This is a genomic window from Roseateles sp. GW821-FHT09B06 (assembly GCF_059418245.1).
Genome location: NZ_JBWKPM010000028.1, coordinates 1 through 52,504 on the forward strand (window position 1 = coordinate 1; position 52,504 = coordinate 52,504).

The following is a 52,504-nucleotide window of genomic DNA, read 5'->3' on the forward strand; positions in this document are numbered from 1 at the left end:
GGACTATGCGCACCTGGCGCCCATCAAGCGCCAGTCGGCCTCGCTGTTCGTCGGACAGCCGGTGTCCCTGCAGTAAGAAGCGCCGCAGTTGGCGCCCGGTCGAGCCCGCCGTGCTCGACCGGGTCGCCGCCGGTTCACGAAGGAGCGCCCAGCCGCTGAGCTTGGGGTCGGGCGCTGCCGCGGTGCAGACCTGTCGAGCGCAAGGGCTGGATGGCTCATCCGCCCGCCAATGTGCCTGCCGCCGGCTCGAAAAAAGCCAGGCCCGCTCCACGCCGGACTCATGCCGCCAGGTTGACGGGCACGACGGCATCCTTCAGGACACTGCGCAGCACGAAGCTGCTGTGCACGCCGGAAACGCCGGGAATGCGAGTCAGATGACCGAGCAACAACGCCTGGTAATGATCCATGTCTCGCACGGCGACCTTGAGCTGATAGTCCGCCTCCTGGCCCGTGATGAGCAGGCATTCCAGAACCTCGGGCAACAGGCTTACCGCGGCTTCGAAGCCGGCGAAGCGCTCGGTCGTGTGCACGTCCATCGAGACATGGACCAGCGCTGTCAGCGTCAGTCCCAGCTTCTTGGCATCGACCGTCGCCCGATAGCCCGTGATCAGCCCCGCATCCTCCAGGGCTCGCACGCGGCGCAGGCAGGGCGAGGGGGACAGCCCGATACGGTCGGCCAGCTCCTGGTTGTTGATGCGGCCTTGCCGTTGCAGGATTTCAAGAATCTGCCGGTCGAACTTGTCGATGCTCAAGCGAATTCCATTGAGTTTCCATGATTTGGCAGATTATTGCGCAAATAGCATTTGCACGGCCATTTTCGCAATCATCTGCCAAGCCCGCCTATCTACACTGACTGCATCGAGTTACCGATTCGGGCAGCGCCGGGCCACAAGCCTCTTCCCGCGTATCGCCGCCTCAAAAAGGCAAGGCCGATGCGCAACCAAGACCCCAAGTGCATCCGCATGCCTTGGGGTTTCGCTTTTTTGGGGTGGCTGCCCCTGGGTAGGGCGGGGCTTCGTGGTGACAGTCGAGGGCTTGCTTTCCAAAGCGTCATAGCCCGGAGGGGGCGGCCCAGATAGAAGTCTGCTCTTTGTCAATCGGCCAGACCTAACGCTGTGGGCGCTGTGGGACGTTCTTTAGCTTCAGTACATCGCGGAACACGGGGTGGATCTCCCAAGAGAAGCCTTGATCGGCGTTGTTCCTTGCGTTCAGCAGCGCCGGATTGTCGGCATAGGACAAGTGCTCGTACTTGCCGCCTGGAAGATCACGACGGGCTGTGAGGAAGCCAATCTGAAAAAGAAAGTGAGCAACTTCCATTGCGGAAGCCTGCCCAATGACGCCGGCAATTTTCGGATGGACCGCCTGCAGTACCCGATTGTTCAGAGCAGTCATTAGGTCACTGGTAGCGAACCATTCCGGTTCACCAACAAATGCGGTCAGGAGTTCTTCAATCTCTGGACATTGCGCCCGGAATTCGGCCACCGTGTCCTGAACTCTTCTGCCGCCAAACGCCGGAAGAACTCCGGTGATGTCGTCCTTGTTTATGTGCTCTCTACGAGCGGTAGCCGCACCCGCTGCGGCGTGCTTGCATAGTTCAACCATCCACCTTGGCCGTCGCCGGGACAGGGTGTGAAGGATCGTTGTGGGGGGGCGCACCTGATCGCCCCAAGGCATGGGGTCGTCGAATGCAAGCGCGATCAATTGACGGCTCCGCTTATCCAGCGTCACGTTCAACGTCTTTCGGACCCTGGGCCACGCCCCCGTGCGAACCAGATGTGCCTCAATCCGCTTAGCAATGACCTCGTAGTAGTCGTCCAATGACCAAGATAGCGACTTCACGTACTGCTCAACATGGGAAAGCGTCTCGTGATTCTGCTTGATCGTCGCCCAGACATTCGGCCGAACCGTCAACCGGAACCGGAACTCCGGGATTAAGTTCGCGATCTGCCGGCACGCACTAAATGCCGATGCCACCTTGGCACGCTGCACGGGGGTGTTCTCAAAGTTGTTGTCTAGGTCGTCGATGAGCATCCAGACCTCGGAGCCCTTCTCTGACCATCTCTTCAGCGTCTGTTCTGGATTGACAGTGCTTTGCCTCGTTCGCTCCAGCGGCACTGCTGATGTCTTTAAACGATCCACAACTGAAGACACGAACGACCTCTGCTTGTAGCCGTTCAATTCGGCGGTCTCGACGAGCGAAATTGCGTCGTCACTGAACGCTAGCTCGATGGACGCACCGATTTCGTTTGCGGCAAGTCGCAGCATGTTCACTTTCCACGCGCGAACCCAGCGATCAAAGTCCGCAACTTCGAGTTCCGGTGAAATGGAAGACGCAGGTATACGGATGATCACTGGCGTCGTCGTGCGCTTCCGAAGCTCCAAATTGACGAGGCGGAGTAGCGCAGATTTACCTTCGCCCTTGTAGGCCCGGATTACGGCAAGAGGACTATCGGGATCAAGAAAGTCGGCGACTTCAGGGCGCTTGACGGCGTAGCTGGAAAAGATGTCCTCAAGCTCGTCCTCTGCGGCTTCGTTGCCAAACAGGTGCCTGTCTGAAAAGTCGATCAGCGCCATCATCGCCCCCTCGTGTTTTAGGTCAGTCTACGATGCCCCGAGGGGCTGCGACATACGAAGCAACCTTGCTTAACGCTTAGTTCGCGCAGACAGCCAGAAGAACCCGAGGACGGCCACCAGCGCCGGCCAATAGTGGTAGGGGCGCTTGGCGGGATCGCTGTAGATGACGACTGCCAATCCAGTGCAGCCAAGGAGCATTGCGATAGGCAGGAGCAGCCAAACGGCTGCACCCACGATGAAGGCGCCACCGAGCGCCAGCGGGATCAGGGCGAGGAAGATCAGGACTTCAAACATCGCGCTCCTTCGTCGTTGAAAAGGTGCGGATGCTATGACCGGCCAGGGCTGCGGAGGGTCAGTTCGTGCCCCCCGGTTTTCCTACTTTTTTCCTACGGCCAAGAAAAAAGCACCTAGAGAACTCTCTAAGTGCTTGATCTGATTGGCGCGCCCGGCTGGGATCGAACCAGCAACCCCTGCCTTCGGAGGGCAGTACTCTATCCATTGAGCTACGGGCGCAGCGCGGCGCATTCTAGCAGTGCGGCGTTGCGCGGCCGCCCAAGCGGCCGGTGGGGCGCAGATATAATTCTGTGGTTTTGCTGTCCGCTGAGTCAGCGGACAGGGTGCATTCCATCCATTGCCGACGCCAACGAGGAATAAATGAGCGCTACCCAAGATCACGGGCACGACCACCACAGCGCGCACGCCGATGCGCATGAGGGGCCGATCAAGACGCCCAAGCAGCTGATCTGGGCCGTGTTCTTCGCGTTCGTCATTCCCATCGTCGTGATCATCCTGCTGGCCAATTACGTGACGGCGGCGAGCAAGCCCGGCGCGGGCAGCGATGGCATGAGCGAGCAGGCGGTGGCCGCGCGCATCCGCCCGGTGGGCAGCATCGAGATCAAGGACCTGTCCGATCCCAGCGCGATGAAGACGGGCGAGCAGGTGTTCCAGGCCCAGTGCGCGGCCTGCCACACCACCGGCGCCGCCGGCGCCCCGAAGCTGGCCGACGCGGCCGCCTGGGCCCCGCGCGTCAAGACCGGCTTCGACACGCTGCTGAGCTCGGCCCTGAAGGGCAAGGGCAATATGGGCGCCCAGGGCGGTGGCGACTTCACCGACTTCGAAATCTCCCGCGCCGTGGTCTATCTGGCCAACCAGGGCGGCGCCAAGTTCGACGAGCCCAAGGCTCCGGCGCCTGCCGCCTCGGCCGCGCAGTAAGCGCTCCGCGCCTCCAAGGAGCCGACCCGCGGGGTCGGTTTTTTTGCGCCAGATGCCGGGGCGCCGCTGCGCTCGCCGCCATGGCGGCATGGCAGTCGCCATGTCCGGCCATGTCCGGGAGCGATGGGCCTCGTGCCGACCACCCTGCCGGCGCATGCGCAGCGGACGGTGCCGATCTGGCGGGCCTGCACCGCCGCCGTGGCTGTGCCGCCCCTTACGTGCATGTCGACGCAGGCCGATCCGCAGCGGCCCGGGTAGGCGCCGCGGCCGCCGTATCAGGCTTCCGGTGCGGCGATCACGCCATGACGTGTCAGCAACTCGGCATGGGTGGCCGTCTGCGGTTGCCACATGCCGGCCTCCACCATCTCGGCCGCCAGGCCCATGTCCAGGCTGTGCACGAGGCCCAGCCCGAGGTCGGTCGTGAGATAGAGCCGGTCGCGCTCGTCCAGCCAGGCGCGCTCGGGCCGCGCCGCGCGGCCGGTGTGGCTGCTCAGCTGCAGCGCCGCCATGCTGCCGGACAGGCGCCAGACCCAGGGCGCGGCCTCCAGCTGCACATAGACGCGCTGCGGACCGTTCTGGAAGAACCAGGCGCCGCGCTCGTCGGCGGCATAGTTGCGCTCGATGAAGCCGATCAGCTTGTCATGCGTGATGCGGCTGCCCTTGACCTGGGGGAAGGGGCCGGCGGCCTGGATGCGTTCGTCACGCATATACCAGTCGCCGCGCGCGTCCAGCGCCAGCCAGCCGTAGCAGTGCGGCACGTTGGGCCATTTCTTCAGCGCGGCTTGAACGATCGCATCCATGGCCCAGTGTCGCTCAGAGTGCCTGCGCCAGCCAGTTGCACACCTGCGTCGGCATCGTGGTGACGCGCGCCGGCGGGCGGCCGTGCGGGAAGCCCACGTGGCCGCCCTGGGCCGGCTGCCACAGCGTCACGTGGCGGCCGGCATCCTCCGGGCGCGGCAGGCAGGCGGCCGGCACGAAGGGGTCGTTGCGGGCGTTCAGCGCCAGCGCCGGGATGCGGATGCGCCGCAGATGCGGCTTGGCGGAGGCGCGCGCCCAGTAGTCCTCGGTGTTGCGGAAGCCGTGCAGCGGCGCGGTGAAGAGGTTGTCGAATTCATAGAGATCGCGCGCCTGGGCCAGGCGCTCGCCATCGAACAGGCCGGGATGCTGCTGCAGCTTGCGCAGCGCCTTGGGCACCATGGTGCGCAGGAACATGCGGGTGTAGACCAGCCGGTTGAAGCCCTGGCCGATGGCATGGCCGGCCGCGGCCAGGTCCAGCGGCGAGCAGATGGCGCAGACGGCGCGCGCCGTCGCGCCGGCGCTGTGCTCGGCCTCCTCGGCCCAGCGCAGCAGGGCATTGCCGCCCAAGGACACGCCGGCGGCGAGCAGCGGCCCGCCATGCTGGGCCTTGAAGCGCTCCAGGATCCAGCCGATCTCCTCGTAGTCGCCCGAATGGTAGGCGCGCGGCGCCAGGTTCAGCTCGCCCGAGCAGCCGCGGAAATGCGGCAGCGCGAAGGCCCAGCCGAGCTGGCGCGCCACCCCGGCGAAGGCCTGCACATACTGGCTTTCGGAGCTGCCCTCCAGGCCGTGGAACAGCACCAGCAGGGGCTGCCCGGGCAGCGCGTCGAGCCGGTCGACGTCGATGAAGTCGCCGTCGGGCGTGGTCCAGCGCTCGCGCCGGAACACCGGCGCGCTGCCCTCGTAGCGGCGCGCATAGAGCGCCGGCCAAATGGTCTGCGCGTGGCCGCCCGGCAGCCACAGCGGGGCGCGGTACTGCATCGCCCGCCCTCAGTGCAGGGTGGCCGGTTCCTCGACCACCTCCTGGATGTCGTGCGCGGTGCCGGGGCTGGCATGGTGCAGCACCATGCGCCAGCCCAGCGCCGTCTTCAGGTACACGTTGGTGGCAATCACCCAGGCGCTCTGCTGACCCTCCGGGCCCTGCACCTGGACGCGCTCCAGCACCTGGTGGACGGCGGTCTCGCCGCTGTGCAGGCGCCGCACCCGTTCCGGGTGGACGGCGATCGCGCCCTGGCCGAACATGCTCTCGAAGGCGGCGCGGATCGCGCCGAAGCCGACGATGCGCGGCCCGCCGGGATGCACGCAGGAGATCTCGTCCTCGTCCGCCCAGACGGCCATCAGGCGCTCCAGGTCGGCGCCTTGCAGCGATTCGTAGAACTGGGCTTCGGTGTCCTCCGGCGAGGCGAGCAGGGCGGCGGTCTGGGCTTTCGGGCGGTGCATGTCAGGGATTGTAGGGAGGGCGCATCCGAACCGCATGTCGGCGCGTAAGAATGGGCCATGAGCAGCAGCCCCAGCGCCCCCGGCCAGGACCTGGCCACCCTGCTGTCCCGCGTCGCCCTGGGCGACCGGGCGGCCTTCGAAGCCCTCTACCGCGCCACCAGCGCCCAGCTGTTCGGGGTGGTGCTGCGCATCAACCGGGACCGCGGCCAGGCCGAGGAGGTGCTGCAGGAGGTCTATGTCAAGGTCTGGCGCGCCGCCGCCGATTTCGATCTCGGCCGGGCTCAGCCGCTGACCTGGCTGACCAGCGTGGCGCGCAACCGCGCGATCGACAGCCTGCGCCGCCGCGCCGCCGAGCCGGCCACGGTGAGCCGCTTCCAGGGCGACGACGAGGGCGGTGTCGATGGCGGCGAGCGCGACCTGCTGGAGGCCCTGCCGGACGGCCGGGCCGGCCCGCTCGAGCTGCTGGACGCGGCCAGCCAGGCGCAGCGCCTGCAGCGCTGCATGCAGGGCCTGAGCGGCGAGCAGCGTTCCAGCCTGGCCCTGGCCTACTACCAGGGGCTCTCGCATGCCGAGGTGGCCGAGCATCTGGCCCAGCCGCTGGGCACGGTGAAGAGCTGGGTGCGGCGCGGGCTGCAGAGCCTGCGCGCCTGTCTGGACCGGGCCGCCGGCCGGATGGGCGCGGATGCCGGTGGGAGGGCTGCCTGATGGACTACGGCCGCCCCGAACTGGCCGAGAAACTGGCCGCCGAATATGCGCTGGGCACGCTGCGCGGCGGCGCGCGCCGGCGCTTCGAGCGCCTGTTGCCCGCCCATCCGGGGCTGCTGCGCGCGCTGCAGGACTGGCAGCAGCGCCTGCAGCCGCTGGCCGCGCCGGTGCAACCGGTGGAACCGCCCGCGCGGGTCTGGAGCGCCGTGCAGCGGCGCCTGTTCGGCGCGCCGCTGCCCTGGTGGCGGCGCCTGGGCCTGTGGCAGGGCGTGGCCGGCAGCGCCAGCGCGGGTGCCCTGGCGCTGGCCCTGCTGCTGATGCAGCCGATCCCGGTGCAGCCGCCGCTGGTGATCGTGCTGAACACCACCGAGGCCGGCGCCGGCATCCTGAAGGCCGGCTTCGTCGCCAGCGTCAGCGCCGATGGCGGCGCCCTGGTGCTGAAACCGCTGGGCGTGCTGAGCCTGGAACAGGGCCGGGCGCTGGAACTCTGGGCGGTGCCGGTTCGGGGCGCACCGCGCTCGCTGGGCCTGGTGTCCGGCGCGGCCACCACCACGGTGCTGCGCCAGCGGCTGCTGACGAACACCGCGGCCTTCGCGTTGAGCCTGGAGCCGGCCGGCGGCTCGCCCACCGGGGCGCCCACCGGGCCGATCGTGTCGGCCGGAACCATCTAGCTGCATCCGTTGCTCGGGGATCTGCGTAAGAGGCTGCACCTCTCACCAACCCTTGAGGAGCCTGCGATGACGAAGTCTCTGGTTTTGCTGCTGCCCATGGCCCTGCTGGGCGCCTGCATGTCGGCCCCGAAGATGGCCGCCGTCGACAACGCCGCCCTGCCCGAGGCGGTGCGCGCGCCGATGGGCGCGAGGCAGACGATGTGGACCGTCGGCGTGGGCGAAATCACCTATGAATGCCGCGCCAGGAAGGACATGGCCGACCGGTACGAATGGGCCTTCGTCGCCCCGGCGGCGCAGCTGAGGAACGCCGCCGGCCAGGTGGTAGGCAAGTATTACGGCGGCCCGACCTGGGAGGCCGCCGATGGCTCCAGGGTCAGCGGCAAGCAGCTGGCGGTGGCACCGGCGGGCGCCGGCAACATCCCGCTGCAACTGGTCAAGGCCGATCCCGCGATGGGAGCCGGTGCGATGCAGGGCGTCAGCCATATCCAGCGCCTGAAGACCCAGGGCGGGGTGGCGCCGGCCGCGCCCTGCGGCGGAGCCAACCAGGGCGAGCGCCGCCAAGTGGCCTACCAGGCCGACTATGTGTTCTACGGCATGTGATCGGACCGGGACTCAGGGCAGCTTGGCCAGGATCTTGTCCATCTCGGCGGCGCTGAAGGCGCGCAGCGACCTGGAGCGCACATTGCCCTGCTTGGCGATGCTGAGGCTGAAGGCCGTCAGCGCCTGCTCGTCCTGGGCTTCCAGCACGCAGACCAGATCGCATTCGCCCAGGGTCCAGTAGACCTCGCGCATATTCACGCCGAACTTGCCCGCCATCTCCTTGGCGGCGGCGGCGCGCTGGGTCGTGCCCTTGATCTCCTGCAGGCCCTTGTCCGTGAAGCTCATCAAACCGATATAGGTGACCATCGTGAGACTCCTGTACGGGGGCGCAAACCGGAGCGGGTGCGCTGCCCCCGAGCGCGGCCCACCCGCCGTGATGGCGGGGGCGGTCATCCTACGCCGCTGCTTTGCAAAGGCAAGGCCATGTCCGGCACTGGCCGCCGCCGCCGCCCGGACGTACCATCCTTGCCCTCGCTGACCGTTCCATCGCAATGGAGGCATCTATGGCTTATCACCTCGAAGGACGCTTGCTGGAGGTCTGCAACTGCAAGGTGTTGTGCCCTTGCTGGATCGGCGAGGATCCCGACTTCGGCACCTGCGACACCATCGTCGCCTGGCGCATCGACAAGGGCACGGTCGAGGGTACCGATGTCGCGGACCTGACGATCGCCGCGGTGGCCCATGTGCCGGGCAATATCCTGCAGGGCAACTGGACGGCGGCGATCTTCGTCGACGACCGCGCCACGGCGGCCCAGGAGGCGGCGCTGCTGAAGGTCTACACCGGCCAGGCGGGCGGCCCGGTGGCCGATCTGGCCAAGCTGATCGGCACCGTGGTCTCGGTGGAGCGCGCGCCGATCCGCTTCGATGTGCAGGGCGGCAGCGGCACGCTGGAGATCGGCAGCGACTACTACGCCGAGCTGGAGCCCTATCTGGGCGCCACCGGCGGCAAGACCACGCTGTCCGACACGGTGTTCTCGACCGTGCCCGGCGCGCCGGTCTTCGTCGGCAAGTCGCCGCGCTACCGCTCCAAGAACCCGGCCCTGGGCATCGACCTCGACATCAAGGGCCATAACGCGCTGCAAAGCATCTTTGTCTTCGACGCCTGAGCCGCGCCGGCCATGCCGCGGGCGAGTTCATCCCTGCACCGCCGCCTCTTTGCGCCGCTGCTGATCGCGCTGGCCGCCCTGGCCTGGGCGCTGCTGTGGGCCTGGAGCCTGAGTCCCTATGCCCGCTATCTGGAGCATGGCGGCCTGGACGCGGGGCCGGCGGCGGCGCTGTGCCGGACCCTGCCGGGCGGCGCCTGGTGGCTGCCGCCGGCGCTCTCGGCCCTGGCCTGGCTGCTGATGCTGGTGGCGATGATGCTGCCCACCACCCTGCCGCTGTTCGAGGCCCTGGCGCGGCTGGCGGCGCAGCGCGTCGACCGCGGCCGCCTGCTGCTGCTCTTGGGCCTGGGCTATCTGGCGGTCTGGGCGCTGTTCGGACTGCTGGCCCATGGGCTGCAGGAGCAGTTGCTGGCCACGCCGCTGGCGCTGCGCCAGGGGCGGCTGGTCGGCGCCGCCACCCTGGCGCTGGCCGGTGCCTTCCAGTTCAGCCGGCTCAAATATCAATGCCTGGAGCAATGCCGCACGCCGCTGAGCTTTGTGATCCGCCATTGGCAGGGCCGGCGACCGCGCTGGCAGGCCTTCCGGCTGGGCGCGCATCACGGCCTGTTCTGCGTCGGCTGCTGCTGGGCCCTGATGCTCACCATGTTCGTCGTCGGCATGGGGCATCTGGGCTGGATGCTGCTGCTGGCCGTGGCGATGGCGATCGAGAAGAACGCCCCCTGGGGCCGGCGTCTCGGTGCGCCGCTGGGCCTGGCCCTGCTGCTGGGGGCGGCCTGGCTGGCGCTGAGCGGGGGCGGAGCATGAAGAGCTGGCAGCTAGTGCTGCTCAGCGCCACCGCGATGCTGGCCTTCGCCGCCAACTCCCTGCTGTGCCGCCTGGCGCTGCAGCCGCCCGCCAGCATCGACCCGGCCAGCTTCACCGGCCTGCGCCTGGCGGCGGGCAGCGCGATGCTGGCCCTGATCCTCGCGCGCCGTCCGGCGCGCGTGGCCGGCGCCGCCGCGGCGCCGGACTGGCTGGCGGCCCTGATGCTGTGGGTCTACATGGCCTGCTTCTCCTTCGCCTACCTGAGCCTGCCGGCCGGCAGCGGCGCGCTGATCCTGTTCGCCGCGGTGCAGCTGACCATGTTCGGCGCCGGCCTGCGCGCCGGCGAGCGCTTCGCGGCGGCCGGCTGGCTGGGTCTGGCCCTGGCCCTTGGCGGCCTGCTCTACCTGGTGGCGCCGGGCCTGGCCGCGCCCGCGCCGCTGGGAGCGGCCCTGATGGCGCTGGCCGGTCTGGCCTGGGGCATCTATTCGCTGCGCGGCCGGCGCGCTTCCGATGCGCTGGCGGCCACGGCCGGCAATTTCCTGCGCGCCCTGCCGCTGGGCCTGGGCTTGAGCCTGCTCGCCTGGTCGGGCTTGGGCGAGCTGCACCTGCAGGCGCGCGGCGTGCTCCTGGCCCTGGCCTCGGGGGCGCTCAGTTCGGGCCTGGGCTATGTGATCTGGTATGCCGCGCTGCCGGGGCTGACGGCGCTGCGCGCCGCCACCCTGCAGCTCTCGGTGCCGCCGCTGGCGGCCCTGGGCGGGGTGCTGCTGCTCGGCGAGGCCCTGACGCAGCGCCTGCTGCTGGCCTCGCTGGCGATCCTCGGCGGCATCGCGCTGGTGCTGCTGCAGCGCGCCCGCGCGCCGCGCTGAACCGCGGTGCTGGCTCGGCCAGGCCGCTGGTACGCGGCATGGCCCTCGTCGGGCGTCGACGCGTCCGCTGGGGCTCGTCCCGGCCCCGACTCAGTGGTGCGGGTGCAGCACCTCGCCGGCCTTCAGCTTGTAGACCGTGCCGCAGTAGGGGCACTTGCCGCCGCCCTCATGCGTCACGTCGATGAAGACCTTGGGATGGTTGCTCCACAGCGCCATCTTGGGGTTGGGGCAGGCCACCACGCCGGGGCCCTGCACGTCCTGGGCCGTCACTTCGACCACTGCTTTGACTTCGCTACTCATAAAAATTTCTCTCTCTCAGACCAGGGTCAGCCACTCGGCGTACTTGGGGTTGCGGCCGTTGACGATGTCGAAGAAGGCCGCCTGGATCTTCTCCGTGATGGGACCGCGGCTGCCGCGGCCGATCTCGATGCGATCCAGCTCGCGGATCGGCGTCACCTCGGCGGCGGTGCCGGTGAAGAAGGCTTCGTCGCTGATATAGACCTCGTCGCGCGTGATGCGCTTCTCGACCAGCTTCAGGCCCAGGTCTTGGCAGATCGCGAAGATGGTGTTGCGCGTGATGCCGTTCAGCGCGCCGGCCGACAGGTCGGGCGTGTAGACCACGCCGTTCTTGATCACGAAGATGTTCTCGCCCGCGCCCTCGGAGACGAAGCCCGAGGCGTCCAGCAGCAGGGCCTCGTCATAGCCGTCCTCGGTGGCCTCCATATTGGCCAGGATGGAGTTGGTGTAGTTCGACACCGCCTTGGCCTGGGTCATCGTGATGTTGACGTGGTGGCGGGTGTAGCTGCTGGTCTTGACGCGGATGCCGCGCTTCAGGCCTTCCTCGCCCAGATAGGCGCCCCAGGACCAGGCCGCCACCATCAGGTGGATGGTGTTGCCCTTGGGGCTGACACCCAGCTTCTCGGAGCCGATCCAGGTCAGCGGACGCAGATAGCAGCTCGAAAGCGCGTTCTCGCGCACCACCTGCTTCTGCGCCTCTTCCACCTGTTCGAGGGTGAAGGGGATCTTCATGCGCAGGATCTTGGCGCTGTTGAACAGGCGCTCGGTGTGCTCGCGCAGGCGGAAGATGGCCGTGCCCTTGTCCGTCTTGTAGGCGCGCACGCCCTCGAAGGCGCCGCAGCCGTAGTGCAGCGTGTGGGTCAGCACATGGATCTTGGCGTCGCGCCAATCGACCAGCTGGCCGTCCATCCAGATCTTGCCGTCGCGGTCTTCCATGGACATGGGAACTCCTCAATGCAGGGATAAAGCGCGGATTTTATGCAAGCCGGCCGCGCCGGGCGGCCGATGATGATCTTGTGCAGGATCTCACGCATAACTTGGAAACCCGCCGCAAGCCCCCCCGCCCACCCCCCGGCCCATGGGGGCGCCGCCGGCCGGTTCGGGCCGATTGCTCCGTAAAGTTCGGTCATCGCGGCGAGGGGCCGCTCCAACGGAACCACCACCATGAAGAAACTGCTTGCCACCGCTCTGTTTGCCGGCCTCGGTCTGGCCACCTCCGCACATGCCGCGCTGACCAGCGGCAGCGTCTCCTGCACCAGCGGCACCACCAACGTCGCCTTCATCGACTGCGCCGGCTCCTTCGTCGGCAATCTGAGCGGCTCGCTGAGCGCGGACCAGATCGCCATGCTGAACAGCAGCTTCGGCGACAAGGGCTTCAGCTACAGCTCCAGCCTGAGCTACAGCATGAGCAACGGCGCCGGCAACGGCGTGTTCAGCGACGACGGCAAGGACTTCTCGCTCAACTTCGATGCCGGCACCAAGGCGACCGGCCTGTTCGTGATCGGCCTGAAGCAGGCCAATGCCTACAGCTTCTACCTGTTCGACGGCGGCACCCAGGGCATCAACCAGCTGTCCTTCGACGTCAAGGGCGTCGTCAGCGGCCCGCAGGCCGGCGGCCTGTCGCATGCGGTCTTCCTGGGCAATGTCCAGACCGCGGCCGTGCCCGAGCCCGAGACCTACGCGCTGATGCTGGCCGGTCTGGCCGCCGTGGGCTTCGTCGCCCGCCGCCGCGCCCGCAGCGCCTGAGCGCCTGAGCGGCCGATGACCGCGGCCTGCTAAGCGCCGGCCTCGGCGATGCGAAACCGCACCGTCACGCGAAGTCCGCCTTCGCGGGCGGTGTCCAGCGCGACGCTGGCGCCATAGCGTTCGGCGATCTGCTGGACGATGGCCAGGCCGAGGCCGCAGCCTTCCGCGTCGGCATCGGGGATCCGGTAGAAGCGCGAGAACACCTTTTCGCGCTCCCGCGGCGGAATGCCGGGGCCGCTGTCCGCCACCTCCAGCACCGCGAAGTGCTCGTCGCAACGTTGCACCTCCACCCGGATGCGTCCCCGCGCCGGGGTGTAGCGGATCGCGTTGTCGACCAGGTTGGCCACCAACTCATGCAGCAGCACGCCGTGCACGCGCACCGGCGTGGCCGGCCCGCCGTCGAACGCCAGGTCGATCGACTTGGCCAGCGCCAGCGGCAACAGCTCGAAGCTGGCCTCGCGCGCCGCTTCGACGAGATCCAGCGACTCGACGCCGTGCAGCGCCATCGGATCGCTGCGCAGCAGGGCCAGCAACTGGTGCACGACGCGGGCCGTGGTCTCGGTGCCGTCGCGCAGCTCCTCGACATAGGCGCGCATGCGCGCCGGGTCCTGCTGGCCGAGCGCCAGCTCGGCCTGGGTCCGCAGCACGGCCAGCGGCGTCTTCAGCTGGTGCGTGGCATCGGCCACGAAGCGATGGTGCGCCTCGTTGACGCCGCGCTGGCGTTGCATCTGCTGATTGATCGCCTCGATCAGCGGCACCACCTCGCGCGGCACGGTACCGGTGTCCATCGGGGACAGGTCTTGCTCGTCGCGGCCGCGGATCTCGTCGCGCAGGCGGCGCAGCGGCTGCAGGCCGCGGCGCACGCCGAAGACGATCAGCGCGGCGGCGCCGCCGAGCAGCGCCAGCTGGGTCAGCGTCGCGTCGAGCATGATGCGACGCGACAGCGCTTCGCGCGCCACCCGGGTCTCGGCGACGCTGACGAGGGCGGTGGAGCAGGCGGCCACGCCCTCGACGGGGCGGCGCAGCGTCACCAGGCGCACGGGCAGGTCGCCATGCCGCGCGCGCGTGAAGACGGGCGTTGCGTCGGTGGGCGGGCTGCCGTCGGTTTCGAGCTCGGGCGTGCCGGCGATGAAGGCCGGCGGCGCCAGGCAGGACACCTTGTAGAACACGCGGTCCTGGGCCTGGACCTCCAGCATCTGCAGCGCCGCCGGCGGGATGTCGACCGCCAGCAGGCCGTCGACGGCGGCCATGCGTTCGGCGATCACCAGGGCCGAGCCCAGCAGCACGCGGTCATGGGCCTCGTCGGACTGCGCCTCGCTGCGCAGCGTCTGGATCCGCAGCGCCAGCGCCCACGGCAGGAGCAGGGGCAGCAGCCACAACAGCAGGTGGCTCCTAAGCCGTCGCATCGTCCAGCGCTTCCATCAGGTAGCCCAGCCCGCGCAGCGTGCGGATCTGCAGGGCGCCCGCGGGCAAGCGCCGGCGCAGCCGGTGCACGTAGATCTCGATCGCATCGGGCGTGATCGACTCGTCCAGCGTGCACAGGCGGCCGCACAGCGCCGACTTGCTGACGGGCCGGCCCGTGTGCGCGATCAGCACCTCCAGCACCTGGTGCTCGCGCGGCGGCAGCGCCAGCAGTTCGCCGCCCAGCCGGAAGCATTGCGCCACCGAGTCGTAGCTCAGCGGGCCGAGCGTGAACACCGCGTGCGCGCGTCCGATCCGACGCCGCCCGATCGCGCGCAGCCGGGCAATCAGTTCGGCGAGGTCGAAGGGTTTGGGCAGGTAGTCGTCGGCGCCGGCATTGAGTCCGCGCACGCGGTCGACCGTGCCACCGCTGGCCGTGAGGATCAGCACCGGCACGTCGTTGCCGCGCGCCCGTGCGCGGCGCAGCACCTCCAGCCCGTCCAGCCGCGGCAGCGCCAGATCCAGGATCACGGCGTCGTAGTCCTCGGTGACCAGCACCTGCTCGGCCTGCAGGCCATCGGCCACCGCGTCGGTGACCATGCCGGCCTCGCGCAGCGCGGCCGACAAGCTGTGTGCGAGCCTCGCACTGTCCTCGGCCAACAAGACGCGCATGAGCTCGTCAGCGGCCGATTTTGAGGCCCGGCTCGGCCACTTTTGAGGCGGTCTGGAGCGCGCTCCAGAGGGGAAGTGCTACTGGCATGCGACACAGGCTACGACGCCAACCGGACCTTCGCAATCCCATGCGCCCTCGGCGCGGCGCCTGCCGGGTTAACCCCGCCAAGGCCGCGCCGATCTGAAAGCAATCTGAAAGCTGCCCGGGAATAGCCTGTTCTCGCGCCAGCACCACCGGGCCCGAGGCCGGCAGCGCGGCCCCGCCCTCGGCGGCCGGGAGGGCCGCATTGATACGCCGGCGCGAGCGGAGCAACCCACCACAAAGGTCCATATGCGCACCCCTATTAAACGATTCCTGCTGTCGACCCCCACCGCGGCCCTGCTGGCCCTGCTGGCATTGGGCGGCTGTGCCCACCAGGCGGGCATGCCGGCCCAGGTGATCGCCACCGACAAGGCGCCGAAGGCGATCGGCCCTTATTCCCAGGCGATCAAGGTCGGTCCCACGCTGTACCTGGCCGGCCAGATCCCGATCGATCCGAAGACCAACCAGGTGGTCGTCGGCACGATCGAAGAGGAGACCACCCTGGTGCTGAACAACCTGAAGGCCGTGCTCGAGGCCAATGGCATGACGATGGCCAACGTCGTCTCGACGTCGGTGTTCATGAAGGATCTGAACGAGTTCCCGCAGATGAACACCGTCTACGGCACTTATTTCCAGCAGACACCGCCGGCCCGCGCGACGGTGCAGGTCGCGCGCCTGCCGCGCGACGTCAAGGTGGAGATCTCGGCCATCGCGGTGAAGTGACCCCTATCTGAGCCCAACAGGAGACAACGACCATGGATCCGAAGCAACTGGATGAGCAGCGTGAGCAACTGATGCGCAAGGCCCGCGAAATCGACGGCTCGCGGCGCAACTTCTTCCGCACCGTCGGTGCGGGCGGCATCGCCGCCAGCGGAGCCGGTGCACTGCTGACGCCGCTGGAGGCGATGGCCTACGGCGGTCCGTACACGACCGCCTTCGTGCTCGACGACAGCGCGCTGTTCATGAACATCGGCACGACGGGCTCGACCCCGCGCGAGGTGCTGAAGAATCTGGACAAGAACAATACCGCGGTGGCGCGCGATCCGCGGCTGAGCTTCAACACGCAGGAGATGCGCAACACCATCGCTCGCGGCTTCGGCGCCGACCCGAACGAGATCGTGATGTCCTTCAACACGACCGACGGCATGAGCAAGATCTTCGCCGGCTGCCAGTTCAACCCGGGCGACGAGATCATCTCAACCAATATGGAGCATCCGGGCGGCAACTCGCCGATGCAGATCACCGCGGACCGGCGCGGCCTGATCATCCGGCGCGTCAACCTGCCGACCGGCGACGCCTACAGCGACGCCGAGGTATTGACGCGCTTCCAGGCGCTGCGGACGAACAATACCAAGGCGATCATGTTCTCCTCGCCGCCCTTCCTGACCGGGGTGCGGCTGCCCGAGAAATTGCTGTGCCAATGGGCCGCCAGCCAGGGGCTGATATCCATCATCGACGGCGCGCATGGCCCGGGGATGCTGAACCTGAACTTTCACGACATCGGCTGCGACTTCTACGCCGGTGCCGGCCACAAATGGCAATGCGGCCCCGGGCAGACCGGCATCATGTATGTGCGCAACAACCATGCGCCGGCCGCCCCGCAGACCTACACGAAGAACGTGACCCTGGTCGGCGGCGCGGCGGCGACCTTGACGCTGCCGGGCTACAGCAACACCAACCCGCTGCCGCCCTTCTTCCCGACGGTCAGCGGCGGCTATACCGGCGTGCCGGACTCGACCCTGGCGGGTGGCGTGCGCAACCCGGCGCACAACGTGGCAGCGACCCTGATGTCGATCGGCAACCCCTCCTACCCGGCGCTGCGTGCCTTGCAGGAATGCTGCAGCATGTGGGACGCCTGGGGCCGGCAGAACATCGAGGACTACATCGTCGGCCTGGCGCAGTACCTGCGCTACCGGCTGGTGTCGATCTGGGGGCCGGCCTGCCTGGCCGCGCCCTACAACGCCAACATACCGGGTTTTGCCCGCGTCGCGCTGACCTCGTTCAACCCCTTCTCGCCCGGCTACGACTACAACGCGGTGCTGACGCCGGCGCAGGCCACGGCGCAGACGACGGCGTCGAACAATGCGGTCAACGTCCTGCGCGAGCAGTTCGGCATTGTCGTGCGCAACACCGCCGTGCCGCACACGCTGCGCGGCAGCCCGGCGATGAATGCCGCCGCCAACGCCGCCTCGCACCCGCTGCGCATCTCCACGCATCTGTTCCATCAGCGCGCCGACGTCGACAAGCTGGTCGCGGCGCTGATGCAGGTCGTGCCGCGACCCTGAGCGGGTCGCAGCGGCGACCTCAGGGCTGCGCGGCGTCCTCGGGCCTGAGCAGGCTCCAGCGCGCCACGCGGCCCGCCTCCAGCACCACCTCGACCCGGGCCTCGCCCGGGTCGCGCCATTCATAGGTCTCCGGCGCGTCGGCGACCTTCTTGCCCAGGCTCAGGGTCAGGGGCAGCACATCGACCAGCTTCATGCCCGCCCTCAGCTTGGCGTTCAGCATCACGGCGCTGTCCACATGGCCGACCGGCGAGCTGTTGGCCATGCGCATCACGCGCATCAGCCGCGTGAACTGCATCATCAGCCAGAACACCACGCCGCTGAGCGCCAGCAGCACGCCCTGCCAGCCATAGAAGACGCCGCCCAGCACGAGGGCGGCCAGGGCGAGCGCCCATCCGATCCATTGATTCATGGGCGCGAATGCTAACCGCTGCGGGCCTCAGGCAGCGGCGGCACCCGGATCGCCGCGCTCGTCCTCGGCGGCATCCCAGCCATAGGCCCGCTCCACCTTGGCGATGCGCAGCTCGTAGTGGCTGTACCAGGCCGCTCGCCCCTGCTCGCGCGCCAGCCGGTGCTCCGCATGGGCGCGCCACTGCTGGATGTCGGCCAGGCTGCGCCAGTAGGACACCGTGATGCCCAGGCCGTCCGCGTCGCGTGCGCTTTCCACGCCCAGGTAGCCGGGTTGCTGCCGCGCCAGCTCGACCATGCGTTCGGCCGTACTGTCGTAGCCGGCCGCGATGGCGCTGCGCTGGCTGGTGAAGATGACCGCGTAGTAGGGCGCTTGCGGACGTTGAGCGAAGCCGGCCGGCATGGGGTTCTCCTGGCGATGACGTATTCTTGGCGCTGTCCGGGGGGATTGTGCCCGGGCGGGAGCGGGGCGATGCGCAAGGGGGTCTGGCTGCTGTTGGGCTTGCTGGGGGGGCTGATGGTCCCGCCGGCCTGGTCGCAGGCGGCCGCCGGCCGGCCCGATTGCTCGCGGCCCCTGAGCCTGGCCCTGCACGACCATGGCCTGCTCTACTCCGCCGAGACCTCGGAAGGCATCGACAAGGACTTCGCCGAGGAGCTGGCGCGCCGCAGCGGCTGCCGCTTCCACATCTCGCTGCTGCCGCGCGCGCGCATCTGGCAGCTGATCGAATCCGGCGCCCTGGACTTCAGCCTTTCGGGCATCGCGACGCCGGCGCGCGACCGCTTTGCCGCCTTTGCGTGGTACTTCAGCAACAAGTACTACCTGCTGGTGCGCCGTGACGCCCAGGTCGCCAGGCTGGAGGATTTCGAACGCAACGGGCGGCTGCAACTGGGCGTGATCCGCAGCTTCCGCTATGGCGAGAGCGCCAACCGTTTCGTCGACCGGCTCGACGCCCAGCAGCGCCTGGTGCAGTCCTCGGGCCTGTCGGCGCTGTTCGATGCGCTGGTGGCGGGGCAGATCCAGGGCATGATCATCGAGCCCTTCGACTACCCGACCTTGCAGTCCGAGCGCATCCGCGCGCTGACCCAGACCCTCGAGTTCGGCGATCCGCCGGTGCCGCATGGTCTGATCATGTCCCGCACCGCGCTGCCGGAGGCCGAACGGGCCAAGTGGCACGCGCTGGTGGAGGGCATGCGCAGCGACGGCGCGGTACGGCGCATCTTCGAGAAGTATTTCCGGCCGGAGCTGGCGCGGGCCATGGTGGAGGGGCCATGACCATGGCCTGTGCCGAGCCCGGCGGCGCCGGCCCGCGCTCCAGTTGGCTGCGCCGGCGCGGCCTGCCGCTGCTGGTGCTGGCCAGCGGCCTGGGCCTGAGCCTGCTGTACTGGCAGCGCGAGCTGAGCGACGAGCGCCAGCACCTGCGCAGCGCCTTCGACACCAGCCTGCGCGACATCGCCCAGCGCATCGAGCAGCGCATGGCCGCGCATGAGCATCTGCTGCAGGGCCTGCGCGGCCTGGTCGAAGCTGCGCCGCAGGCCGATGCGCCGGTGCTGCGCCGCTATGTCGACAGCCTGCCCCTGGGGGCCGATTTCGCCGGCGTGCAGGGCCTGGGCCTGGTGTTGCAGGCCGATGCCTCCGAACTGCCGGCCCTGCTGCGGGACTGGCGCCGCCGCGACGGCGCCAAGGCGCTGCAGCTCTGGCCCGCCGGCGCGCGCGAGCGCTATGCGCCGCTGCTCCAGCTGGAGCCCGAGCTGGCCCGCAACGCGGCCCAGCTGGGCCGCGACCTGTGGGCCGATGCGGTGACGCGGCGCGCGCTGGAGGCGGCGCGCGATTCGGGCCGGCTGGCGCTGTCGGCGCGGCTGGCGACGGCCGACACACCTGCGGCCTTCCTGATGGCCCTGCCGATCTATCGCGGCCAGGAGTCGCCGGATTCGCTGCAGCAGCGCCGCGCCCGCCTGCGCGGCTGGGTGGTGGCGCCGGTGCAACTGCCGGAGCTGATGGCCAGCCTCTACGGCGAGCTGCCGGCCGGACTAGCGCTGAGCATCCTGGAAGCGGCCCCGGGTGCCGAGCCGGTGACGCTGTACCGTTCGCCGGGCCGTGTCGTGGCGACCGGCACGGCGCTGTTGCAGGGGCAGGAATTCCTGGTGCTGGGCGGCCATACCTGGACGCTGGAGCTGCGGGCCGGGCCGGCCTTTGCCGCCCTGCATGGGGCCGAGGGTGGCGATGGCGTGATGTTGACCGGCCTGGCGTTGACCCTGCTGCTGAGCCTGCTGACCTGGCAGCTGGCCACCGCGCGGGACCGCGCGCAGGCCCGGGCCGAGCGCATGACCCAGGCGCTGCGCGCCAGCGAACAGCGCTGGGCCTTCGCGCTGGAGGGCGCGGGCGATGGCGTCTGGGACTGGCAACCCGTCAGCGGCTGCATCAGCGCCTCGCCCCGCTGGAAGCAGCTGATGGGCCTGGACGGCCGGCCGGGCGAGCCCGACCTGGCGCAGATGCTGGCCTGCGTGCATCCCGAGGACCGTCCGGGCCTGCAGGCCGAGCTGCAGCGCTGCCAGGAGGGGCCGGGCCGGGCCCTGGTCTGCGAGTACCGCGTGGCCGACGCCGGAAAGGGCCAGGGCGGCTGGCGCTGGGTGCTGGCGCGCGCCACCGTGGCCGAGCGCGAGGGGCCGCAGCCGCTGCGCGTGATCGGCACGCTGTCGGACATCGACGCGCGCCGCCTGTCCGAGGAGCGGGTGCGCTTCATGGCCCTGCACGATCCGCTGACCGAGTTGGCGAATCGCGCCCATTTCGGCGAGCGCATGCATTTCGCGCTGGCCAATGCGCGCCGCTACCACGAGAGCATCGGCCTGATCCTGCTGGACCTGGACCGCTTCAAGCCCGTGAACGACAGCCACGGCCATGCGGTCGGCGACCAGCTGCTGCAGACCGTGGCGCGGCGCATCAAGAGCTCGGTGCGCGAGACCGACACCGTGGGCCGCATCGGCGGCGACGAGTTTGTCGTGCTGCTGACGGGCCCGGTGACGCGCGAGACCGCCCAGCTGGTGGCCGACAAGATCTTCAACCAGGTGGCGCAGCCGCTGGAACTGGGCGGGCTGCGCGTCGAGATCACCTGCTCGCTGGGCCTGGCGCTCTATCCGGAGGACGGCCAGGACGAGCTGAGCCTGACCAAGGCGGCCGACGATGCGATGTACCGCAGCAAGCGGGCCGGGCGGCGTCTGCTGGGCGAGGTCGGCGGCGGCCTCACAAACCTCTGATCAGGTCCATCGCCTCCTCGATGCGCTCGACCGCATGCACGGTCAGGCCCTCGAGTTCCTTCTTCGGCGATCCCTTGGGCATATTGGCCTTGGGCACCACGGCCACCGAGAAGCCCAGCTTGGCGGCCTCCTTCAGCCGCTCCTGGCCGCGCGGCGCCGGCCGCACCTCGCCGGCCAGGCCCACCTCGCCGAAGGCGATGAAGCCCTTGGGCAGGGGGCGGCCGCGCAGCGAGCTCTGGATCGCCAGCAGCACGGCCAGGTCGGCGGCCGGCTCGCCGATGCGCACGCCGCCCACCGCATTGACGAACACGTCCTGGTCCATGGTCGCGACGCCGGCATGGCGGTGCAGCACGGCCAGCAGCATCGCCAGGCGGTCGCGGTCCAGGCCCACCGAGAGCCGGCGCGCGCTCGGCCCGCCGCCGTCCACCAGGGCCTGCAGCTCCACCAGCATCGGCCGCGTGCCCTCCAAGGTGACGAGCACGCAGCTGCCGGGTACCGGCTCGCCATGGGTGGAGAGGAAGATCGCGCTGGGGTTGGCCACGCCCTTCAGGCCCTTGTCGGTCATCGCGAACACGCCGATCTCGTTGACCGCGCCGAAACGGTTCTTGATCGCGCGCACCAGGCGGAAGCTGGAATGCGTGTCGCCCTCGAAATACAGCACCGTGTCGACGATATGCTCCAGCACGCGCGGGCCGGCCAGCGCGCCCTCCTTGGTGACATGACCCACCAGCACCATCGCGCAGCCGCTGGCCTTGGCGGTGCGGGTCAGGTGGGCCGCGCATTCGCGCACCTGGGCCACCGAGCCCGGCGCCGAGCTGAGCTGTTCGGAATAGATGGTCTGGATCGAGTCGATCACGCAGAAGGCCGGCCGTTCGGCCTCCAGGGTGGCGAGGATCTTCTCCAGATTGATCTCGGCCAGCACCCGCACCTTGTTGCCCGGCAGGCCCAGGCGGCGCGAACGCATCGCGATCTGCGCGCCCGATTCCTCGCCGGTGACATAGAGCACCGGCAGCCGGGTCGACAGGTCATCGATGGCCTGCAGCAGCAGGGTGGACTTGCCGATCCCCGGGTCGCCGCCGATCAGCACCACGCCACCGGCCACGATGCCGCCGCCCAGCACCCGGTCCAGCTCATCCTGGCCGGTGGGCGTGCGCTCGAAATCGGTGGCCTCGATCTCGCTGAGCGTCGCGACCGGCTGGCTCTTGGCCAACGCCTGGTAGCGGTTCTTGCCGCCGCCGGCCGGTTCGGCCGGGCCTTCGATCAGCGTGTTCCAGGCGCCGCAGCCGGGACATTTGCCGAGCCACTTGGGGTTGGTCGCGCCGCAGTCGGAGCAGGTGTAGAGGGTTTTTTCTTTGGCCATGGGGGGATTGTCATGGGGTGGGCTGTCCGGTCCTGTCAGGACCGTGGTTTATCCTGCGTTGAAAGAAGGAAGAACGAACAAGCATCAGGAGGAAAACCGATGAGCCATGCGACGCGGGTGCTGCCATGCCGGTGCTGATCCTCATCGGCGCGCTGCTGGCGCTCTGGGCCTTCATCACGTGGGATCGGCGGCGTCCGGTGGCGCCGCTGTCCCGGGAGCGCCTGTCGCGCGGCTGCTTGCCTGCGGCGCTGACGCTGTGGCCGGCGGCATTGGCTTGGGCGTCCCGGTGCCGGCAGCTTGTTTCCAACGCGCAGGAATCCTCATGAAGATCACCGGCTCCTGCCACTGCCGCGCCATCTCCTTCAGCGCCGAGATCGACCCGTCGCGGGTCGTCGTGTGCCATTGCGCGGATTGCCAGGTGCTGTCGGGCGCGCCCTTGCGCGCCGTGGTCAGCACCCCCATCGAGCAGTTCGCGCTGACGCCGGGCAGCGCAACGCCCAAGCACTATGTGAAGCTTGCCCAGAGCGGCAACCGCCGGGTCCAGGCCTTCTGCCCCGAGTGCGGCACACCGCTCTACGGCTGCGCGGCGGAGAACCCCAGCGCGGTGGTGATCCGGCTGGGCTGCGTCGATCAGCGCGCGCAGCTGAAGCCGGCGCGGCAGATCTGGCGGCACTCGGCCCTGCCGTGGATCGGCGAACTGGGCGACGTGCCGGGCTCGCCGCAGCGGTAGCGATCCGGCCGCTCAATCCAGCCTCAGCTGCTGCGGGCTGACGCCATAGACGCGGTAATAGTGCTTGTCGTAGATGGCCGCCAGCGTGCCGTCCTCGCGCATGGCCTGCATCGCCCGCTCCAGCTGCGGCAGCGCGGCCATCAGCGGCGAGCGACGCGACACCGCCAGCGCGCGCGGCGTCGGATCGGGCACGCGGTAGCGTGCCGGCTCGACCTGCCGGGCCAGGCCCATCTGGCCAAGCAGCGCGGCCGCCTGGTCCTCGGGCATCACGACCGCATCCACCCGTTTCAGCAGCAGCTTGCGCAGATTGATCTCGTTGTTCGGGGCCGCATCCTTGTTCAGGCGCGCGTCGGCATCGAAGCGGTCGAAATAGTCGCTGCCGCTCTTGACCGCGATGCGCAGGCCGTAGAGGTCCTCGTAGCGTCCGATGCGCTCGGCCTCGCCGGCGCGCACATAGAACACCTTGTCGGCGCTGAGCCTGCGGTACGGGGTGGCCAGGAACTGCAGATAGGTCTCGCGTTCCGGGCCTGGCTGCAGGCCGATGATCAGGTCGGCCGCACCGGTCTCCATCAGCTTCAGGCAGCGCTTGTGCGGGCATTCGCTGATCTGCAGCGGGCGCTCCAGGCGCCGGGCCAGCTCGCGCACGATCTCGGTGTAGGCGCCGCCGAAGCCCGAGGCATCCCTGGTCTTCCAGGGCGCCAGCTCGCTGAAGGCGAACACCAGGGCCGGCTCGGCGGCCGCGCCCATGGGGGCGGCCAGGGCCAGCAGCAGCGCCAGCAGCGGCGCGAGGCGGGAACGCGGTGGCAAGGCGGTGCTCAATCGATGAACTGAGGAGGAAGCCGCAGTCTACGTGCCCGGCCGAGGGCCGCGGCGGGGTTGCGCCTTGTGCTAAAACCCTGGTTCCCAGTTCGGAGCAGTTGTCATGGAATTCTCGGTTTGGCTGGCCTTTTTCGCCGCGGCCTGGGCGATCAGCCTGTCGCCCGGCGCGGGTGCGATCGCGGCGATGAGCTCGGGGCTCAATCACGGCTTCAGGCGCGGCTATTTCACGACCTTCGGCCTGGTGCTGGGCATCCTGACCCAGATCGTTGTCGTCGGCGCCGGCCTGGGCGCGCTGATCGCGGCCTCCTCGCTGGGCTTCGCGATCGTCAAATGGCTGGGCGTGGCCTACCTGGTGTACCTGGGTGTGCAGCAATGGCGCGCGCCGGCCCAACCCCTGGTGGCCGAGACCGGCGAGGGCGCGGCCAGCCTGGTGACGCGCCGCCGGCTGGTGCTGCGCGGCTGGGCCATCAATGCGGTCAACCCCAAGGGCACGGTGTTCCTGCTGGCCGTGGTGCCGCAGTTCCTGGACCTGCACGCCGCCCTGGCCCCGCAGTACGCGGTGATCGGCGCCACGCTGATGTTCACCGACCTGGTGGTGATGGCCGGCTATACGGTGCTGGCCGCCCGCGTGCTGTCGGCGCTGCGCTCGGAGCGCCACCTGAAGACGATGAACAAGACCTTCGGCTCGCTCTTCATCGCCGCCGGCGCGCTGCTGGCGACCTTCAAGCGCGCGGCTTAGGGCCCACCCCCTACCGGCTTCGCCGGCCCCCTCGAGGGGGCGCGCCCGCAGGCCCGGCGGAGCCGGATCCTCGGGCGCCGGCCCGTGAATTCCCATGTCCCACCTTTCCGACCGCTGGCTGTTCTGGGGCCCGACGCTGATCTGGGCCAGCACCTGGCATGTGATCCTCTATCAGCTGGATTCCGGCGTGCCGGTGCTGAACTCGGTCGGCTGGCGCTTCGCGCTGGCCGCGCTGATGCTGGCCGGGCTCGCGCTGTGGCAGGGGCAGCGGCTGGCACTGCCGCGCTCGGCCCATGGCCTGATGCTGGCCACCGGCATCGTGCAGTACAGCGGCAACTACGTGTCGGTCTACGAGGCCGAGCGCCATATTCCCAGCGGGCTGGTGGCGGTGCTGTTCTGCCTGATGGTGTTCGGCAATGCGCTGTCGGGCCGGCTGTTCTTCGGCCAGTCGGTGACGCGGCGCTTCCTGCTGGCCTCGGCCGGGGGCGTGGCCGGCGTCGTGATGATCTTCTGGCCGGAGATCGCCGCCACCGGCACCAGGCCCACCGCGGCCTATGGTCTGGGGCTGGGCCTGCTGGCGGTGCTGGCCGCCTGCGTCGGCAATGTGCTGACCCTGACCCTGACGCGGCGCGGCCTGCCCCTGGTGCCCATCCTGGCCTGGAGCATGGGCTATGGCGCGGCCTTCCTGCTGCTGGCCGCGCTGGTCGGCGGCACCGGCCTGCATTTCGACTGGCGTCCCGGCTATCTGCTGTCGCTGCTCTATCTGGCCGTGCTGGGCTCGGTGGTGGCCTTTGTGCTGTATTTCAAGCTGGCGCAGCGACAGGGCCCGGCGCGCGCGGCGCTGACCGGCGTGGTGATCCCGGTGATCGCGTTGGCGATCTCGGCGCTGTTCGAGGGCTGGCGGCCGACCTGGCCGGCGCTGGCCGGCATGGCCCTGTGCCTGGCCAGCCTGCATGCCGCCACGCGGCGCTGAGCCGCTCAGGCCAGCGCCGGGCTGGGTGCCGGCAGCTGCTGCAGGCGGGCCCTCACCTGCTCCAGCACGCCATCGAAGGCCTGCGGCGCCATCTCGGCGCGCATGCCGGTGGGATCGAGGCTGCCCAGGCGCTGCAGGGTGTCGTTCATGAACAGGCGCAGCGCCTTGTGGATCGGAGCGTAGAGGTCGACGCGCGGCGGGGTGGGGAGGGTGTGGCTATCAAACTTCATGGCGGCAGCAACAGGCGTGGAAGGACAGGGCGCCCCGTGTTCCCTCCCGGCCCGGCGCCGGCATCGACCGAAGGAGCCAATCGGGCCGCGCCGATGGGCCACTATCGCCTCAGTGCTGCCTGGCGAGCGGCCATATCAGTCGCGCACCGGCCCCCGACCCGCCTTGACGGTCGAGCGCTGCGCCTTGCCGGCCAGGCGGCGCTGCTGCGAGCCCCAGGTCGGCTTGGTGGCCTTGCGCGCCCTGGGCGTGTGGGCCACGCCCTGCACCAGGGCCACGAGGCGCGCCACGGCGTCGGCCCGGTTCATCTCCTGGCTGCGGTGCTCCTGGGCCTTGATCACCACCACGCCCTCGCCGCTGATGCGCTGGTCGGACAGCGCCAGCAGCCGTTCCTTGATCACCGCCGGCAAGGTGGAGCGCCGAATGTCGAAGCGCAGGTGCACCGCGCTGGACACCTTGTTGACATGCTGCCCGCCGGCACCCTGGGCGCGGATGAAGCTGAAATCCAGCTCCCAGTCCGCCGGCTGCCAGTTCAGGTTCATCGATCAACAGGCGCCGGACTGCCTGATCTGCTGGAAGCGCTGTTCCAGCTCCTGGCGCAGCTGGCGGCGCATCTTGGCCGCCGCGAAGCGCCGGCATTCGTCGGGCGTCACCGGCGCGAGCGGCGGCACCGATGCGGGCTTGCCCTCGTCGTCCACCGCCACCATCGTGAAGAAGCAGCTGTTGGCGTGGCGCACCACCTGGCTGCGGATGTTCTCGGTCACCACCTTGATGCCCACCTCCATCGAGGAGGTGCCGGTGTAGTTGATCGAGGCCAGAAAGCTGACCAGCTCGCCCACATGGATCGGTTGGCGAAACATCACCTGATCCACCGACAGCGTCACCACATAGCGCCCGGCGTAGCGGCTGGCGCAGGCATAGGCCGCCTGATCCAGCAGCTTCAGGATGGTGCCGCCATGCACATTGCCGGAGAAGTTGGCCATGTCGGGCGTCATCAGCACCGTCATGCTCAGTTGGTGGGCGGGCATGTCCATGGCGTCGGCTCCTTATTCCAGATGTTCGATCGTTACAGGCACTCTTCGTGCCAGCGCGCACATCAGCTCATAGCCGATGGTGCCGCCGGCCTTCGCCACCTCGTCGACCGACAGCCGGCTGCCCTTGGGGCCCTGGCCCCACAGGGTCACTTCCGAGCCGAGGCCGGCGGAGTCGGGATCGGGCAGGGCGCTCAGGTCCACCGCCAGCATGTCCATCGAGACCCGGCCGACGGTGGTCGTGCGCGCGCCGTCCACCAGGATGGGCGTGCCGCTCGGGCAATGGCGCGGATAGCCGTCGGCATAGCCGCAGGCGACGATGCCGATGCGCATCGGCCGCTCGGCCGTGAAGCTGCTGCCGTAGCCGACGCTGTCGCCGGCCTGCAGCTGCTGCACGCCGATGATCTTGGAGCGCAGCGTCATCGCCGGCTGCAGATCCCAGTATCCCGCGTCGTGCTCCGGATAGTCGGGCACGCCGCCGTAGCTCATGATGCCGGCGCGCACCCAGTCGCTGCGCAGGCGCGGCCTGTGTTGAGACATATGGCGCAGCGTGGCGGCGCTGTTGGCCAGCGAGCGTTCGCCGGGCAGGTCGGCGCTGACCTCGTCCCAGACGGCCAGCTGGTGGGCGATGCCATCGACGCCGAAACGCTGGGCGTCGGCGTCGGAGAAATGCGTCATCAGCGAGATCTCGTCCACCTGGGGCAGGGCGTTCAGCCTTGTCCAGGCGGCGCGGAAGTGCTGCGGCGTGAAGCCCAGGCGGTTCATGCCGCTGTTCATCTTCAGGAACACGCGGTGCGGCTCGTGGGTCTTGTGCATCGCCAGCCAGTCGATCTGTTGCTCGCAATGCACCGCATGCCACAGGCGCAGGCGCGAGCACAGCTCCAGGTCGCGCGCCTCGAAGCAGCCTTCCAGCAGCAGGATGGGACCGCGCCAGCCCAGCTCGCGCAACTCCCTGGCCTCGGCCAGGTCCAAAAGCGCGAAGCCGTCGGCGCCGCGCAGGCCCTCGAAGGCGGCGGCCAGGCCGTGGCCGTATGCATTGGCCTTGACGACCGCCCAGACCTTGGCGTCGGGCGCGCAGGCGCGGGCGCGGGCCAGGTTGTGGGCGAGGGCGCAAACGTGGATCAGGGCTTCGATGGGGCGCGGCATGAGACCCATTGTGGCACCCCCCGCATGCGCGGCCGGGCCGTCACCGGCTGTCCCCCGAAAGGGGTGCATGCTATAAAGCCGCGCTCGTGCCCACTTGTGAAACGCCATTCCGGGGGCCAGGCCAGCCTCTATCGCAAGCAGATCGCAGTACGACGTTCACTCACGGGCCGATGAAAAAAGGTTTCTACACCATCATGTCAGCGCAGTTCTTCAGCTCGCTGGCTGATAACGCGCTGTTCGTCGCCGCCGTGGAGCTGCTCAGGACCTCGGGCGAACCGGAGTGGCAGCGCGCCGCCCTGGTGCCGATGTTCGCGCTCTTCTATGTGGTGCTGGCGCCCTTCGTCGGCGCCTTTGCCGATGCCGTGCCCAAGGGCAAGGTGATGTTCTATTCGAACAGCATCAAGGTGGTCGGTTGCCTGATGATGCTGTTCGGCAGCCATCCGCTGTTCGCCTATGCCATCGTCGGCCTGGGCGCCGCGGCCTACTCGCCGGCCAAGTACGGCATCCTGACCGAGCTGCTGCCGCCCTCGCAGCTGGTCAAGGCCAACGGCTGGATCGAGGGCCTGACGATCGCCTCCATCATCATCGGCGTGCTGCTGGGCGGCCAGCTGGTGGGCGACCGCGTCTCGGCCATGCTGCTGGGATTCGACCTGCCGGTGGTCAATACCGGCATCGACAGCGCGCCCGAGGCGGCGATCGCCAGCCTGGTGGGCCTGTATGTGATCGCGGCCCTGTTCAATCTGCGCATCCCGCGCACCGACGCGCCGCTGCAGCCGGTGGCCCATGGCGTGCTGGGCCTGGTGCGCGACTTCGCCAGCTGCAACTCGCGCCTGTGGCAGGACAAGCTGGGCCAGATCTCGCTGGCCACCACCACCCTGTTCTGGGGCGTCTCCGGCAATCTGCGCTATATCGTGCTGGCCTGGGCCGCCGCGGCGCTGGGCTATGGCACGACCCAGGCCTCCAGCCTGGTGGGCGTGGTGGCGATCGGTACCGCGGTGGGTGCCGTCGTGGCCTCGGTCTATATGCGTCTGGACCGCGCCACCGGCGTGATCCCGCTGGGCATCGCGATGGGCCTGCTGGTGATCCTGATGAACGGGATCGGCAATGTCTGGCTGGCCGCCCCCTTCCTGATCGTGCTGGGCGGCATCGGCGGCTTCCTGGTCGTGCCGATGAATGCGCTGCTGCAGCACCGCGGCCACAACCTGATGGGCGCCGGCCGCTCGATCGCGGTGCAGAACTTCAACGAACAGGCCTGCATCCTGGGCCTGGGCGCGCTCTATACCGCGCTGACCCGCTTCGGCATGTCGGCCTTCGGCGCGATCACCATCTTCGGCCTGGTGGTGGCCGGCACCATGTGGCTGATCCGCCGCTGGCACCAGCGCAACTGCGTCAACCATCCCGAGGAACTGGACCGCTTGCTGGCACTGGCGCGCAGCGATACGCACTGAAGGCCCATCCCTGAGCCTGAAGGGACGCGCCCGACGGCCCGGCAAAGCCGGATCCGCTGGCGCCGCCGGGCTGTCAGCCCCTGCCGCGGGAGCGCAGCTTGGTGGGTGCGGCCTCGGCCGGCACGCCGCTGAGCACCCGCTCGATATGTTCGGACCAGGCCCGCGCGATCTTGAAGCAGCCGCTGTGGTTCAGGTGGATCTCGTTGTGCCAGTCGCCGCTGATGCCGGAACTGCCGGGCGTGGCCAGCGCCAGCGGCACGGCGGTCGAGTCGAACACATGCAGGCCCGGGAACTGGGCCTGGTCGGCCGCCAGGCTCTTCAGCAACTGGGCCAGGTGCATCACCATCAAGCGGCTCACCGCCGCCCAGTCGGCCGCCGGGATGTTGTAGGCCTTGAAGGTGGGATAGAGCCAGGGGCCGCTGTCCGCCGCGCCGGCCGGGCGCGGCATCGGCACCGCATAGCAATGCATGAACACCGGTTTGCCGGCCGAGGGGCCCTGGTCGCGCAGGCTCAGCAGGTGGCGGATATTGGCGCGCAGATAGTCGGCATAGGTCTGCCAGCCCGGCTCGGAGAAATAGCGTGCCACGCCCTGCGAGGGCGCGCTCCACTCGGTCTGGTGGCGCAGCAGGCGCAGGTGCAGCGGGATCAGATGCGCCGGGGTCGGGTCTTGCCCGGCCTGCACATCGGCATGGGCGGGGGTGCGGGCCGCGGCGATCAGGTCGTTGCCACCCACCGAGAGCAGCAGGCCGTCCCACACCGGCGCGTCCGGCCGGGTCAGCAGGCGCACGAAGTCGGGCACGGCCTCCAGGTCCACCATATGGGACAGCGCGTCGCTCTGGCCGGCGCAGTTGATGGCCAGCGCGCGCTGCCGGAACACCAGCTCCTGCAGCAGGTTGGCATGGGCGCCCAGCTTGGCCGCGGCCGCCGAGAACCAGGAATCCCCCTGCGCCAGCAGGCGCCAGCGGTAGGCGTCCAGCAGGGACGCGGGGTTCGAGGAGGGCAAGTCTGCCGGGGTAAAGCAGGCCAGATGATCCAAAAGACGGTCTCCCTACGTTGGCGCTGACGGTGACGGGGGCGCTGCGCGCCGCTGCCGCATTGGACGGCCAGGCTTGCGCGTTTCGCCATGCTATAAACCCTGGGCATTGTTGGCTGGGCCCCCGGGCTTAGCCAGCGCTTTTGAGGGGGTTGTTGCAGCCAGCCAACCCCTGCTGTTTCCCGCCCTCAGCCTCACTGGGCGCTCCCTCGCCCATGCGTTCGCCCGCCCCGTATTTCGCCCTCGTCTTCAATGCCCTGATCTGGGGGCTGTCCTGGTGGCCGTTCCGCCAGTTCCAGGCCGCCGGCCTGCATCCGCTGTGGACCACGGTGCTGCTCTACAGCCTGTCCCTGGTGGTGATCAGCCTGAGTGCCGGTCGCAGCGCCTGGCGGGAGTTCCTGCGCACCCCCAGCCTGTGGCTGATCATGCTGGCGGCCGGCAGCACCAACACCGCCTTCAACTGGGGGGTGGCGATGGGCGACGTGGTGCGGGTGGTGCTGCTGTTCTATCTGATGCCGCTGTGGGCGCTGCTGCTGGCCCGTCTGATCCTCAAGGAACATCTGACCCCGCTGGCCCTGCTGCGCATGGCCCTGGCGCTGGGCGGCGCGGTCACCGTGCTGTGGCCCGAGCGGGGCGGCTTCCCGCTGCCGGCCAGCCTGGCCGACTGGCTGGGCGTGCTGGGCGGCTTCACCTTCGCCTTCAACAACGTGATGCTGAAACGCGAGGCGGCGCGCAGCCCGCATGCGCGGGCGCTGGCGATGTTCAGCGGCGGCGTGCTGGTGGCGGGCTCGGCCGCCTTGCTGATGGCCGGGGCAGGCCTGGTGCCCGCACCCGGCCTGCCGGGCTGGTGGTGGGGCGTCCCGGTGGCGGTGATGGCGGTGCTGTTCTTCCTGTCCAACCTGGCGCTGCAGTACGGCGCCAGCCGCTTGCCGGCCAATGTGACGGCCATCGTGATGCTGGTCGAGGTGCCGGCCGCGGCCATCTCGGCGCTCTGGCTGGGCGGCGGCGCGCTGGACGTCAAGACCGCCGCCGGCGGCCTGTGCATCCTGGGTGCGGCCCTGCTGGCGGCGCTGGAGCGCAGGCGCTAGCATCGTTGTCCCCACCCAGAGGAGAGTGCAGATGACCCAAAGCGCATACGATTTCCAGGCGACCTCGATCGTCGGCGAACCGGCCGACCTGGCCAGCCAGCGCGGCAAGGTGCTGCTGATCGTCAACACCGCCAGTGCCTGCGGCTTCACGCCGCAGTTCAAGGGCCTGGAGAAGCTCTGGGAGGACTATGCGGCCCGGGGTCTGGTGGTGATCGGTTTCCCCAGCAACGAATTCGGCGGCCAGGACCCGGGCACGAACGAGGAGATCGCCTCGTTCTGCGAGATGAACTACGGCGTGAACTTCCCGATGATGGCCAAGATCAAGGTCAACGGCTCGGAGGCGCACCCGCTGTGGAAATGGCTGAAGGGCGAGAAGCCCGGCATCCTCGGGACCGAGGCGATCAAATGGAACTTCACCAAGTTCCTGGTCGGCCGCGACGGCCAGGTGCTCAAGCGCTATGCGCCCAACGAGGAGCCGGACAAACTGCGCAAGGACATCGAGGCGGCGCTGGCCCTCTGAGCGGCCGCACCGATCGATCCGGCATCGCCCGATGCCGGATCGGCAAGGCCGCGGCGCGCCGCCAGGCCCTAAGCTGCGGGCATGGATGAGCAGCAGCAGGCCGCCTGGGCGGCCCAGTTCGAGCAATTCGCCGCGTTCGAATGCACCCAGGACCCGCTGTACGTGGCGATCTGCCGCGCCGTGGCCGCCAGCCCCGAACTGCTGGCCCTGATGGCCGCCGCGCCGGCCACCCAGCGCAAGCCCAATCTGCTGCTGGCGGCCCTGCATGAGCAACTGCTGGCCGGCGTTGCGCATCCGCTGGCGGCCTATTACCCGAGCCTGGGCGGCGCGCGCACGCCGGACGCCGAACTGCCCACCCTGCTGCTGGACTTCACGCGGCACCGGCACGCGGCCTTGACCGGGCTGCTGGCGACGCGCAGCACCCAGACCAACGAGATCGGGCGTTGCGCGGTCCTGTGGCCGGCGCTGCGGGCGGTGGCGGCGGCCACCGGCCGTCAAGACCTGGCCCTGCTCGACATCGGCAGCAGCGCCGGGCTGAACCTGGGCGTGGACCGCTACCGCTACGACTACGGCCATTTCCAGCGCGGTGCACAGGCCGTGCCGGCGCGGCCGACGATCGCCTGCGACTGGCTGGGCGAAGCCCCGCCGCCGGCCGAGGCGCCGCTCTGGCGCCTGGTCGAACGCGCGGGCCTGGATCCGGCGCCGATCGATCTGCAAGACGAGGCCGCCGTGCGCTGGCTGCGCGCCTGCCTGTGGCCGCAGGATCGCGAGCGCGCGCGCCGGTTCGAGCTCGCCGTGGCGCTGGCGCGCGCCGAAGGCCCGGCGGTGCGGCGCGCGGACGACTGCCTGGCCGCGATCGAGCCCTGGCTGGACGACCTGCCGCCGGGCGTCCAGCCGGTGCTGTTCAACAGCTGGGTGCTGGCCTATTTCGACCCGGCCGCGCTGGCCGACTACCAGGCCGGGCTGCTGCGGCGGGTGCGCGAGCGCGGCATCGCCTGGCTCTGCGCCGAGCCGCCGGCCCTGCATGGCCCGGGGCTGGCGGCGCCCCCCGCGCCACCGGCCGATCCGGGCAGCGCAACGCTATGGAGCCTGAGCCGGGCCGTGCCGGGCGAGGCGGCGCTGCAGCGGCGTGCGCTGGCCTGGTCGCACCCCCATGGGCGCTGGCTGCAATGGCTGGGCGCGCCCCCCGACCCTGTGACCCTGTAACACCTGCCGGTTCCATGATCCGCGCCGCGGCGTATGCTGGTCGACGATGCGCCGCCGCCCCGTTTTCCTTTTCCTGTCCCTGCTGCTGCTCCAGCCCTCGGCGCCACGGGCCCAGACCCTGCTGCATGTGGTGGGCAGCGCCGATCCACCCTACCGCATGTTCGCCCCCGAGGGCGCGGGCGGCCTGTACTACGAGCTGATGAACGAGGCGGCGCGCCGCCTGGGCTGGACGCTGCGCTACACCGAGGTGCCGTCGGCGCGCGCCTTTCGCATGATGGAGCTGGGCGAGGCGGACCTGATGCTCGGGCCGCTGCGCACGCCGGAGCGCGAGCGTTTCCTCAGCTACACCCAGGTGCAGCTGCCCGCCGAGGACAAGGCCTTCTACGCCCAGCCCGGCGCGCCGGCGGTGCGCGGCCCGGAAGATCTGCTGGGCCGCCGCATCGCGGTGCAGCGCGGCAAACGCTACGGCAGCCTGTTCGATGCCGATGTGCGGCTGCAGCGCCACGAGGTGAACGACTACCGCGCCGCGCTGGAGATGGTGGCGCGCGGCCGGCTGGACGTTGCCGTGGTGCCCGAGCGCCAGGGCGATGCGCTGCTGCGCGAAACCGGCCTGAAGCTGGTCAAGCAGGGCTGGCGCCTGGCCGGCGAGACGCCCCATGTGGTGTTCTCGCGGCTCTCGCCCAGGCTGGTTCAGCAGGCGGAGCTGGAGCGCGTCTTCCACGCCATGCGCGAGGACGGCAGCTGGCAGCGCATCCTGCAGCGCTATCGTTGACGTCCTCGTTGACTTCCCTGTTTCTCCACCGAAGACCCATGATGCCCCACACCCGATTCCCCGCGTCGCGCCGCCATGCGCTGCTGGTCTGCGCCGCGGCGGCGCTGCTGTCGTCCACGCTGCAGCTGCCCGCGCAGGCCCAGCCGGCGCCCGAGCTGGAACGGCTGCGCGCCGCGACGCAGCGCGAGCAGCCGGCGCTGCTGCAGACGATGAAGGAGCTGGTGGAGATCGAGTCCGGCAGCGCCGACCGCGAGGGCCTGGACCGCATCGCTGCCCTGGTCGCGCAGCGGCTGCGCGCGCTCGGCGGCCAGGTCGAGCTGATCGATCCGGCCCAGCCCGGCTTCGAGACCTACCGCATGTTCGACACGCCGGAGCGGCCCGGGCCCATGGTCAAGGCCGGCTTCGCCGGGCGCGGCCAGAAGAAGATCCTGCTGCTGGCCCATATGGACACGGTCTATGCGCGCGGCATGCTGGCGCAGCAGCCCTTCCGCGTCGAGGGCGACAAGGCCTATGGCCTGGGCATCGCCGACGACAAGCAGGGCGTGGCGATGATCCTGCACCTGCTGGCGCTGCTGCGCGCCGAGGGCTTCGCGGACTGGGGCCAGCTGACCGTGCTGATCAACGGCGACGAGGAGATCAGCTCGCCGGCCTCGCGCGCCACCATCACCCGGCTGGGCGGCGAACATGACGTGGTGCTGTCCTACGAGGGCGGGGGCGGGCCGAACGGCGCGGAGGCACTGCGCCTGGCCACCAGCGGCATCGCGGCGGCCAACCTGATGGTCAAGGGCCGCGCCTCGCATGCCGGCGCCGCGCCGGAGCGCGGCGTCAACGCGCTGTACGAGCTGTCGCACCAGCTGCTGCAGGCGCGCGATCTGTCCGATCCCAAGGTCGGGCGCCAGGTGCACTGGACCCTGGCCCGCGCCGGCCTGGTGCGCAATATGATCCCGCCGGCCGCGGAGGCCTCGGCCGATGTGCGGGTCGACCGGGTGGCCGATTTCGACACGATCGAACGCGAACTGCGCGCGCGCATCGAGCGCAAGCTGCTGCCGGAGTCGGAGGTGACGCTGACGTTCGAGCGCCGCCGCCCGCCGCTGCAGGCCAGCGAGGCCGCGCGCGCGCTCGCCGCCCATGCCGAGAAGCTGGCCGCCGAGCAGGGCCTGGCCCTGGTCGTGCGCGACAAGCCCACCGGCGGCGGCACCGACGCGGCCTTCGCGGCCCTGGCGACGCGTGCGCCGGTGCTGGAGGGCCTGGGCCTGCGCGGCTTCGGCGCGCACACCACGAACGCCGAGTACGTGCTGCTCGACTCCATCGCGCCCAAGCTGCTCTTGAACCTGCGCCTGATCATGGACATCGCGCAGGGCCGCGCCCGCTGGTGATAATGACGGCCGCCCGTCTACGGCCCCAGTTTTCTTCCGCAGCCTTGGAGTTCCGAACATGTTCCAGCACGTCGATGCCTACGCCGGCGACCCGATCCTGAGCCTCAACGAAGCCTTCCAGAAGGACGAGCGCGCCGGCAAGATCAATCTGTCGATCGGCATCTACTTCGATGACGAGGGCCGCATCCCGATGCTGGACTCGGTGCGCCGCGCCGAGCTGGCCGTGGTGGCCGAGGCCGGTCCCCGGCCCTATCTGCCGATGGAGGGCGCCGCCAACTTCCGCGTCGCGGTGCAGGGCCTGCTGTTCGGCCCCGAGCATCCGCTGCTGAAGGCCGGCCGCGTCGCCACCATCCAGGGCGTGGGCTCCAGCGGCGGCCTGAAGGTGGGCGCCGATTTCATCAAGCGCTACTTCCCGGCCAGCGCCATCTATGTGTCCGACCCGACCTGGGACAACCACCGCGCGGTGTTCGAGGGCTCCGGCATCGAGGTCAGGAACTACCCCTACTACGACGCCAAGACCGGCGGCCTGCGTTTCGCCGACATGCTGGAAACGCTGCGCGGCCTGCCCAAGCAGAGCGTCGTGCTGCTGCACGCCTGCTGCCACAACCCGACCGGCGTGGACCTGACGCCGCTGCAATGGGACGAGCTGATTCCGGTGCTGGCCGAGCGCGAGCTGCTGCCCTTCCTGGACCTGGCCTACCAGGGCTATGGCGACGGCCTGGAGCAGGACGCCTTCGCGATCCGCGCGCTGGCCGATGCGGGCCTGGCCTTCTTCGTCGCCAACAGCTTCTCGAAGAACATGAGCCTGTACGGCGAGCGCTGCGGCGCGCTGTCGGTGGTCTGCCCGGACGCCGCCCAGGCCGCCAATGTGCTGGGCCAGCTGAAGTTCATGATCCGCCGCAACTACTCGAACCCGCCGCTGCACGGCGGCCAGGTGGTGGCGCGGGTGCTCAGCGATCCCACGCTGCGCACCTTGTGGGAGGGCGAGGTCGAGGAGATGCGCGAGCGCATCCTGGCGATGCGCAATGCGCTGTTCGAGGTGCTGAGCGCCAAGCTGCCGGGCCGCGACCTGCGCTATTTCCTGACCCAGCGCGGCATGTTCAGCTACACCGGCCTGAGTGCCGAGCAGGTGGACCGGCTGAAGAACGAGTTCGGCGTCTACCTGATCCGCTCCGGCCGCATGTGCGTCGCGGGCCTGAACACCCGCAATGTCGAGGCCACGGCCAAGGCCATGGCCGCGGTGATCGGCTGAGCCGGCTCAGCCCGGGCGCAGCCGCAGCACCGGCCGCTCGGGCTTGCGCCGGGCCACTTCCTCGAAGCCGGCGGCGTCGAACATCGACTTGACGCCGAACCAGAGGTTCTGGTCCGCGCCGCGGCCCGGCCGGTCCACCGGATAAGCCTCCAGCAGCGCGATGCCCTGGCGAGCCGCGTGCTCGATCGCCCCCCGCAGCAGGGCCCGGGCCACGCCTCGGCCGCGCTCGGGGGCCGGCACGACGAAGCAGATCAGCGACCAGACCGGCTGCTCGTCCACCGGTTTCATCACCGGCGAACGCGCCAGCTTGGCGAAATCCTCGCGCGGCGCCATCGCCAGCCAGCCGACCGGCTGCATGCCGCGATAGGCCAGCAGGCCGGTGAAGCGGCCGGCGTCGACGATGGCCTTGAACGCGGCCTTGTTCAGCGCCGCCCGCTCGTGCCCGCCGAAATCCTGCGCGCCGCTGCGGCGGTAGCACATGCACCAGCAGCCGCGCGCCTGCGAACAGCCGCGCGCCAGGAACACGGCCTCCAGGTCCGGCCAGCGCGCCGGGGTCAGCGGGTGGATGGCCAGCGCTTCGTCCATCGCCATCCCGTCAGTCCGCGCGCAGCGCCAGATTGATCGGCATCTTGGCGCCGCCGGAACCGTTGACCTGATGGCAGCTGAGGCAGAATTTCTGCGCCAGGCGCCGCTGCAACTCGGCCGGCGCTGCCAGGCTCAGCGCCGTCAGCGCCAGCGGCGCCATTAGGGGCAAGGCGGCGAGTCGGCACAGCGGCATCATGGTTGGGCGCAGGTTAACGCAATCCTACGTGCCGCCGGCGCGGGATGGTGCACAGTCGGGGTGATGACGAATAGCAGTCTGCTGATACGAGGCGCCCGGCTGTGGCGCGGCCCCGGCGCGAGCAGCGCGCCGCAGGACCTGCTGGTGCGCGAGGGCCGGCTGGCCGCGATCGGCCCGGCGCTGGCGGCCGAGCCGGGCCTGGTCGAAGAGGATGGCCGGGGCTGCCTGGCCCTGCCGGGCCTGGTCGATGCCCATGCCCATATGGACAAGACCCTGTGGGGCCAGCCCTGGCATCCGCACCGGGCCGGTCCGTCGCTGCGCGACAAGATCGCCAACGAACGCCAGGTGCTGCGCGAGCTGGGCCTGTCGCCCGAGGAACAGAGTGCGCGCCTGCTGCGCCATATGCTGGCGCGCGGCACCACGCATGCGCGCAGCCATGTCGACATCGGCCCCGAGATCGGCCTGGCGCATTTCCATGGCGTGCAGGCGATGCGCGAGCAGCACCGCGCGCTGATGGACATCGAGATCGTCGCCTTTCCGCAGACCGGCGTGATGAGCGCGCCCGGCACGCTGGCGCTGCTGGAGCAGGCGGCGCGCGAGGGGGCCGAGCTGATCGGCGGGCTCGACCCGATGGGCATGGACCAGGACCCCAAGGGCCAGCTGGACGGGCTGTTCGCGATCGCCGGGCGCCAGGGCTGCGGCCTGGACATCCATCTGCACGACCGCGCCGAGCTGGGCGCGGTGACCATCGAGATGGTGGCCGAGCGCTGCCGGGTGCTGGGCCTGCGCGGGCGGGTGGCGCTGAGCCATGCCTTCTGCCTGGGCCAGGTGGAGCCGGCCCGGCTGGAGGCGCTGATCGAGCTGCTGCTGCGCGAGGACATCGCGGTGATGACGCATGCGCCCTCGGGGCCGACGGCCTTCCCGCCGGTGCGGCTGCTGGCCGAGCGCGGCGTGCGCCTGTTCAGCGGCTCGGACGGCGTGCGCGACGCCTGGAGCCCGCTGAACAACGGCGACATGCTGGAGCGCGCCTACCTGATCGCCTACCGCAGCGGCTTCCGCGACGACCCGGGCATCGAGCTGGCGCTGGCGCTGTGCAGCCAGGGCGGCGCCCGGGCGATGGGCGCGGCCGGCTACGGGCTGGCCCTGGGCGACCGCGCGGACCTGCTGCTGGTGGAGGCCGAGACGGCGGCCGAGGCGGTGGTGATGCATCCGCCGCGCCGCCTGGTGCTGAAGGGCGGCCGCGTGGTCGCGCGCGACGGGCGTGCGCTCGTCTGAACTTGCCGCGAAAGGACAGCAACCATGGCCATCAGCTGGCTGACCGCCTTGAAGGCCGTGCCCTGGACCGACGTGATCGAGGCCACGCCGGTGCTCGTCAAGGGCGCGCGCCGACTCTTCAAGCGCAGCCAGGACGAGGCCGCCGAGCAGGCGGAGCCCTCCGGGCCGCCGCAGACCCTGGCCGAGGCGCTGGACCGGCTGCAGCGCCTGGAGGGCGAACTGGCCCAGCTGAGCCGGCAGCAGGCCGACAGCGCGGCCCTGCTGCAGAGCCTGGCCGAGCAGAACGCCCGGCTGGTGGCGGCGATCGAGCGGCTGCGGCTGCGCGGCCGGCTGCTGCTCTGGCTCTGCGGCGGGCTCGGTGCGGCCGCGGCGGCGGTGTTCGCGTGGAGCCTGATGAAATAGGGAAAGTCGGGGAGCGCGAGGTCCGGGCGTGCCGGCCGGGTCAGGCCTTCAGCGCGGCCAGCGTCTGCACGCGCTTGAGCAGATCGCGGTCGTTCCAGGGCTTCTTGAACAGGCCGTAGATGCCCTGGATCTCGTGCACGCGGGCATGCAGCTCGTCGTGGCCGGTGATCGCGATGATGGGCAGGTTCTCGGTGCTCAGGCCACCCTGCACCGCGGCGATCAGCTCGAAGCCGTCCTTGTTGGGCATTTCCAGGTCGGTGATCAGCACCGCAAAGCGCTGCTCGGCCAGGCGCTCCAGCGCTTCCACGCCGTCCCGGGCCAGGGTGATCTGGTAGCCGGCGGCCTCGAACAGCTTGGCCAGCTTGGCCCGCACCACGGCCGAATCGTCCACCAGCAGCAGCCGGGCCGGCTCGGCCGCGGGTTGGGTGGCTTGGAAGGGCGGGGTGGTGGCGCTTGCGCCCGGCTCGTCGCCCCGGCGCAGGCTGATGATGATCACCACAATGGCCAGCGGCACCGCGATCAGCAGCGGCAGCAGATAGGGACTCAGCAGTTGCGGCACTTCAAAAGGCATGGGGGCTTCTCCTGGCTCGGCGGCGCCAGAGCCGGCCGAGGCGGGTCAATCTAACACCATGCCCTTGGCCCAAGACGTGAAAAAGGCGGCTCAAGGCCGCCTTTCTGGCTGGGGCGCGGATTGGCGCGAATTACTGCGGATTGCGGGCCTGGCCGGCCAGCTTCTCGCGTGTCGCCGGCTCGGCCAGCGGGGCGAGGTGGGCGAAGCTGCCGCGGTTGCTGTTGGTCAGGCGCAGTTCGCCGCTGCTGCGGGCCTGCGCCAGCTCGGCCACGACCTCGGCACGGCTGCGCTCGGAAGGGCTGTTGACCGGGCTCAGGTCGATTTCGCGGTTGAGGGCCTGCAGTTCGCCGCTGGCGCGGCTGCGCGCTAGCTCGGCCAGCACGGCGGCGCGGCTGACGGCCGGGGCCGTGACCGGGGCCGCCTGGCGGGCGGCAATGGCTTCCTCGCGGCGCGAGGCGGTTCCGCCATCGGCCAGGGCGGCGCCGGCAGCGAACAGGGCGAATGCGACAACGGACAGCTTCTTCATGATGGATTCCTTGGTGTGTTTCGGTTCAGCTTCGGGTGGTTCGGACGCTGCGGCTTGCGTCGCTTCGTCCATGGGCTGAACTGTGAACCTTGAGCCGCCGCCGAAAAACCGGCGCGATGGCAACGCCGTGTTTGGGAATCCGCAAGAATCGCCGCGCGGCCGGACGCCGCCGGCGCGCTGGGGCCGGGTCTTGCCTGGGCCGGGCCGGCTCAGGTCAGGTCTTGCTGGCGCTCGATCACGCGCGAGGCGATGCCGTACTCGATCGCCTCCTCGGCGCTCATCCAGTGATCGCGCTCCATGTCGGCCTGCACGCGCGCCAGCTTCTGGCCGGTCTGGGTGGCGATCACCTTGGCGATGCGCTCACGGGTGCGCAGGATCTCGCGGGCCTGGATCGCGATGTCGCTGGCCTGGCCGCCGGCGCCGCCGGCCGGCTGGTGGATCATGAAGCGGGTGTTGGGCAGGCAGACGCGGCGCTCCTTGGGCGGCGCCAGGAAGATATGCGCGCCGGCGCTGGCCACCCAGCCGGTGCCGACCGTGGTCACCGGCGCGCGCACGAAGCGGATCATGTCGTGGATCGCGTCGCCCGATTCCACATGGCCGCCCGGCGAGGAGATCAGCAGGGTGATCGGCGCGTCGGACTCGGCCGCCAGCGCCAGCAGGCGGCGGCAGGTGGCATGGGCGGCGGTGTCGCTGATCTCGCCGAACAGCAGCACGAAGCGCGACTTGAAGGAGAGCTGTTCTTCCAGGCGGTCGGGGCGCTCGTTCGGGGTGGTTTCGTTACTCTGGTTGCGCTGGCTCATTGGAGGCTCCTGAACTGGGGCTGTATCGATGGCTCGGATTGTGGAGCAAGGACGGGCCGTGCCGCCTGTGTGGACAAGGCGCCGGCGGCTCGGCACGCAGGGTTCAGTAATGGCTGACCGTCAGTGCCGTCACGCTATAGGTGGTGCGGCAGTCGAAGTCGACCGGCGGGCGCGTCGTGCGGGCGGCCTCATCGGTGCCGGAGATGGCGAACACGAGCCGTGCGTCGGCCGCGTTCAGGGCCTGCTCCAGCACGGCCGTGACATCCACGCTGAACGAGGCCCGCTGGCCGCCGCCGTCGGTGGAGGTGACGCCATTGGCCACCGGACCGGCGAGCCAGGGTTGCGGGAACGAGAAGCGCACGCGGCCCGCCGGAAATCCCTGGCCAGGCGGCAGCTCGGCAAAGCCGTTGGCGGGCAGCGTGGTGGCCGCCGGCAGTATCAGCAGCCCGCCGCCGCCCGCGGTGAAGGGCTCGCACAGCGAGTTCGGACGGGTCGCCGGCAGGATCTTGGCGTTGACGCTCAGGGTCGCCTTGGCGATGAGCCCCTTGAGCGGCTGCAGGGACTGCAGGTCGTAGGCGAACAGGATCCGGTAGAGATCCTGACGGAAGCCCTGGCAGTTGCCGGTCGGATTGACCCACAGGTGGAAGCCCACGACGCCCTCGCCGACCGCCTTCGGCGATTGGCCGGGGCGCAGCGAGTTCCACCAGCTCAAGGGACGCGGCGGCCCGGACTGGGCGCCCGCGGCGCAGGCCGGATCCGAATCCACCATGCCTCGCAGCAGGGCCATGGAAGCCATCGTGGGCTCGACGGTCTTGCTCAGGGGCTGGATGGGAGGCCCGCTGGGGCAGCCCGCGAGCAGGGCGGACAGGGTCGCGGCGCCGCTCAACGCCATCAGTCGCATGCGCATGTCAGTCTCCCTAGGTCGGCAAAGTTGCCGGGGGCATCGTTCAAGCGGGCGGTCTGACGGGTCAATCCCCTAGATGCGAAGCGCTCGGGCGGGCGCGCCGCCTGCCATGTGCGCACGCCGCTGCGGTCTCAAGCCTTAGCGGTAGCCGGCCCGTCCGCGATTGGCCAAGGGATTGGAGCGCCGGATCAGCGGCGCGGAGTCGTCCTCTTCGGCCGGCGGCTCGGGCCAGGCCCGCTGGGCCCCGCGCAGTTGCTCGAAGGCCCGGGCCATGCGCAGCACGCCCAGATCGTCGAAGCGCCGGCCGACGATCTGCAGCCCAATCGGCAGGCCGGCGAGCGTGTGGCCGCAGTTGATGCTGGCGGCCGGCTGCTCGCTCATGTTGTAGGGCAGGGTGAAGGCGATGTGCTCGAACGGGCGCTGCGGGTCGTTGATCGGGCTGGCCCATTCGGCTGCAAAGGCCGGCACCGGGCTGACCGGGGACAGCACATAGTCGAAGGGCTGGCAGGCGGCGATGGCGGCGTCGCGGAAGGCGCCCATCTGGCTGTAGCCGTGGAACAGCTCGGCGGCGCTCAAGCCTGCGCCGGCGGACGCCCAGTCGCGGATATAGGGCAGCACCCTGGCGCGCCGTTCGGGCGGCAGGGCCGAGATGTCCAACCAGGAGCGCATGCGCCAGAAGCGGTCCAGCCCGTCGATCATCGCGCGGCTGCTGAAGCCGGGCATGGGCTCGACCCGGGCGCCGGCCTGCTCGAACAGGCGCGCGGCGGCCTGCACCGCCTCGCGCGTCTCGGGCTCGACGGCCAGGCCCCAGCCGGCGTCCATCATCAGGCCGATCTTCAGGCCCTGGAGCGCCTGCCCGTCCAGGTCCAGCCAGGCAATGTCCTGCGCCGGCAGGCTCGTGGTGTCGCGCCAGTCGGGCCGGGCCAGCGCGTCCATCATCACGGCGGCGTCCTCCACCGTGCGCGTCATCGGCCCGGCTACGCGGCCGGCATAGGGCGGCTTGATCGGGATGCGGCCCAGGCTCGGCTTCAGCGTGAAGATGCCGCACCAAGCCGCCGGCAGGCGCACCGAGCCGCCGATGTCGGTGCCCAGGTGCAGCGGGCCGTAGCCGGCGGCGGCCGCCGCCGCCGCGCCGGCGCTGGAGCCGCCGGGGTTCTTGCTGAGGTCCCAGGGGTTGCGGGTCAGCGCGTGGAAGCTGGAGAGGCCGGAGCTCAGCATGCCATAGTCCGGCATCGTGGTCTTGGCCAGCAGCAGGGCGCCGACCTCGCGCAGGCGCGCCGCCGGCGGCGCGTCCTCGGGCGCGGGCAGCAGTTCGGTGGCGGCCGTGCCCAGCGGCACCGGTGTGCCGCGCGTGGCGATGTTCTCCTTCAGCGTGACGGGCACGCCGTCCAGGGTCAGGCCCTGCGCGTTGCGCAGCGGCTCGCCGCGTAGCCAGCGGGCCTCGCAGGCCCGCGCCTGGGCCAGCACGGCCTCCGGCTCGAAGGCATAGAGCGCATGCAGATGCGGTTCCCAGCGTTCGACATGCTCCAGCAGCGAGCGCGCCACCTCCTGCGGCGAGAAGGCCTTGCTGCGGTAGCCCTCGACCAGGGCCAGCGCGCCGAGTTCGTGCAGCGGTCCGCTCATTCCCAGCCTCATTCCCAACTTAAGGCGGCCAGGTCGTTGACGAAGATCGGCATGTCCTTCCACAGCCCCTTCAGCTGGCGCTTGGCCACGGTGATCCAGACCGGTTGGTAGAGGTAGGCATTGACCGCGTCCCTGGCCAGCAGGCGCTGCGCCTCGCCCAGCAGCTTCAGGCGCTCGGCCTCGCGCGGCTGGTTGTTGATCCGCTCGAACAGCTTGTTGAACTCGGCGCTCTCGTAGCCCCAGTAGTAGCCGGGCTTGGCGTAGTTGCCCAGGTCGAAGGGTTCGACATGGGAAATGATGCTTAGGTCGTAGCTGCGATTGGTGTAGACGCCGGACAGCCATTGCGCCCATTCGACGTTCTCGATCTTGGCATTGATGCCGATCTTGGCCAGCTGGGCCGCCACCACCTCGCCGCCCTGGCGCGCATAGGGCGTGGGCGGCAGCTTCAGGCTCAGCTCCAGCGGCGCGGCCACGCCGGCCTCCTTCAGCAGGGCACGGGCCCTGGCGGGATCGAAGGGGTTGACGGCGGTCTGATCCAGATAGCCGGGCGCGCTGGGCACGTAGTGGCTGCCGATCGGCACGCCGTAGCCGTCGGCCGCGGCCTCGATCACGGCCTTGCGGTCGATCGCCATCGCGATGGCGCGGCGCACGCGCACATCGTCCAGCGGCTTCTTCTTGTTGTTGATCGCGACGATGGTCTTGGCGCGCGAGCCGGCCTGGATGATCTGGAAGCGCCTGTCGTTCTGGAACTGCCCCAGGCTGCGCGCGGCCGCCACGCGCGGGAAGGCATCGACGTCGCCCGACAGCAGGGCCGCCACCTGGGCGGCCGGATCGCTGATGAAGCGGAAGCTGACGCGCTTGAGCTTCACCGCGGCGGCGGCGCGGTAGCCGTCCCAGCGGCCCAGGGTGACGCTGGCCCCCTTGGCCCAGGCCTCCAGCCTGTAGGGGCCGGTGCCGACCGGCTGGGTCGCGTTCCGGTCGGCGCTCCTGGGTTCGACGATGGCGGCGGTGGCCTGGCCGACCAGGAACAGGAAGTCGGGCTCGATGGTCTTCAGGCCGATCACCACGGTCTGCGGGTCGGGCGTGCCGACGAAGTCCATGCTGGCGAACAGGCGCTTGTCCTTGTTCGTGCTCTTGTCGCCGGCGGCGCGTTCGAAGCTGAACTTCACCGCGGCCGCGTCGAAGGGCTCGCCGTTCTGGAACTTCACGCCGCGCTTCAGCCTGAAGGTCCAGGTCTTCAGGTCCGGCGAGACCTCCCAGCTCTCGGCGAGCAGCGGCGCGACCTTGCCGTCCGGGCCGATCTTGGTGAGCGTCTCGAAGATGTTGTAGTGCACGATCTCGGCGATGGCCGAGGCGGCGCCGGTCGTCGGGTCCAGGCCCGGCGGCTCCAGGGTCATCGCCAGCACCAGGCTGCCGTCCTTGCGGGCCTGGGCCTGCGCGGCCGGCATGGCCAGCAGGGTGGCGGCCGTCACCAGGCACAGGCTCAGCAGCGACGATCTCCTCTTCATGGCGAAGCTTCCTCTGGTTGCAAGACGCGATGCCGCAGTATCGCCTCGGCATGGTGGCAGGCGACCCGCTGGCCGCCGCCCAGGGCGCGCAGCGGCGGGGGCTGCTCCAGGCACAGGGCGCTGGCATGCGGGCAGCGCGCGGCGTAGGCGCAGCCGCTGTCGGGTCTGGCCCGCGCGGCCAGCGGCGACGGTGCCGCCCGCGCGCGGCGGCCGGCGCCCGGCCGGGGCCGGGGCACCGCATCCAGCAGGGCCTGCGTGTAGGGGTGCGCGGCCAGCCGGAACAGCGCTTCCGGGCTGCCTTGCTCCACCACCCGGCCGCGGTACAGCACCAGGATCTCGTCGCAGACATGGCCCACCACGGCCAGGTCATGGCTGATCAGCAGATAGGACAGGCCGAAGCGCTGGCGCAGCTCGGCCAGCAGGTTCAGCACCTGGGCCTGGATGGACACGTCGAGCGCGCTGACCGGCTCGTCGGCCACGATCAGGCGCGGCCTTGTCACCAGGGCGCGGGCGATGGCGATGCGCTGGCGCTGGCCGCCGGAGAACTGGTGCGGGTATTTGTCCAGATCGGCCTCGCGCAGCCCCACGGCCCGCAGCGTCTGCAGCACGCGCTCGCGCTGCTCGGCCGCGGGCAGCGGCGCCAGCATGGCCAGCGGTTCGGCGACGATGCGGCCGACCCGGCGGCGCGGGTCCAGCGAACCATAGGGATCCTGGAACACCATCTGCATCTGGGCGCGGGCGCGCCGCAGCGCCGCGGGCGGCAGGGCCAGCAGGTCCTGCCCGTCCAGCCGGATGCGGCCGCCGTCCCGTTGCCGGGGCTCGTCCAGCGCCATCACCGCGCGCGCCAGGGTGCTCTTGCCCGAGCCCGATTCGCCGACCACGCCCAGCGAGCGCCCGGCCGCCAGCTCGAAGCTCACGCCCTGCAGCGCCTCGATGCGCGGTGCCGGTGCGAACAGGCGCTCGCGCGGCAGCCGGTAGTAGCGTCGCAGCTCGCCGACCTGCAGCAGCAAGGGGGCGTCAGCCATCGCGCAGCGCCTCCTCCAGGTGCACGCAGCGCGCCTCGTGGCCCGGATCGGCGGCCAGCGGCGGCGGCAGGCCGGCGTCGCATTCCGCCGTGGCCAGCCGGCAGCGCGGCGCGAAGGGACAGCCGGGCGGCATCTCCAGCAGGCCCGGCACGCTGCCGGGGATCGCCTGCAGGGCCTGGCCGCGGGTGGCGCCCAGGCGCGGGCGCGCCGCCATCAGCCCTTGCGTGTAGGGGTGGGCCATGCGGCGGAACAGCGCCGCGCTGGGACCGCGCTCGACCACCAGGCCGCCGTACATCACTAGCATGGCGCGCACGTTCTCGGCGATCACGCCGAGGTCGTGCGAGATCAGCAGCAGGGCCATGCGGCGCTCGTCCACCAGTTCGGCCAGCAGGTCGAGGATCTGGGCCTGCACCGTGACGTCCAGCGCGGTGGTGGGCTCGTCGGCGATCAGCAGCGCGGGTTCGCAGGCCAGGGCCATCGCGATGGTGACGCGCTGGCGCTGGCCGCCCGACAGCTCGTGCGGGTAGGCGGCCAGGCGGCGCTGCGCATCGGGCAGGCCGACGCGTTCCAGCAGGGCCAGCGCGCGGCGCTCGGCCGCATGCCGGCCCAGCCCCAGATGCAGGCGCAGCGGCTCGGCCACCTGGCGGCCGATCGGGTGCAGCGGGTTCAGCGCCGTCATCGGCTCCTGGAACACCATCGCGAGGCGGCGCCCGCGCAGCGCACCCAGCCGGCGCTCGGGCAGGGCCAGCAGGTCCTGGCCCTCGAACAGCACGCGGCCGGCGCTGCGCGCGCCCTCCGGCAGCAGGCCCATCAGGGCCAGCGCGGTCAGCGACTTGCCGCTGCCCGATTCGCCGATCAAACCCAGGGTCTCGCCGCCGGCGAGCTCGAAGTCCACGCCGCGCACCGCCTCGGCCGGGCCCTGCGGCGTGGCCAGCGTGATGCGCAGGTCCTGCACTTCCAGCAGCATCGTCAGCGACTCCGGGCGAGCTTGGGGTCCAGCAGATCACGCAGACCGTCGCCCAGCAGATTCAGGCCCAGCACCGCCAGCATGATGGCCAGGCCCGGGAACACGGCCAGCAGCGGCGCCTGGAACATCAGGGTCTGGGCCTCGGCCAGCATGCGGCCCCAGCTGGGCGCCGGCGGCTGGGTGCCCAGGCCCAGATAGGACAGCGCGGCCTCGGCCAGGATGGCCAGCGCGAACTGGATCGTGGCCTGCACGATCAGCACCGAGGCGATGTTGGGCAGCACATGCTCGAGGCTGATGCGCGCGGGCCCCTTGCCGCAGGCGCGCGCCGCCAGCACATAGTCGCGTGCCCATTGCTGGCGCGCGGCGGCGCGGGTGATGCGCGCGAAGGTGGGAATATTGTGCAGGCCGATCGCGACGATGGCGTTGACGATGCCGGGGCCGGCCAGCGCGGTCAGCATGATGGCCAGCAGGATCGCCGGGAAGGCGAAGCCGAAGTCGGTCAGGCGCATCAGCGCCTCTTCCACCCAGCCGCGCCGCGCCGCGGCCCACAGACCCAGCAGCAGGCCCACGGTGAGGCCGATGCCCACCGCGATCACGCCGACCAGGATGGAATTGCGCGCGCCCACCAGGATCAGGCTCAGCATGTCGCGGCCCAACTGGTCGGTGCCCAGCCAATGCCGGCCATCGGGTGGCAGCAGCTTGGCCGCCAGGTCGATCTCGTAGGGTGGCCAGGGGGTCCAGACCAGCGACGCCAGCGCGGCCAGCAGCACCAGGCCGGACAGCAGGGCGCCGATCAGGAAGCTGCGATGCCTGGTCATAGCTCCGATGTCTTGATGCGCGGGTCGACCCAGGCGTACAGGACATCGACCACGAAGTTGACGACGATCACCATCGCTGCCAGCAGCAGCACGCAGTTGCGCACCACGATCAGGTCGCGATTCGCGATCGACTGGAAGATCAGCCGGCCCAGGCCCGGCAGGTAGAACACGTTCTCCACCACGATGGTGCCGGCCAGCAGGTTGGCGAACTGCAGGCCCATCACGGTCAGCACCGGGATCATCGCGTTGCGCAGCGCATGGCCCCACAGCGCGCGGCGCCGGCTCAGGCCCTTGGCGCGGGCGGTGCGCATGAAGTCCTCGCGCAGCACCTCCAGCATGGCCGAGCGCGTGATGCGCGCCAGGATCGCCGCCTGCACCACGGCCAGCGCCAGTGCCGGCAGGATCAGGGCCTGCAGTGCGGGCCAAAACCCGCCATCGCCGCCGCCGTCGACCTCGCGCCAGCCCGGGAAACCGCCGGCGGAGACCCATTGCAGCTTCACCGCGAACGCGAGGATCAGCAGGATCGCGAACCAGAAGCTGGGCACGGCGATGCCCAGCTGGCTGACCAGCATCACGCCCATGTCGCCGGGCCTGCCGTGGCGCGCGGCCGCATAGATACCGGTGGAGAGCGCGATCGCGGTCGTCAGCACCATGGCCAGGACGGCCAGCGGCACGGTCAGCGCCAGGCGCTCCCCCACCAGCTCGGCCACCGGCGTGCCATAGGCGTGGGACAGGCCCATGTCGAGGCGCGCCAGTCCGGCCAGCCAGTGCAGATAGCGCTGCCAGGCCGGCCGGTTCAGGCCCAGCTGCTCGGCCAGCGCGGCGACGGCCTCGGGCGTGGCCTCGGTACCCATCTGCAGCTGGGCCGCATTGCCGGGCAGGATCTCCAGCAGCGCGAAGATCAGGGCCGACGCCGCCAGCAGCGTTGCGACGAGCGTGGCGCAGCGCTTGGCGAGGAACAGGCTCATGCCTTGGCCGCGCGCTTGCGCGCCGGCCGCGCGGGCGGGGTGGAGGCGCAGGGCTGGACGGCCTCTTCCTTCAGGCAGCGGATGGTGGCCTGGATGTGCAGGCGCCCCAGATGCTCGGCCAGGTCGCCATCGCCCGCCGCGATCGCCTCGACGATGCGCTGGTGTTCCAGCACGGCGGGCGCGGCGCGGTCCTTGCTGATCAGCACGGCCGGGGCGAACACCTGCGAGGTCTTGCGCACCAGGGCCAGCTGTGCCGACAGGAACTCGTTGTCGGCCAGCGCGACGATGGCGGTGTGCAGGTCCACATTCAGCCGCGTGTATTCGGCCGGCTGCCAGGGCTCCAGCGTCAGGCGCTGCGCCTCGATGATGGGACCCAGCACCGCCATTGCCCGATCGGCGGCGCGCTCGGCGGCCTGGCGTGCCGCCAGGCCATCCAGCATCTCGCGCAGCGCATAGGCGTTCAGCAGGCGCTGGCGGTCGGCCCGGGCGACGCTGACGCCGCGCACATCGCCGGCCTCGACCAGCCCCTCGCTCTGCAGCATGCGCAGCGCCTCGCGCAGTGGCGTGCGGCTGACCTTCAGGTCCTCGGACAGCTGGACCTGGCGCAGCAACTCGCCCGGCGCATAGAAACCGGTGTAGATGCGCTGGCGCAGCACGCGGGCCACCTCGTCGACCAGGCGCACCCGGCTCTGCCATTCGAACGCTTCGCTGCTGCTGCTGCTCATCAACACTCCGTCGGTCTCGATCTCTGTCGGGGCGCCATTCTGACCGCATCCGTCGCCTGCGCCATCGGCTGATGGTTTCTGGATACAAAGTACAAAACGATGATAGCCCCGGGGAAACGGCGAAGCCGGTCGCGCAATGGATTCTTGCGCGTCAGGCGCAGGCCGGCTCCGCGGCGGCGGGCCGAGCGCGGCGGGTAGCGGGTAGCGGGCATTGCAGCGCAGCCGCCGGCGCGGTCGCGCCTGCGGTCGGGGATCGCCAGCTATCGGTGCCTCAGCCGCCCAGGCGCTTGAGCAGCGCATTGACCTCGGCATGCTCGCTGAAGGCCGTTCCCAGCGCGGCCAGCCGGCCCAACTCGGCGCGGGCGTTGTCCTTGTCGTCGGCCTGCAGATAGAGCTTGGCCAGAGTCAGCCGCATGCCGCCCGCCTTTGGCGCCAGCGCGACCGCCTTGGCCTGCCACTGGATGGCTTCGCTCAGCTGCTTGTCCTCGGCATAGGCCAGCGCCAGCGTATCGAGGAACGCCGCCTGCTCGGGTGCCAGCTTGACCGCGCGCTCGGCCATGGCAAGCCCGCCGGGTTTCTTGAACCTGATCAACAGATAGGCCAGGTTGTTCAGCGTCGCGGGATTGTCCGGCTGCAGTTCAAGCGCCTTGCGGTAATGGGCCTCGGCCGTGGCCCAGTCGCTGTTCAGCATGGCGGCCTCGCCCAGCCGGATCCTGAAGCCGGCATCGCGCGGCTGCTGCTGCAGCCATTCGCGCTCGAACTGCGCGGCCTGGGCGGTCTTCTTGTCATTGGTCAGCGCCCAGTGCAGCCGCGCCGCGGCATCGGCCGGGTGGTTCTTCGTCAGCGCCTTGCGGAAGGCCGCGGCGGCGGCATCCCAGTTCTTCTGCCCGGCCTCGAGGTCGCCTTCGAGCCGGAAACCGATCGACTCCGCCGGATGCTGGCGCTGCACGTCGCGCGCTATCTCCATCGCCCGCGCCGGCCGCTTCTCGCGCAGCGCCAGGTCCATGGCGGCGCGCTGGGCGGGCACCCAGTCGGGCGTGAGCGCCAGCGCGCGCCGCACATGGATATCCGCGGCGGCCAGGTCGCCGCTGGCCCGGTATGCGTCGGCCAGGCGCAGCTGCGCCACGGGCGATTTCGGCCGCAGCACCACCAGCTTTTTCAGGCTGGCAACCGCCTGGTTCAGCTCGCCGGCCATCAGCTGCGCCGAACCCAGCCGTTCCAGCAGCTCGGGCTCGTCGGGCAGCGCGGCCACCGCAGCCTGGGCGGTGGTCAGCGCGGCCTTGCCATTGCCGGCGAGCATCTGCAGATTGATTGCCGCCAGAAAAACGTTGGCATTACGCGGATTGGCCTTGATCGCCTTGTCCAGCCAGTCGGCCACCACGTCGGCCTTGTCGCCCGAGCGCAGCGCCAGCTCGGCCAGCGCCAGCATGGCCGAGGCATTGTTGGGATCGGCCTCCAGCAGGGTCTCGAATCGACTGCGCGCGGCCTGCGGTTGCTGGTTGCGCAGATCGAGCTCCGCCAGGCTCCGGACCGCTGGGAAATAGCGCGCATCCTTGGTCAGCGCCCGCTCGAAATGGCGCCGGGCCGCGGCCAGATCCCCCTTCTGCTGCGCGATGCGACCCCGCAGGTGATCGGGCTGGGCCTGCTTGGGCTGCTTTGCAGCCAGCGCATCGACCGCCTTGGCCGCGGCATCGAGTTCGTTGCGCCGCAGCCTGGCGCTGATGAGTGCCAGGTCCGCTGTGACGTTCTCTGCATCGGCCGTGGCAATGGCCTGCAGCTCTGCCAGCGCGGCATCCTCCTGGCCCGGGCCGCGGACCAACTGGGACAAGGCCTTTGCGGTGCGAAGGCCGGGGTCCTCCGGCTTGAGTCGCGTGGCCCGCGCAAAGCTCGCATCCGCATTCTTGAAATTGCCCATGGCCAGATGGGCCTGGCCGGCCAGGGTCAGGGCCTTGGCATCCGGCGTCGCCGCGTCTACAAGCGGCTGCAGCGCGATCAGCGCCTGGTCCGCCTGGCCATGCCGCAACAGGGCCTGGGCCAGTAGCAGGCGCGGCTCGGGCGCCTTGGGTGCCGCCGATACCGCCTTGCCGAGCAGTGCCTCGGCCTGGATCAGCGAGTTCAGCCGCAGTTCGGCCTGGCCCGCCAGCAGCAGGACGCGTGGATCGTTGGGGGAGCCGCTCAGCAGCTGCTGCGTGATCTCGCGGGTGCGCTTGGCGTCCCCGTTCAGGAAGGCCAGCAGCGCGTCGAAGTACAGGGTCTGGGGATTCTGGGGCAGCACCGTCTTCATGAGCTCCAGCTGCTTGGCTGCGGCAGCCAGGTCGGGCTGGCCGATCAGCAGGCGCATCAATGCCTGGTGGGCGGGCAGCCAGTTGTCCTGCAGCTCGATGGCCTTGCGGTAGGCGGCCCGCGCCACCGCGGGATCGGCCTTGTTCTGCAGCAGCAGATCACCCTTCAGCGACCAGGCCTGGGCGCTGTTCTGGTCCTGGGCCAGCAACTGATCGGCGATGCCGATCGCGGTGGCTATGTCGCCCCGCGCGGCGGCCAGCCGGGCGCGCATCAGCAGGGAGGGCATGTGGGTGGGCACGCGTCGCAGGGCCGCGGCAACCGCGTCATCGGCCTTGCGCAAATCGCCGCCCTCGGCATAGGCGAGCGCGAGATGCGCCTTCAGGTCGGCCGCTGCCTGGTCATCCTGGAGTTCGAGTTGGCCGTACTGCTCGACCAGTTCCGCTTGCTTGCGCAAGGCCAGCATCGCCGTCGCCAGCGGCGGCAGCGCACGCTCCTTGGACATGCCGTACTCCATTGCACGACGCAACTCGGCCTCCGCGGCGGCGGCTTCGCCGGTGGCCAGCAGGGACGAGCCCAGCAGGAAGCGGCCCTCGGCCGATTCGGGCTGGTCCTGCAGCAAGGACTTCAGCTCGATAATGGCGCTGACATGGTCCTTGCGCTCGATATAAGAGCGAGCCGAGGCCAGCACCGTCGTTTC

General features: G+C 70.1%; 59 protein-coding genes and 1 tRNA gene (1 of these 60 cut by a window edge). 25 read left to right on the forward strand and 35 right to left on the reverse strand.

Translation table 11 applies throughout. The features are described from left to right. Positions 1-278: 278 nt before the first annotated feature. From AC07OQ_RS19790 to AC07OQ_RS19805, 4 genes are all read right to left on the reverse strand, one after another. The gene (locus tag AC07OQ_RS19790) at positions 279-752 is read right to left on the reverse strand and encodes an Lrp/AsnC family transcriptional regulator (protein ID WP_495054861.1); all 474 of its coding nucleotides are present in this window, start codon (positions 750-752) and stop codon (positions 279-281) included. Positions 753-1,107: 355 nt separating this feature from the next. After that, on the reverse strand, positions 1,108-2,577 hold the full coding sequence (locus AC07OQ_RS19795; RefSeq protein ID WP_495054862.1) for a P-loop ATPase, Sll1717 family: 1,470 nt from the start codon (positions 2,575-2,577) through the stop codon (positions 1,108-1,110). A 66-nt stretch (positions 2,578-2,643) separates the two neighbouring features. Then, positions 2,644-2,868 carry a hypothetical protein gene (locus AC07OQ_RS19800; RefSeq protein ID WP_495054863.1) on the reverse strand — a complete coding sequence of 75 codons (225 nt, stop codon included), beginning with the start codon at positions 2,866-2,868 and terminating at the stop codon, positions 2,644-2,646. A gap of 143 nt (positions 2,869-3,011) precedes the next feature. Next, positions 3,012-3,087 (reverse strand) — tRNA-Arg (locus AC07OQ_RS19805). Between the two features lie 141 nt (positions 3,088-3,228). Between AC07OQ_RS19805 and AC07OQ_RS19810 the strand changes: the two genes are divergently transcribed. Continuing rightward, positions 3,229-3,786, forward strand: a complete 558-nt coding sequence (locus tag AC07OQ_RS19810) for a c-type cytochrome (RefSeq protein ID WP_495054864.1) — start codon at positions 3,229-3,231, stop codon at positions 3,784-3,786. Between the two features lie 275 nt (positions 3,787-4,061). Here AC07OQ_RS19810 and AC07OQ_RS19815 read toward each other — a convergent pair whose 3' ends face one another. From AC07OQ_RS19815 to AC07OQ_RS19825, 3 genes are read right to left on the reverse strand one after another with little or no spacing between them, the layout of a single operon-like run. Further along, positions 4,062-4,586 (reverse strand): DUF2946 family protein, encoded by a 525-nt coding sequence (locus AC07OQ_RS19815; protein WP_495054865.1) that lies wholly within the window; start codon positions 4,584-4,586, stop codon positions 4,062-4,064. A gap of 13 nt (positions 4,587-4,599) precedes the next feature. After that, the gene (locus AC07OQ_RS19820) at positions 4,600-5,562 is read right to left on the reverse strand and encodes a YheT family hydrolase (RefSeq protein ID WP_495054866.1); all 963 of its coding nucleotides are present in this window, start codon (positions 5,560-5,562) and stop codon (positions 4,600-4,602) included. Positions 5,563-5,571: 9 nt separating this feature from the next. Then, positions 5,572-6,021, reverse strand: coding sequence for a YybH family protein (locus AC07OQ_RS19825; protein WP_495054867.1), 450 nt, complete (start codon positions 6,019-6,021; stop codon positions 5,572-5,574). A gap of 57 nt (positions 6,022-6,078) precedes the next feature. Between AC07OQ_RS19825 and AC07OQ_RS19830 the strand changes: the two genes are divergently transcribed. The 3 genes from AC07OQ_RS19830 (at position 6,079) to AC07OQ_RS19840 (ending at position 7,997) form a co-directional block, all read left to right on the forward strand. Continuing rightward, positions 6,079-6,726: a sigma-70 family RNA polymerase sigma factor gene (locus AC07OQ_RS19830; protein WP_495054868.1), complete on the forward strand. Its 648-nt coding sequence runs from the start codon at positions 6,079-6,081 to the stop codon at positions 6,724-6,726. Then, positions 6,726-7,397, forward strand: coding sequence for an anti-sigma factor (locus AC07OQ_RS19835; RefSeq protein WP_495054869.1), 672 nt, complete (start codon positions 6,726-6,728; stop codon positions 7,395-7,397). Before AC07OQ_RS19830 ends, AC07OQ_RS19835 begins: the two co-directional genes overlap by 1 nt. A gap of 66 nt (positions 7,398-7,463) precedes the next feature. Then, positions 7,464-7,997: a DUF3455 domain-containing protein gene (locus tag AC07OQ_RS19840; RefSeq protein ID WP_495054870.1), complete on the forward strand. Its 534-nt coding sequence runs from the start codon at positions 7,464-7,466 to the stop codon at positions 7,995-7,997. Between the two features lie 12 nt (positions 7,998-8,009). On the opposite strand, the gene AC07OQ_RS19845 is transcribed toward AC07OQ_RS19840, so the two are convergent. Further along, on the reverse strand, positions 8,010-8,303 hold the full coding sequence (locus AC07OQ_RS19845; RefSeq protein ID WP_495054871.1) for a GYD domain-containing protein: 294 nt from the start codon (positions 8,301-8,303) through the stop codon (positions 8,010-8,012). Between the two features lie 197 nt (positions 8,304-8,500). On the opposite strand from AC07OQ_RS19845, the gene AC07OQ_RS19850 reads away from it, so the two are divergent. From AC07OQ_RS19850 to AC07OQ_RS19860, 3 genes are read left to right on the forward strand one after another with little or no spacing between them, the layout of a single operon-like run. Continuing rightward, positions 8,501-9,103: a DUF1326 domain-containing protein gene (locus AC07OQ_RS19850; RefSeq protein ID WP_495054872.1), complete on the forward strand. Its 603-nt coding sequence runs from the start codon at positions 8,501-8,503 to the stop codon at positions 9,101-9,103. A 12-nt stretch (positions 9,104-9,115) separates the two neighbouring features. After that, positions 9,116-9,904: a DUF2182 domain-containing protein gene (locus AC07OQ_RS19855; RefSeq protein WP_495054873.1), complete on the forward strand. Its 789-nt coding sequence runs from the start codon at positions 9,116-9,118 to the stop codon at positions 9,902-9,904. Then, positions 9,901-10,770, forward strand: a complete 870-nt coding sequence (locus AC07OQ_RS19860; RefSeq protein WP_495054874.1) for an EamA family transporter — start codon at positions 9,901-9,903, stop codon at positions 10,768-10,770. The genes AC07OQ_RS19855 and AC07OQ_RS19860 overlap by 4 nt, the downstream gene beginning before the upstream one ends. A 90-nt stretch (positions 10,771-10,860) precedes the next feature. Here the strand turns inward: AC07OQ_RS19860 and AC07OQ_RS19865 are convergent, their stop codons facing one another. Both AC07OQ_RS19865 and AC07OQ_RS19870 read right to left on the reverse strand, forming a co-directional pair. Further along, positions 10,861-11,070, reverse strand: a complete 210-nt coding sequence (locus tag AC07OQ_RS19865) for a zinc-finger domain-containing protein (RefSeq protein WP_495054875.1) — start codon at positions 11,068-11,070, stop codon at positions 10,861-10,863. A 15-nt stretch (positions 11,071-11,085) separates the two neighbouring features. Next, a complete protein-coding gene (locus tag AC07OQ_RS19870; protein ID WP_495054876.1) occupies positions 11,086-12,009 on the reverse strand; it encodes a branched-chain amino acid transaminase in 924 nt (307 codons plus the stop codon). A 222-nt stretch (positions 12,010-12,231) separates the two neighbouring features. On the opposite strand from AC07OQ_RS19870, the gene AC07OQ_RS19875 reads away from it, so the two are divergent. Then, positions 12,232-12,813 carry an FxDxF family PEP-CTERM protein gene (locus tag AC07OQ_RS19875; protein ID WP_495054877.1) on the forward strand — a complete coding sequence of 194 codons (582 nt, stop codon included), beginning with the start codon at positions 12,232-12,234 and terminating at the stop codon, positions 12,811-12,813. A gap of 29 nt (positions 12,814-12,842) precedes the next feature. Here the strand turns inward: AC07OQ_RS19875 and AC07OQ_RS19880 are convergent, their stop codons facing one another. Beyond that, positions 12,843-14,219: a sensor histidine kinase gene (locus AC07OQ_RS19880; RefSeq protein WP_495054878.1), complete on the reverse strand. Its 1,377-nt coding sequence runs from the start codon at positions 14,217-14,219 to the stop codon at positions 12,843-12,845. After that, positions 14,206-14,886, reverse strand: a complete 681-nt coding sequence (locus tag AC07OQ_RS19885; protein WP_495054879.1) for a response regulator — start codon at positions 14,884-14,886, stop codon at positions 14,206-14,208. The genes AC07OQ_RS19880 and AC07OQ_RS19885 overlap by 14 nt, the downstream gene beginning before the upstream one ends. 331 nt (positions 14,887-15,217) lie before the next feature. On the opposite strand from AC07OQ_RS19885, the gene AC07OQ_RS19890 reads away from it, so the two are divergent. Both AC07OQ_RS19890 and AC07OQ_RS19895 read left to right on the forward strand, forming a co-directional pair. Then, a complete protein-coding gene (locus tag AC07OQ_RS19890; protein ID WP_495054880.1) occupies positions 15,218-15,691 on the forward strand; it encodes a RidA family protein in 474 nt (157 codons plus the stop codon). A 32-nt stretch (positions 15,692-15,723) separates the two neighbouring features. Further along, positions 15,724-17,253 (forward strand): aminotransferase class V-fold PLP-dependent enzyme, encoded by a 1,530-nt coding sequence (locus AC07OQ_RS19895; protein ID WP_495054881.1) that lies wholly within the window; start codon positions 15,724-15,726, stop codon positions 17,251-17,253. A 19-nt stretch (positions 17,254-17,272) separates the two neighbouring features. Here the strand turns inward: AC07OQ_RS19895 and AC07OQ_RS19900 are convergent, their stop codons facing one another. Together AC07OQ_RS19900 and AC07OQ_RS19905 are read right to left on the reverse strand one after the other, a co-directional pair. Continuing rightward, positions 17,273-17,662: a hypothetical protein gene (locus tag AC07OQ_RS19900; protein WP_495054882.1), complete on the reverse strand. Its 390-nt coding sequence runs from the start codon at positions 17,660-17,662 to the stop codon at positions 17,273-17,275. 27 nt (positions 17,663-17,689) lie between these two features. Beyond that, a complete protein-coding gene (locus AC07OQ_RS19905) occupies positions 17,690-18,061 on the reverse strand; it encodes an antibiotic biosynthesis monooxygenase family protein (RefSeq protein ID WP_495054883.1) in 372 nt (123 codons plus the stop codon). 69 nt (positions 18,062-18,130) lie between these two features. Here AC07OQ_RS19905 and AC07OQ_RS19910 point away from each other — a divergent pair, with 69 nt between their 5' ends. Together AC07OQ_RS19910 and AC07OQ_RS19915 are read left to right on the forward strand one after the other, a co-directional pair. Further along, complete coding sequence (locus AC07OQ_RS19910) at positions 18,131-18,931, forward strand: substrate-binding periplasmic protein (protein WP_495054884.1); 801 nt, start codon at positions 18,131-18,133, stop codon at positions 18,929-18,931. Beyond that, positions 18,928-20,910 carry a sensor domain-containing diguanylate cyclase gene (locus AC07OQ_RS19915; RefSeq protein ID WP_495054885.1) on the forward strand — a complete coding sequence of 661 codons (1,983 nt, stop codon included), beginning with the start codon at positions 18,928-18,930 and terminating at the stop codon, positions 20,908-20,910. Before AC07OQ_RS19910 ends, AC07OQ_RS19915 begins: the two co-directional genes overlap by 4 nt. On the opposite strand, the gene radA is transcribed toward AC07OQ_RS19915, so the two are convergent. Next, complete coding sequence (gene radA / locus AC07OQ_RS19920; RefSeq protein ID WP_495054886.1) at positions 20,897-22,270, reverse strand: DNA repair protein RadA; 1,374 nt, start codon at positions 22,268-22,270, stop codon at positions 20,897-20,899. The two genes, AC07OQ_RS19915 and radA, sit on opposite strands and share 14 nt — an antisense overlap. A gap of 125 nt (positions 22,271-22,395) precedes the next feature. Between radA and AC07OQ_RS19925 the strand changes: the two genes are divergently transcribed. Both AC07OQ_RS19925 and AC07OQ_RS19930 read left to right on the forward strand, forming a co-directional pair. Then, positions 22,396-22,596 (forward strand): hypothetical protein, encoded by a 201-nt coding sequence (locus tag AC07OQ_RS19925; RefSeq protein ID WP_495054887.1) that lies wholly within the window; start codon positions 22,396-22,398, stop codon positions 22,594-22,596. Continuing rightward, on the forward strand, positions 22,593-23,000 hold the full coding sequence (locus AC07OQ_RS19930) for a GFA family protein (protein WP_495054888.1): 408 nt from the start codon (positions 22,593-22,595) through the stop codon (positions 22,998-23,000). Before AC07OQ_RS19925 ends, AC07OQ_RS19930 begins: the two co-directional genes overlap by 4 nt. A gap of 12 nt (positions 23,001-23,012) precedes the next feature. Here AC07OQ_RS19930 and AC07OQ_RS19935 read toward each other — a convergent pair whose 3' ends face one another. Further along, positions 23,013-23,807 carry a substrate-binding periplasmic protein gene (locus tag AC07OQ_RS19935; protein WP_495054889.1) on the reverse strand — a complete coding sequence of 265 codons (795 nt, stop codon included), beginning with the start codon at positions 23,805-23,807 and terminating at the stop codon, positions 23,013-23,015. A gap of 115 nt (positions 23,808-23,922) precedes the next feature. Between AC07OQ_RS19935 and AC07OQ_RS19940 the strand changes: the two genes are divergently transcribed. Both AC07OQ_RS19940 and AC07OQ_RS19945 read left to right on the forward strand, forming a co-directional pair. Further along, positions 23,923-24,558: a LysE family transporter gene (locus AC07OQ_RS19940; RefSeq protein ID WP_495054890.1), complete on the forward strand. Its 636-nt coding sequence runs from the start codon at positions 23,923-23,925 to the stop codon at positions 24,556-24,558. 94 nt (positions 24,559-24,652) lie between these two features. After that, positions 24,653-25,531: a DMT family transporter gene (locus tag AC07OQ_RS19945; RefSeq protein ID WP_495054891.1), complete on the forward strand. Its 879-nt coding sequence runs from the start codon at positions 24,653-24,655 to the stop codon at positions 25,529-25,531. 5 nt (positions 25,532-25,536) lie between these two features. Here the strand turns inward: AC07OQ_RS19945 and AC07OQ_RS19950 are convergent, their stop codons facing one another. From AC07OQ_RS19950 to alr, 4 genes are all read right to left on the reverse strand, one after another. Continuing rightward, positions 25,537-25,761, reverse strand: coding sequence for a hypothetical protein (locus tag AC07OQ_RS19950; protein ID WP_495054892.1), 225 nt, complete (start codon positions 25,759-25,761; stop codon positions 25,537-25,539). A gap of 135 nt (positions 25,762-25,896) precedes the next feature. Further along, positions 25,897-26,301, reverse strand: coding sequence for an alternative ribosome rescue aminoacyl-tRNA hydrolase ArfB (arfB, locus tag AC07OQ_RS19955; RefSeq protein WP_495054893.1), 405 nt, complete (start codon positions 26,299-26,301; stop codon positions 25,897-25,899). Between the two features lie 3 nt (positions 26,302-26,304). After that, on the reverse strand, positions 26,305-26,793 hold the full coding sequence (locus AC07OQ_RS19960; RefSeq protein ID WP_495054894.1) for an acyl-CoA thioesterase: 489 nt from the start codon (positions 26,791-26,793) through the stop codon (positions 26,305-26,307). 12 nt (positions 26,794-26,805) lie between these two features. Then, a complete protein-coding gene (gene alr / locus AC07OQ_RS19965; RefSeq protein ID WP_495054895.1) occupies positions 26,806-27,936 on the reverse strand; it encodes an alanine racemase in 1,131 nt (376 codons plus the stop codon). Between the two features lie 170 nt (positions 27,937-28,106). Here alr and lplT point away from each other — a divergent pair, with 170 nt between their 5' ends. Then, positions 28,107-29,384, forward strand: a complete 1,278-nt coding sequence (gene lplT / locus AC07OQ_RS19970) for a lysophospholipid transporter LplT (RefSeq protein ID WP_495054896.1) — start codon at positions 28,107-28,109, stop codon at positions 29,382-29,384. 73 nt (positions 29,385-29,457) lie between these two features. Here lplT and AC07OQ_RS19975 read toward each other — a convergent pair whose 3' ends face one another. After that, a complete protein-coding gene (locus AC07OQ_RS19975) occupies positions 29,458-30,387 on the reverse strand; it encodes a hypothetical protein (RefSeq protein WP_495054897.1) in 930 nt (309 codons plus the stop codon). A gap of 245 nt (positions 30,388-30,632) precedes the next feature. Here AC07OQ_RS19975 and AC07OQ_RS19980 point away from each other — a divergent pair, with 245 nt between their 5' ends. From AC07OQ_RS19980 to AC07OQ_RS20005, 6 genes are all read left to right on the forward strand, one after another. Further along, a complete protein-coding gene (locus tag AC07OQ_RS19980) occupies positions 30,633-31,505 on the forward strand; it encodes a DMT family transporter (RefSeq protein ID WP_495054898.1) in 873 nt (290 codons plus the stop codon). Positions 31,506-31,536: 31 nt separating this feature from the next. Beyond that, positions 31,537-32,025, forward strand: a complete 489-nt coding sequence (locus AC07OQ_RS19985; RefSeq protein WP_495054899.1) for a glutathione peroxidase — start codon at positions 31,537-31,539, stop codon at positions 32,023-32,025. 81 nt (positions 32,026-32,106) lie between these two features. After that, positions 32,107-33,231, forward strand: coding sequence for a DUF2332 domain-containing protein (locus AC07OQ_RS19990; protein WP_495054900.1), 1,125 nt, complete (start codon positions 32,107-32,109; stop codon positions 33,229-33,231). A gap of 46 nt (positions 33,232-33,277) precedes the next feature. Next, complete coding sequence (locus AC07OQ_RS19995) at positions 33,278-34,003, forward strand: substrate-binding periplasmic protein (protein WP_495054901.1); 726 nt, start codon at positions 33,278-33,280, stop codon at positions 34,001-34,003. 41 nt (positions 34,004-34,044) lie between these two features. Then, positions 34,045-35,379, forward strand: a complete 1,335-nt coding sequence (locus tag AC07OQ_RS20000; protein WP_495054926.1) for a glutamate carboxypeptidase — start codon at positions 34,045-34,047, stop codon at positions 35,377-35,379. Between the two features lie 58 nt (positions 35,380-35,437). Beyond that, positions 35,438-36,631, forward strand: a complete 1,194-nt coding sequence (locus tag AC07OQ_RS20005; RefSeq protein ID WP_495054902.1) for an amino acid aminotransferase — start codon at positions 35,438-35,440, stop codon at positions 36,629-36,631. Between the two features lie 6 nt (positions 36,632-36,637). On the opposite strand, the gene AC07OQ_RS20010 is transcribed toward AC07OQ_RS20005, so the two are convergent. Further along, positions 36,638-37,222: a GNAT family N-acetyltransferase gene (locus AC07OQ_RS20010; RefSeq protein ID WP_495054903.1), complete on the reverse strand. Its 585-nt coding sequence runs from the start codon at positions 37,220-37,222 to the stop codon at positions 36,638-36,640. 4 nt (positions 37,223-37,226) lie between these two features. Beyond that, a complete protein-coding gene (locus AC07OQ_RS20015; protein WP_495054904.1) occupies positions 37,227-37,412 on the reverse strand; it encodes a hypothetical protein in 186 nt (61 codons plus the stop codon). Between the two features lie 63 nt (positions 37,413-37,475). Between AC07OQ_RS20015 and AC07OQ_RS20020 the strand changes: the two genes are divergently transcribed. Continuing rightward, a complete protein-coding gene (locus AC07OQ_RS20020; protein ID WP_495054905.1) occupies positions 37,476-38,687 on the forward strand; it encodes an amidohydrolase family protein in 1,212 nt (403 codons plus the stop codon). Positions 38,688-38,711: 24 nt separating this feature from the next. After that, a complete protein-coding gene (locus tag AC07OQ_RS20025) occupies positions 38,712-39,089 on the forward strand; it encodes a hypothetical protein (RefSeq protein WP_495054906.1) in 378 nt (125 codons plus the stop codon). Between the two features lie 40 nt (positions 39,090-39,129). Here the strand turns inward: AC07OQ_RS20025 and AC07OQ_RS20030 are convergent, their stop codons facing one another. From AC07OQ_RS20030 to prsT, 12 genes are all read right to left on the reverse strand, one after another. Further along, positions 39,130-39,660 carry a response regulator gene (locus AC07OQ_RS20030; protein ID WP_495054907.1) on the reverse strand — a complete coding sequence of 177 codons (531 nt, stop codon included), beginning with the start codon at positions 39,658-39,660 and terminating at the stop codon, positions 39,130-39,132. Between the two features lie 130 nt (positions 39,661-39,790). Beyond that, complete coding sequence (locus tag AC07OQ_RS20035) at positions 39,791-40,186, reverse strand: hypothetical protein (protein WP_495054908.1); 396 nt, start codon at positions 40,184-40,186, stop codon at positions 39,791-39,793. A 209-nt stretch (positions 40,187-40,395) separates the two neighbouring features. After that, the gene (locus AC07OQ_RS20040; protein WP_495054909.1) at positions 40,396-40,986 is read right to left on the reverse strand and encodes a ClpP family protease; all 591 of its coding nucleotides are present in this window, start codon (positions 40,984-40,986) and stop codon (positions 40,396-40,398) included. A 103-nt stretch (positions 40,987-41,089) separates the two neighbouring features. After that, positions 41,090-41,893 carry a hypothetical protein gene (locus AC07OQ_RS20045; RefSeq protein WP_495054910.1) on the reverse strand — a complete coding sequence of 268 codons (804 nt, stop codon included), beginning with the start codon at positions 41,891-41,893 and terminating at the stop codon, positions 41,090-41,092. A 135-nt stretch (positions 41,894-42,028) separates the two neighbouring features. Then, positions 42,029-43,513, reverse strand: coding sequence for an amidase (locus AC07OQ_RS20050; RefSeq protein WP_495054911.1), 1,485 nt, complete (start codon positions 43,511-43,513; stop codon positions 42,029-42,031). 8 nt (positions 43,514-43,521) lie between these two features. After that, positions 43,522-45,021, reverse strand: coding sequence for an ABC transporter substrate-binding protein (locus AC07OQ_RS20055; protein ID WP_495054912.1), 1,500 nt, complete (start codon positions 45,019-45,021; stop codon positions 43,522-43,524). Continuing rightward, positions 45,018-46,046 carry an ABC transporter ATP-binding protein gene (locus AC07OQ_RS20060; RefSeq protein ID WP_495054913.1) on the reverse strand — a complete coding sequence of 343 codons (1,029 nt, stop codon included), beginning with the start codon at positions 46,044-46,046 and terminating at the stop codon, positions 45,018-45,020. Before AC07OQ_RS20060 ends, AC07OQ_RS20055 begins: the two co-directional genes overlap by 4 nt. Beyond that, a complete protein-coding gene (locus tag AC07OQ_RS20065; protein ID WP_495054914.1) occupies positions 46,039-47,013 on the reverse strand; it encodes an ABC transporter ATP-binding protein in 975 nt (324 codons plus the stop codon). Before AC07OQ_RS20065 ends, AC07OQ_RS20060 begins: the two co-directional genes overlap by 8 nt. 2 nt (positions 47,014-47,015) lie before the next feature. Next, complete coding sequence (locus AC07OQ_RS20070; protein ID WP_495054915.1) at positions 47,016-47,831, reverse strand: ABC transporter permease; 816 nt, start codon at positions 47,829-47,831, stop codon at positions 47,016-47,018. Continuing rightward, positions 47,828-48,799 carry an ABC transporter permease gene (locus AC07OQ_RS20075; RefSeq protein ID WP_495054916.1) on the reverse strand — a complete coding sequence of 324 codons (972 nt, stop codon included), beginning with the start codon at positions 48,797-48,799 and terminating at the stop codon, positions 47,828-47,830. Before AC07OQ_RS20075 ends, AC07OQ_RS20070 begins: the two co-directional genes overlap by 4 nt. Then, on the reverse strand, positions 48,796-49,524 hold the full coding sequence (locus tag AC07OQ_RS20080) for a GntR family transcriptional regulator (protein WP_495054917.1): 729 nt from the start codon (positions 49,522-49,524) through the stop codon (positions 48,796-48,798). Before AC07OQ_RS20080 ends, AC07OQ_RS20075 begins: the two co-directional genes overlap by 4 nt. A 271-nt stretch (positions 49,525-49,795) precedes the next feature. Beyond that, positions 49,796-52,504, reverse strand: the 3' portion of a protein-coding gene (gene prsT / locus AC07OQ_RS20085; protein WP_495054918.1) for an XrtA/PEP-CTERM system TPR-repeat protein PrsT. It continues 81 nt past the right edge of the window; the window shows 2,709 of its 2,790 coding nt (coding positions 82-2,790); its start codon lies off the right edge, out of view; the stop codon is at positions 49,796-49,798.

Coding starts and splice junctions, on each gene's coding strand:
- AC07OQ_RS19875 (WP_495054877.1), top strand. CDS start 12,232: ATGAAGAAACTGCTTGCCACCGCTCTGTTTGCCGGCCTCGGTCTGGCC.
- AC07OQ_RS19845 (WP_495054871.1), bottom strand. CDS start 8,303: ATGGTCACCTATATCGGTTTGATGAGCTTCACGGACAAGGGCCTGCAG.
- AC07OQ_RS19860 (WP_495054874.1), top strand. CDS start 9,901: ATGAAGAGCTGGCAGCTAGTGCTGCTCAGCGCCACCGCGATGCTGGCC.
- AC07OQ_RS19830 (WP_495054868.1), top strand. CDS start 6,079: ATGAGCAGCAGCCCCAGCGCCCCCGGCCAGGACCTGGCCACCCTGCTG.
- AC07OQ_RS19990 (WP_495054900.1), top strand. CDS start 32,107: ATGGATGAGCAGCAGCAGGCCGCCTGGGCGGCCCAGTTCGAGCAATTC.
- AC07OQ_RS20080 (WP_495054917.1), bottom strand. CDS start 49,524: ATGAGCAGCAGCAGCAGCGAAGCGTTCGAATGGCAGAGCCGGGTGCGC.
- AC07OQ_RS19820 (WP_495054866.1), bottom strand. CDS start 5,562: ATGCAGTACCGCGCCCCGCTGTGGCTGCCGGGCGGCCACGCGCAGACC.
- AC07OQ_RS19985 (WP_495054899.1), top strand. CDS start 31,537: ATGACCCAAAGCGCATACGATTTCCAGGCGACCTCGATCGTCGGCGAA.
- AC07OQ_RS19840 (WP_495054870.1), top strand. CDS start 7,464: ATGACGAAGTCTCTGGTTTTGCTGCTGCCCATGGCCCTGCTGGGCGCC.
- AC07OQ_RS19945 (WP_495054891.1), top strand. CDS start 24,653: ATGTCCCACCTTTCCGACCGCTGGCTGTTCTGGGGCCCGACGCTGATC.
- AC07OQ_RS20065 (WP_495054914.1), bottom strand. CDS start 47,013: ATGCTGCTGGAAGTGCAGGACCTGCGCATCACGCTGGCCACGCCGCAG.
- AC07OQ_RS19880 (WP_495054878.1), bottom strand. CDS start 14,219: ATGCGACGGCTTAGGAGCCACCTGCTGTTGTGGCTGCTGCCCCTGCTC.
- AC07OQ_RS19940 (WP_495054890.1), top strand. CDS start 23,923: ATGGAATTCTCGGTTTGGCTGGCCTTTTTCGCCGCGGCCTGGGCGATC.
- AC07OQ_RS19895 (WP_495054881.1), top strand. CDS start 15,724: ATGGATCCGAAGCAACTGGATGAGCAGCGTGAGCAACTGATGCGCAAG.
- arfB (WP_495054893.1), bottom strand. CDS start 26,301: ATGAACCTGAACTGGCAGCCGGCGGACTGGGAGCTGGATTTCAGCTTC.
- AC07OQ_RS20070 (WP_495054915.1), bottom strand. CDS start 47,831: ATGACCAGGCATCGCAGCTTCCTGATCGGCGCCCTGCTGTCCGGCCTG.
- radA (WP_495054886.1), bottom strand. CDS start 22,270: ATGGCCAAAGAAAAAACCCTCTACACCTGCTCCGACTGCGGCGCGACC.
- AC07OQ_RS19885 (WP_495054879.1), bottom strand. CDS start 14,886: ATGCGCGTCTTGTTGGCCGAGGACAGTGCGAGGCTCGCACACAGCTTG.
- AC07OQ_RS19980 (WP_495054898.1), top strand. CDS start 30,633: ATGCGTTCGCCCGCCCCGTATTTCGCCCTCGTCTTCAATGCCCTGATC.
- AC07OQ_RS20075 (WP_495054916.1), bottom strand. CDS start 48,799: ATGAGCCTGTTCCTCGCCAAGCGCTGCGCCACGCTCGTCGCAACGCTG.
- AC07OQ_RS19800 (WP_495054863.1), bottom strand. CDS start 2,868: ATGTTTGAAGTCCTGATCTTCCTCGCCCTGATCCCGCTGGCGCTCGGT.
- AC07OQ_RS19815 (WP_495054865.1), bottom strand. CDS start 4,586: ATGGATGCGATCGTTCAAGCCGCGCTGAAGAAATGGCCCAACGTGCCG.
- AC07OQ_RS20000 (WP_495054926.1), top strand. CDS start 34,045: ATGCCCCACACCCGATTCCCCGCGTCGCGCCGCCATGCGCTGCTGGTC.
- AC07OQ_RS20010 (WP_495054903.1), bottom strand. CDS start 37,222: ATGGCGATGGACGAAGCGCTGGCCATCCACCCGCTGACCCCGGCGCGC.
- AC07OQ_RS20030 (WP_495054907.1), bottom strand. CDS start 39,660: ATGCCTTTTGAAGTGCCGCAACTGCTGAGTCCCTATCTGCTGCCGCTG.
- AC07OQ_RS20055 (WP_495054912.1), bottom strand. CDS start 45,021: ATGAAGAGGAGATCGTCGCTGCTGAGCCTGTGCCTGGTGACGGCCGCC.
- AC07OQ_RS20035 (WP_495054908.1), bottom strand. CDS start 40,186: ATGAAGAAGCTGTCCGTTGTCGCATTCGCCCTGTTCGCTGCCGGCGCC.
- AC07OQ_RS19905 (WP_495054883.1), bottom strand. CDS start 18,061: ATGCCGGCCGGCTTCGCTCAACGTCCGCAAGCGCCCTACTACGCGGTC.
- AC07OQ_RS20005 (WP_495054902.1), top strand. CDS start 35,438: ATGTTCCAGCACGTCGATGCCTACGCCGGCGACCCGATCCTGAGCCTC.
- AC07OQ_RS20060 (WP_495054913.1), bottom strand. CDS start 46,046: ATGGCTGACGCCCCCTTGCTGCTGCAGGTCGGCGAGCTGCGACGCTAC.
- AC07OQ_RS19825 (WP_495054867.1), bottom strand. CDS start 6,021: ATGCACCGCCCGAAAGCCCAGACCGCCGCCCTGCTCGCCTCGCCGGAG.
- AC07OQ_RS19855 (WP_495054873.1), top strand. CDS start 9,116: ATGCCGCGGGCGAGTTCATCCCTGCACCGCCGCCTCTTTGCGCCGCTG.
- AC07OQ_RS19865 (WP_495054875.1), bottom strand. CDS start 11,070: ATGAGTAGCGAAGTCAAAGCAGTGGTCGAAGTGACGGCCCAGGACGTG.
- AC07OQ_RS20025 (WP_495054906.1), top strand. CDS start 38,712: ATGGCCATCAGCTGGCTGACCGCCTTGAAGGCCGTGCCCTGGACCGAC.
- AC07OQ_RS19950 (WP_495054892.1), bottom strand. CDS start 25,761: ATGAAGTTTGATAGCCACACCCTCCCCACCCCGCCGCGCGTCGACCTC.
- AC07OQ_RS19850 (WP_495054872.1), top strand. CDS start 8,501: ATGGCTTATCACCTCGAAGGACGCTTGCTGGAGGTCTGCAACTGCAAG.
- AC07OQ_RS19915 (WP_495054885.1), top strand. CDS start 18,928: ATGACCATGGCCTGTGCCGAGCCCGGCGGCGCCGGCCCGCGCTCCAGT.
- AC07OQ_RS19810 (WP_495054864.1), top strand. CDS start 3,229: ATGAGCGCTACCCAAGATCACGGGCACGACCACCACAGCGCGCACGCC.
- AC07OQ_RS19890 (WP_495054880.1), top strand. CDS start 15,218: ATGCGCACCCCTATTAAACGATTCCTGCTGTCGACCCCCACCGCGGCC.
- AC07OQ_RS20015 (WP_495054904.1), bottom strand. CDS start 37,412: ATGATGCCGCTGTGCCGACTCGCCGCCTTGCCCCTAATGGCGCCGCTG.
- AC07OQ_RS20040 (WP_495054909.1), bottom strand. CDS start 40,986: ATGAGCCAGCGCAACCAGAGTAACGAAACCACCCCGAACGAGCGCCCC.
- AC07OQ_RS19995 (WP_495054901.1), top strand. CDS start 33,278: ATGCGCCGCCGCCCCGTTTTCCTTTTCCTGTCCCTGCTGCTGCTCCAG.
- AC07OQ_RS19835 (WP_495054869.1), top strand. CDS start 6,726: ATGGACTACGGCCGCCCCGAACTGGCCGAGAAACTGGCCGCCGAATAT.
- AC07OQ_RS19900 (WP_495054882.1), bottom strand. CDS start 17,662: ATGAATCAATGGATCGGATGGGCGCTCGCCCTGGCCGCCCTCGTGCTG.
- AC07OQ_RS20050 (WP_495054911.1), bottom strand. CDS start 43,513: ATGAGCGGACCGCTGCACGAACTCGGCGCGCTGGCCCTGGTCGAGGGC.
- AC07OQ_RS20020 (WP_495054905.1), top strand. CDS start 37,476: ATGACGAATAGCAGTCTGCTGATACGAGGCGCCCGGCTGTGGCGCGGC.
- AC07OQ_RS19870 (WP_495054876.1), bottom strand. CDS start 12,009: ATGTCCATGGAAGACCGCGACGGCAAGATCTGGATGGACGGCCAGCTG.
- AC07OQ_RS19910 (WP_495054884.1), top strand. CDS start 18,131: ATGCGCAAGGGGGTCTGGCTGCTGTTGGGCTTGCTGGGGGGGCTGATG.
- AC07OQ_RS20045 (WP_495054910.1), bottom strand. CDS start 41,893: ATGCGCATGCGACTGATGGCGTTGAGCGGCGCCGCGACCCTGTCCGCC.
- AC07OQ_RS19930 (WP_495054888.1), top strand. CDS start 22,593: ATGAAGATCACCGGCTCCTGCCACTGCCGCGCCATCTCCTTCAGCGCC.
- AC07OQ_RS19795 (WP_495054862.1), bottom strand. CDS start 2,577: ATGATGGCGCTGATCGACTTTTCAGACAGGCACCTGTTTGGCAACGAA.
- alr (WP_495054895.1), bottom strand. CDS start 27,936: ATGCCGCGCCCCATCGAAGCCCTGATCCACGTTTGCGCCCTCGCCCAC.
- AC07OQ_RS19925 (WP_495054887.1), top strand. CDS start 22,396: ATGCCGGTGCTGATCCTCATCGGCGCGCTGCTGGCGCTCTGGGCCTTC.
- AC07OQ_RS19960 (WP_495054894.1), bottom strand. CDS start 26,793: ATGGACATGCCCGCCCACCAACTGAGCATGACGGTGCTGATGACGCCC.
- lplT (WP_495054896.1), top strand. CDS start 28,107: ATGAAAAAAGGTTTCTACACCATCATGTCAGCGCAGTTCTTCAGCTCG.